The following is a 57671-nucleotide window of genomic DNA, read 5'->3' on the forward strand; positions in this document are numbered from 1 at the left end:
ATTTTATAATCGGAAGGGTAGCGAAGAGGCTAAACGCGGCGGACTGTAAATCCGCTCCTTCGGGTTCGGGGGTTCGAATCCCTCCCCTTCCATAACCTTTACGGGCATAGTTTAAAGGTAGAACTAAGGTCTCCAAAACCTTCAGTGTGGGTTCAATTCCTACTGCCCGTGTTTAAATATGGCGGGTGTGGTGAAGTGGTTAACACACCAGATTGTGGCTCTGGCATGCGTGGGTTCGATCCCCATCACTCGCCTATTTATTATTATTGGGGTATCGCCAAGCGGTAAGGCAAGGGACTTTGACTCCCTCATGCGTTGGTTCGAATCCAGCTACCCCAGTTAAAAACTTGAGCCGGCGTGGCGGAATTGGCAGACGCGCTGGACTCAAAATCCAGTGTCCTCACGGACGTGCCGGTTCGACCCCGGCCGCCGGTATAGCTTAAGTTTAGCGAAGTATTTTTACTTCGTTTTTTTGTTCTCTCTTTCGTATTTATTTGTAAGCTAAAGCGGGAGGTTCAATCGTGATTTTTCTTGTAAATTTACACTTAACTCGTGCAAAGGTTACGGAAGAATTTCACCATTAAATGCCTTATAAGATCTAGAACTCTAATAAGAGTCAGCTCGGTTTGTTCCTTTTTATTCTCTGATTGAGTTTTATTTGGAGCTTAAGAATCTGATTGTATGATTAAATATTTTTTGTGAAAAGCATCTTACTTTTACTGAAAATTCTTGACTCTTTTCTTTTTTTGTGGTATAATTAACCAGTAAAGCTTTAACTGGTTAAGAGAAGGAGGAGGAAATGACTCATTTAGCGCAGAAGATCGATCAATTTTTAAATGAAGTTATTTTGAAAGCAGAAAATCAGCATGAGATTCTGATTGGTTCTTGCACGAGTGATGTGCCTTTAACCAATACGCAGGAGCATATTTTGATGCTTTTGTCTGAGGAATCTTTGACAAATTCTGATTTGGCAAAAAAACTGAATGTGAGTCAAGCTGCTGTAACCAAGGCTGTGAAATCTTTGGTTCGGCAAGAGATGCTGCAAGCTTTTAAAGATAAGAGAGATGCACGGGTTACCTTTTACCGTTTGACTGAGTTAGCTCAGCCGATTGCAAAGGAACATCAGCATCATCACACGCATACTTTGGCAACTTATCATAAAGTAGCAGAGCAGTTTTCTGATGCTGAACAAGCTGCAATTGCTAAGTTTTTGGATTCCTTAGTGGGAGAGATTGGGAAATGAGATATATCACAGTAGATAATCTTTCCTTTTACTATGACAAGGAGCCGGTGCTGGAGCATATTCATTATTTTCTAGACAGCGGTGAGTTTGTCACCTTGACGGGTGAAAATGGAGCTGCTAAGACGACGCTTATCAAGGCTAGTTTGGGTATTTTGCAGCCTAAGCATGGGGAAGTGAAGATTTCCAAGACCAATGTGCGAGGCAAGAAACTGCGGATTGCCTACCTTCCTCAGCAGATTGCTAGTTTTAATGCTGGTTTTCCTAGTACTGTGTATGAGTTTGTCAAATCGGGACGTTATCCACGTAAGGGTTGGTTTCGCCGTTTGAATGAGCATGATGAGGAGCATATTAAGGTAAGTCTGGAGTCGGTTGGAATGTGGGAACATCGAGATAAGCGAATTGGTTCTCTCTCTGGCGGGCAAAAGCAGAGGGCTGTGATTGCTCGGATGTTTGCTTCGGATCCGGATATTTTTGTCCTTGATGAGCCGACAACAGGGATGGATGCAGGCAGCAAGGATGAATTTTACAAGCTCATGCACCATAGTGCTCATCAGCATGGAAAAGCTGTCTTGATGATTACACACGATCCGGAAGAAGTTCGTAAATATGCCGACCGCAACATTCATCTGGTCCGTAATCAGGACTCACCTTGGCGCTGTTTCAATGTGCATGAAAGCGACAATGTGCAGGAGGTGAGTCATGTTTAATCTATTTTCCTATGATTTTATGCAGCGAGCCTTCTTAGCAGTTATTGCCATGAGCCTCTTCTCACCGATTCTGGGGACCTTCCTGATCTTACGTCGGCAGAGCCTTATGAGTGACACTCTCAGTCACGTTTCATTGGCAGGTGTAGCTTTTGGTTTGGTTCTTGGGCTGTCACCGACTCTCACAACGGTGCTTGTGGTAATGATTGCAGCAGTCTTTTTAGAGTACTTGCGCACTATTTATAAGAATTTTATGGAAATCGGTACTGCTATTCTCATGTCAACTGGTTTAGCCATTTCCTTGATTGTTATGAGTAAGGGTAAGAGTTCCAGTTCCATGAGTCTGGACCAGTATTTGTTTGGCTCCATTGTGACTATCAGTACGGAGCAGGTGATTTCTCTTTTTGTGATTGCTGCTGTGGTTCTTGTCTTGACCTTCCTCTTCATTCGCCCCATGTACATCTTGACCTTTGATGAGGATACGGCCTTTGTGGATGGGCTGCCTGTGCGGACCATGTCTATCCTCTTTAATATTGTGACGGGTGTTGCGATTGCCCTCATGATTCCAGCTGCGGGAGCCTTGCTTGTTTCGACCATTATGGTCTTGCCGGCTAGTATTGCCCTGCGGATTGGGAAAAATTTCAAGTCGGTCATTTTGCTGGCAAATGCCATCGGCTTCTTTGGTATGATTGCCGGACTTTATATTTCTTACTATGCAGAGACACCAGCAAGCGCTAGCATTACGATTATCTTTGTCAGCTTGTTCTTGCTGGTCAACCTGGTCAAAAAATTTATGAAATAGGAGCAGAAAATGAAAAAAATTAGCTTACTATTAGCGGGTTTACTGAGTATTTTCTTAGTAGCTTGTTCCAATCAAAAAAATGCAGATGGCAAGCTCAATATTGTCACAACTTTTTATCCGGTTTATGAGTTTACCAAGCAGGTGGCTGGAGATGAAGCCAATGTTGAACTTTTGATCGGGGCTGGTACAGAGCCGCATGATTATGAACCCTCAGCCAAAGCTGTTGCGACCATTCAGGATGCAGATGCCTTTGTCTATGAAAATGAAAATATGGAGACTTGGGTTCCTGAACTGTTAAAAACTTTGAAAAATAAGGAAGAAACGGTTATCAAAGCGACAGGAGACATGCTCTTGTTGCCTGGTGGTGAAGAGGAAGAAGACCACGACCATGGTGAAGAGGGGCATCATCATGCCTATGATCCCCATGTCTGGCTATCTCCGAAGCGGGCTATTAAAATGGTGGAGCACATCCGTGATAGCCTGAGCAAGTCTTATCCTGACAAGAAAGCTGCTTTTGAGAAAAATGCAGCGACTTATATCAAGAAACTGGAAGCCTTAGACAAGGAATATGAAGATGGTTTGGCTAATGCCAAGCAAAAGAGCTTTGTAACTCAGCACGCAGCCTTTAATTATCTGGCATTGGACTATGGCTTGAAGCAAGTGCCAATTTCTGGACTTTCACCAGATAGCGAGCCATCCGCTTCACGCTTGGCTGAATTGACCGAGTATATCAAGAAAAATAAAATCAAGTATATCTACTTTGAAGAGAATGCCTCTCAGGCTTTGGCTTCTACTCTGGCTAAGGAAACAGGGGTAGAACTAGATGTCTTGAATCCGCTGGAAAGCTTGACTGAAGAGCAGACCAAGGATGGGGCAGACTATATTTCTATCATGCAGGCCAATCTAAAGGCTCTCAAGAAGACAACTGACCAAGAGGGAGCAGAGATTGCAGCCGAGAAAGAAGAAGACGATAAGACAGTCCAAAACGGTTACTTTGAAGACAGTGCCGTCAAGGATCGGACCTTGTCTGACTATGCTGGCGAGTGGCAGTCTGTTTACCCTTATTTGAAGGACGGGACCTTGGACCAAGTCTTTGACTACAAGGCTAAGCTGACTGGAAAAATGACGGCAGCTGAATACAAGGACTACTATGACAAGGGCTACAAGACAGATGTTTCCAATATCAATATCACAGATAAGACCATGGAATTTGTGGTAGATGGAAAATCTAAGAAATATACTTATAAATACGTTGGTAAGCATACTCTGACTTACTCTAAGGGAAATCGAGGGGTACGCTTTATGTTTGAAGCGACAGACGAGGATGCTGGTGAGTACAAGTATGTTCAGTTTAGTGACCACAACATTGCACCAACCAAGGCAGCTCATTTCCATATCTTCTATGGCGGCGAAAGCCAGGAAGCACTCTTTGATGAACTGGAAAACTGGCCGACCTACTATCCAAGTAAATTGACAGGTCAAGAAATTGCCCAAGAGATGTTGGCGCATTAATATAAATAAAGTAAGAAGACGGGACTATCCCGCCTTCTTTTTTGTATATCGGAAAATGATGATAAAATTACTTGACAAATTACGATTACAAATGTAAACTAATAAAGAGTTAGATTACAAATGTAAATGATAAGGGAGTGTTAAACAATGGAACAGCAAAATATTAGTCAAGCAGAATGGCAAGTCATGCGTGTGTTATGGGCCTATCCACACAGTCGCAGTACAGAGATTATAGCACGGTTGGAAGCCGATTTTTCCTGGAAGCCGGCAACCATCAAGACCCTTTTGAATCGTCTCAAAACCAAAGAATTTATTGCTATGGAAAAAATAGAGGGTAAGTTTTACTATGATGCTCAGATTTTAGAATCGGATCATCTGGAAAGTACTTTACAGGATCTCTTTGATAATATCTGCAACACCAAGCATGGAGAACTTTTGATTTCGATGATTGAGAGAAGTCAGTTCAGCCAAGGGGACTTGGAGCGGCTCAGCCAAGTCATTGATAAGGAAAGGGCTTCAGCTCCGTTAGAAATCAAATGTCACTGTCCGCAAGGTCAGTGTCGTTGCGGGCACGGAAAGGAGGAGCATTGATGAGCGAGAAGAAAGAATACAAACTCTCAGGAATGACCTGTGCATCTTGTGCTATGACAGTTGAGATGGCGGTCAAGGACTTAGAAACGGTTGAGGAGGTCAGTGTCAATCTGGCAACAGAACGTCTTAGTTTGGTTCCTAAGGAGGGATTTGACAGCCAGCAAGTGCTGGATGCAGTAGCCGAGGCTGGTTATCAGGCGGAAGAAAAAGGAAAAGACCGACCGTCCGATGTGAATGAAGAGGCTGCGATGAAAGCGAAGGAATTGAAAAGGAAAAAGCAAGAATTACTAATTCTTTTGGCTACAGCTCTGCCTTTGCTTTATATCTCTATGGGCAGTATGGTCGGTCTTCCTCTACCTAGCTTTTTGGACCATATGGCGCATCCCTTGGTCTTCGTTCTGTCACAACTTCTTTTGACTCTGCCTGCTGTGTGGATTGGGCGTGGCTTCTATCAGAGAGGATTTCGCAATCTTATCAAGCAACATCCCAATATGGATAGTCTGATTGCAGTGGGAACCGGCGCAGCATTTTTTTACAGCCTCTACTCGGTTGGTCAGGTTTTTCTAGGCTATCATGCCTTTGTTCATCAGCTCTATTTTGAGTCGGTTGCAGTGATTATTGCCTTGGTTCTTCTGGGGAAATATCTGGAAAGTTCAGCTAAAGGGAGAACGTCTCAGGCAATTCAGTCTCTGCTTGAGCTAGTGCCTAGTCAGGCGACAGTGATTCGTTATGGTGAAGCTGTGACCATTGATACGGAGGATATCCGAGTTGGGGACATTATCCGTATCAAGCCAGGGGAGCGTATGCCGGTAGACGGCCTTGTGACGGAAGGGCAGACCTTTGTGGATGAGTCCATGATGACTGGTGAAAGTGTCCCGATTGAAAAGAAGGTCGGCGATACCATTACCAGTGCAACAATCAATCAAAATGGTAGTATTGACTACCAAGCAACTAGAGTGGGTTCGGATACGACCTTAGCCCAGATTGTTAGATTGGTGGAGGAAGCGCAGGGGTCTAAGGCGCCAATAGCGGCTTTGGCCGATAAAATTTCGCTTTATTTTGTCCCAATCGTGCTGAGCTTGGCTGCTTTGTCTGCGCTGGGCTGGTATGTTCTAGCTGGTGAGAGCCTTGGCTTTTCTCTGTCAATCTTTATCGCAGTTCTGGTCATTGCCTGCCCTTGTGCGCTGGGATTAGCCACTCCGACAGCCATTATGGTTGGGACTGGTAAAGGGGCTGAAAATGGAATTCTGATTAAGTCTGGACAAGCTTTGGAAGCAGCTTATCAACTGGATACTATTGTTCTTGATAAGACGGGGACGATTACGGTTGGTAAGCCCAGTCTGACAGATCTGCTGCCCTTGAGTGATTTGAATCGGTCCGACTTGTTGCGGTTAATAGCCAGTGCTGAGCAGCATTCTGAGCATCCTTTGGCTCAGGCTATTTTGGCAGCAGCTGAAGAGGAGGAGCTTGGCTTACTGCCTGTCAATCATTTTGAGGCCATTGTTGGCCGAGGTTTGTCAGCTCGGGTTGAGAACAGACAGCTTCTGGTGGGAAATGAGTCTTTGATGAAAGAAAAGAACATTGACAGCAATGCTTTTCAAGAACAGTTGTTGGAGCTATCCCAAGAAGGGAAGACAGCCATGTTTGTCGCAGTAGATGGACAGTTGGCTGGTATTCTAGCGGTAGCAGATGAGATGAAATCTAGTAGCCTGTCGGCTGTGCAGGAGCTTCAGTCTATGGGGCTAGAAGTCATCATGCTGACAGGAGATCGTGAAGAAACAGCGACAGCTATTGCCCAGAAAGCTGGAATCCAAAAAGTCATCGCAGGTGTATTGCCAGATGGTAAGGTCGCTGCTATCAAGAACTTACAGGAAGCTGGAAAAAAACTAGCCATGGTCGGAGACGGTATCAATGATGCGCCGGCTCTGGTTCAGGCAGATGTGGGAATTGCCATCGGTTCAGGCGCTGATGTAGCTATTGAGTCGGCAGATGTAGTGCTCATGCATAGTGATTTGCAGGATGTAGTCAAGGCTATCAAGCTCAGTCAGGCAACCATCCGTAATATCAAGGAAAATCTCTTCTGGGCTTTTGCCTACAATACACTAGGCATCCCGATTGCTATGGGTCTACTGCATCTTTTCGGCGGTCCCTTGCTCAATCCTATGCTGGCTGGTCTGGCCATGAGCTTGAGCTCAGTGTCAGTAGTGGCCAATGCTCTGCGTCTAGGACGCTTTAAAATGAACTAAATATACGGAGGAATGAATCTATGAAACAAACAGTTCAATTAGAAAACTTATCTTGTCAAAACTGTGTTAAACATGTCACCCAGCACTTCCTATCTATGGAGGGAGTGTCAGATGTGGCGGTAGATCTAGAACAGCAGACAGCCCACGTCACGACTGATAAGCCTTATGGGACAGCTGATTATGAAGTTGCTCTGGCAAAGACAATCTACAGGGTTCTGGATGTGGCAGAAGCTGAATGAATAAAGTCAGTAGCTTTGCGCCTGCCCAGTTGCTAGAATTCTTCTTGTAAAAAGCGATAAAATAATCTATAATGTTACTAATCACATGATTTATCTTACCGTGAGAAAGAGGAGAAAAATGAAGAAAAAAGCTTTACCTTTTTTTACTAGCAGGAGCTGCTTTATTAGCTATGACAGCTTGCTCAAAGGGCAGTGCTACGAATCAATCAGAGACGTCTACTAGCAGTACTGGCTCGGTAACAAGTTCTGTGGAGCAGGTATCCAGTCAATCAACTGCAGCAGCAACTTCAGCGGCTAGCAGCACTAGCTCAGAGAGTGCAAGCACAGAAAAAAACAAGGAAAAGAAGGAAGCGATGGACATTTCAGCACTTGCAAATGGCAATTATGCCAGCGTTAAAGGAACCTGGCAGGATGCTTCTGGCAACCAGCTTGTTTTTGATGACAAGGGCTTGGTTTCAAGTGTTTATGAATTGTACGGAGCTTCACTGACAGACTATGGGACTGCTGCTGGCGGTGTCTACGGCGGAGAAAGCGGAGGTTTTCTGATTGAGTTTCTTCCTAAGGGAGTTAAGGTCGCTGACAAGGAAAACTTTACAGACAACTCAGATGCTGGCCAAGATAGAATCTGGACAGGTGTTGGCATGAATAGCTTTGACGAGCAAGGCAGCTTCTATTATCGAGTAGATTAAACGTAGCTTGGCTTTTAGTTTTATAACTTATATATTGAGGAGAGCAGAAAAACATCTGCTCTTTTTTCTTTGGTAGAGTAAGAAATTTTACAGATAAAAAAGCCTGCCTAAATTAGGCGGGCTTCATAATTTTGAGTTGAATTAGGACTCACTATGAGGCGTTATAAATTGATCCATAGGGGTTGAAATTACATTCAGGAACAATTTGGCGAAATCCTCTGCAGGCATAGGGTCTTCTTTGATGATCCAAATCTCAATGAGGGAATTAATCCATCTGACGACAATTTCAGTAGCCATCTCTTTCGAAATCCCCAATTTCTTAGAGTCAATTTCTAAATTTTGTACGACCCACTGAGTGAAGAAGGTAGATAGATAGTCACTCCAGAAAGGATCGATAGCTGTAGTGTAGAGCACCTTCATCCATTTCCTATGTTCATAGAGGGTAGGAATCATATGCTTGGCAAAGAAGCAGAATGGATTTTCTCCATTTCCTTCTTCGTAGCTTTCATACAGGGGCAAAAACGGAGCCATAATTGTCTGGCGGATGTATTGGATAATGTCTTCAACATTACTAAAATGCTTTTTATAGATGGCCTGGCGCGATAGACCGGCTTGTTTAGCAATCTCTGAAAAAGTAAAATAAGACTTTTCAGGATTTTGCTCTGCCAGCTCAATTAAGGCATTGACGACTTTGTCTCGAGTATCTTGGGGCATAAGTACCTTCCTTCTTTTATATTAAGTTCTTGCTGGTATGTCTAAAAAATAGAGCAGACTCCAACAAAGTAGTTTACCATTTGTCAACTAAAATGATAACACTTTATAGAGAAAATGTCCAATTATTTTTAAAATTTAATATAAAAAACCAGTCTTCCCTTACAAGGACTGGTTCTGCCATTTCTCTGCTTTTCTTCTAATTGGTTATGCGATAACAATTTTGTTTGAAGGACCAGCTGGACTATCATAGGCAGCAAAGCTGGTTAGGGGCGAAGATACAAGGTTGAGAAATGTCTTAGAAAACTGCTTGCAAGGAACGGGGTCATCCTGAGTGATCCAATTCTTGATAAGAGAACTAATCCAGCCGGCCAGCAGTTGATTGGCCAGGTCTTCAGGAATACCTAATTTTTGGTGGTCAAGATTTAGATTCTGCTCGATCCAGTCCTTGTAACTGGCAGTAATAAAATCGCTCCACAGAGGATCGACAGAACTAGTATATAATATTTTAATGCGTTGGCGTTGCTCATAAATAGCGGGAAGAATCGTTTGAGCCAAAAAGGCGAAAGGATCTAAGCCCGCTTCAGAATTGTTGCTATTCCAATTGGGAGCAAAGGCTTGCTTTACCATATCTTGGCGAATGTATTCGATAATTTCAGTAGTGTTATTAAAGTGTCGTTTGTAAATGGCCTGTCTTGACAAACCGGCTTTTTTAGCGATTTCTGTAAAGGTAAAACGCAGCCTGTCTGGCTGTTTATCTGCTAATTCAAAAAATGCATCCAAAATCCTATCTCGTGTATTAAGAGCCATAATTTTATCCCTCCTATACCATTTTACTTTTTCTGTCTGAAATAAGCTAGAAAATAGCCCAGAATTTTTACTAAAAAAGTTTACACATTGTTAAATGGAATAATTTATAGATTGCTCTAAGCGCAGCTGGATTGTCACTCCGTAGTAGAAAAAAGAAGAATAAATTTTAAAGCGGCCTATTGGTCTCTTTTTTGATGGAGAAAATTTTTAAAAATTATGCAAACGTTTTACTAAAAGTGCTTGAAAAAGTAAAAAAAAAACGATATAATGGACAATGTGAAAGCGCTTTGCAAACGAGAGCTTAAAAGAAAATATTTTTAATCAAAAGAAGGGGCTTATTATGGTCGAATTAAATCTGAAAAATATCTATAAAAAATATCCCAACAGCGACCACTACTCAGTGGAAGACTTTAATCTAGATATCAAGGACAAGGAATTTATCGTATTTGTTGGTCCGTCTGGTTGCGGAAAATCAACTACGCTGCGTATGATTGCAGGCTTGGAGGATATTACAGAAGGAACTGCCTCTATTGACGGTACAGTGGTCAATGATGTGGCGCCAAAAGACCGTGATATTGCTATGGTCTTCCAGAACTATGCCCTTTATCCACACATGACTGTCTATGATAACATGGCCTTTGGTCTCAAGCTGCGCAAGTACAGCAAGGAAGATATTGACAAACGTGTCAACGAAGCAGCAGAAATCCTAGGCTTGAAGGAATTCTTGCAGCGCAAGCCAGCTGATTTGTCTGGTGGTCAGCGTCAGCGGGTAGCTATGGGACGCGCTATTGTTCGTGATGCAAAGGTTTTCCTTATGGATGAGCCTCTGTCTAACTTGGATGCTAAGCTGCGTGTTTCTATGCGTGCTGAAATCGCTAAAATTCACCGTCGTATCGGAGCAACAACTATCTACGTAACGCACGACCAAACAGAAGCTATGACCTTGGCGGATCGTATCGTTATCATGTCAGCGACCAAGAATCCTGCTGGAACTGGAACGATTGGACGAGTGGAACAGATTGGTACTCCGCAGGAAGTCTACAACAACCCAGTTAATAAGTTCGTTGCCGGCTTCATTGGCAGCCCAGCTATGAACTTCATCCCAGTTAAGCTTGAAGGGAATGAGATTGTAGCAGAAGGCCTGCGTTTGACTGTGCCAGAAGGAGCTCTCAAGGTTCTGCGGGAGAAAGGTTACGAGGGCAAGGAGCTGATCTTCGGTATTCGTCCAGAGGATGTTAATGCAGAAGCTGCTTTCTTGGAAACTTTCCCGAATTCAGTTGTGCATGCTAAGATTTCTGTTTCAGAATTGCTGGGAGCAGAGTCTCATCTCTACTGCCAAGTGGGTTCTAGTGAGTTTGTAGCGCGTGTGGATTCACGGGATTACCTAGAAACTGGTGCAGGTATTGACCTAGGCTTTGACCTCAATAAAGCGCACTTCTTTGATCCAGAGACAGAGAAGACAGTCTATTAATCAGTTGATAAACAAACAACGCAGACAGGCTTGTCTGCGTTGTTTACTGCTTGATGCGTATTGATCATAGATGGGCATAGAGTTGAGAATATGCTATAATTTTAGCAGGAATTGCTTTCAACTACAGGACAAAGCTACTGAATTAGACCTGAAAGTGAAAATACTGTAAGAAATAGGAGGAGCTACATGGGAAGCTCTTGGTATCATTTACTGGGCAATGATTATGTTCGTTTGTTGATTTTGGATCTTGTTTTTACTTTTTATGTGCTGCTTGGCATTCGAAAAAAGCACTTTCCCTATTGGGCATTGCTAGTGCCGAGTCTGACACTTTTTCTAGGCTATCAGATCTGGCGGTTTTTGTGGTAATGTTGTCACTTACTGTTAGATTCAAATAGATGTATAATAGTTTTCTCTAAAGGTTGAGGCAAGCTGTCTCAGCTTTTTTGCTGCAGCAAGATGTCTCTTTTTATCATAAACATTAATAGCTGGATTTTTCTATATAATAGATACTAGTATAAACTCTCATTCTTTGGTATAGAAAGGCTGTTATGAAAAGAATTAAGGAAATTGAACGGACTCACCCTGATGTCAAAAAGGTTGTTAAAAATGGCCTTACGATTGATTCGAAATATGTGGCTAGTCTCTTAGAGACCGATAAAGACTGGCTGGAGACGGCTGATAGGATTCCTCGTAGTCTGGAAGGCTATGCTAATGCAGTTGGACGGAATTTCAATCGCCATGACATTGGCAACAAGGCCAAGGAAACGGCGGCTCTTTCATCTATCATTTCTTGTCGCGCAGTAGGAATCATAGACTCTGCGAAGCATGTGTCAGAAAGTCAGGGACAGGTCTTTTTTGAAGATATTGTCATCTGTCGGCCAACCAAGAAAGAATTTCAGGGGCTGACGATTTATGTGTCTCAGCATATCGCTGGCTTCTACCAACCTGCCGATCTGAGACGGATGGTTGGTCAGGTTTTTCCAGTTAAGATTATTGACTTGAAGCAGGTTGTTTTTGCTAAACGTTATGATGCCCTAAAAAAGCAAGAAGACCAACCACTTGAAAATGAATATGTAGCTCTGGGTGACATTAATATCGCAGAGTACCTGCTCAACAGTCAAGTGTTGCAGGAATTGGAAGAAGGTGGAGATCACTCGCCTATCCATGATGTGCAAAAGGGCATGATTAACTATATTTCTGACAATGGTGTTTTTGTGCTGACCGCCAATCTGGAACGGGTTTTTATTCCCAACAAACTTTTTAGCTATCGTTATCATTCGCGCATTTTGAAGACAGAAGATTATGCAGCTATCGGAGAGTTGGTGGATTTCAAATTTTTGCGCGGCCGTTATGAACAGGCGGACGACAAACGACAACGCCTAGGAATTGAGGGGAACTCCCCCAACTTAGTTGGCGAGCGACTTTCTTTGGAAAAAGATCCGGAAGCGGTTGTCAGAGATTTTATTGATGCTGGCCCGGGAACAGTTGCTTCGGGCTATATCACAGACTTCAACGAAATCAAGGGGCATTATTTTGAAATGGACGGAGCTTATGGTTACCCAGTTCGGTTGGTAGCCAATGAACGTTTGACACCTCAACTTTTTCAGAGAAAGCAGAAAATATCAGTGGTTCTGCGTCAAGGCAGTTATGAGACGGTCACAGACAAAGCGGGTAAATCTTATCTGAAAATTCGAGCTACTGTTGTTTATAACTCAACGTTTAGTGAGCATGCTGGCTTGGAGGATTTCTTTGACAGGTAGAATGGTGGCGGAACGAGATGAAATGATAAATATTTCGTTCCTCTCGCTTTTTCATCTCGGCTTGTATCTACAAGCAATCCTCTGCTATTGAGCAAGTGGTTGGGATGGCAGGAAGCTTTTGCTATAACAAGGTGAGGCTGAAACATGATTTTCTCAGCCTCTTTTAGAAAAGGAGCAGCAAGTTGGACTCAACTTTTTTAAATCATATCATGTACTATGTGATTATTGTTGCTGAAATTATTATCGGACTAGCCATTATCATATCCGGAATTGGTTGGGTAGTTGGCGATCAGACCAACAATGTCGAACGAAAACGGAAGTCTGGGCTGGCCTTCCTGATTTCGGTGTCATTGTTTTATATTTTTCGCTTTGGCTCTATCGCAGTTCTAGCTCTGCTCTTTTCAAAGGGGAGTTTGCCTGGAATGGAGGAAAAGAGTTTGGTTTATTTGCTGCGTATTCTGCAGGTTTTGGTTCTAGCTCTGGTACCGACTTTTTCCATTATTCAGCACTATATCTATCGTTATCAATATTTGATTATTGAGCGGGAAGAGAGCCGACAGCGTCAGCGTCTGTATTTTTACGTCGCTTTTGCAATGACGGCCGGTATTGTTGGCTTATTAGAGATTATGATTGGGTTGGTGAAGTGAGGTTTTCATGCTATTTTTACTTTCAAAATTACCTTATAAACTAAAAGGGCATCGAAGTGTTGATTATGTGATCTTTTTGCTGAGAAAGGTGATTTGGGCACTTTTCCTTTTTGGTGCTGCTAGTCTTACAGGAGTCATGCTGCTGGCTGTCATGAGAAAGCAAGTTAGTTTTGGCTTGTTTCTATTTCTGTTTATTGTTCTCTTTTTGTCCGTCTTCCTGTCTCTTTATCTAGGGCTGTGGCACACGAATCTGACTAGCCGCCAACGCTACCTGCTGTTTAAAGAAAGGAAAGATTTCAAAGAAAATGATCGCAGTCAGACTATGCGACGTTATATTTTTCTATCCTTTCTATCAGCTCTGATATCCAGCATAGATATTATTGTTTTGACTTTGAATAATTATATCATTGCCATGCTCAATCAGATGTATGTGGCTGCCAGCGACTTTCTCAAAGAAGGGAATACCTATTTTGACTATAAAACTCTATCGCCACTGATTGGTAATCAATTTTGGAATACTTTGCTTTTGATTGCACCAGTTTTTCTCTTTGTCTATCTGCTCTATAACTCCTACAGCAGTGAGATTGTTGTCTATGATGATATGATGAAGCGGTGGTTGAAAAAACGCTTCTTTAAGCATAAGAAAGTTACTCATTTATTTAACGATTTGGACAGAGACGGCGATGCCTATATCCGTTTGGGACGCAATTCGGACATTGGTGATGATGTTATTCTCAAAACGGATGTCAGACGCTTGCACACAGCAGGGTTTGGTCCGATAGGCTCTGGTAAGTCTGTTGCCATTGCTAAGCCGACCATTGTTCAGGACGCCCGCAATGTGACTGTTTATCTGCGAGAATATGCCAAGTTTATCCAGGAGCAGGATCAGCAGATTGCAGCTTTGGGTATTTCTGACGAGCAAACTTTGTTGGAGACTAAGCGAGATTTCTATGAAAAATGGTATGAGAAAGGTTTGGGCAAGCAGTTAATCAACGGTTTCTATGTCAATGAGCCTTCAGGTGACTTGATTCATGATGCGGAGGATATTATCAAGCGAACCGGATTTCCGGAAGAGATGATCTGGCTGGTTGATCCGACTAAGGAAGACACAGATGGAATTAATATCTTTGATGCAGAGACAAATACAGCCGCAGGTCTGACTTCGGATTTGATACGTAATTTCGCGGATGAAGGTGGTAGCAGCGGTGGAAATACTTTCTTTAAAAATGCAGAGCAGGCCTATGTCCGCAATCTGGTCTTCATGCTAAAATCTACATCTCGGATTGAAAATAGCTATCTTGATGTGAATCTCAATGGTGGATCCCCAACTCTCAGCGAGTTTTATGATTTGCTGGAAATTCCTTCTCTGGTCATCAAGCGCTTAAAGCTCTTTAAAGTGTATCGAGATGCCAGTGAGCGAGAGTTCCAACGACTCTATGAAAGACCTTATCAGGAGCTTTACAATCTTGAAAAGGAAGAATTTGTCAAACAAGGTGGTCTCCCATCTCGCTTTGATTCCCATATGTCGCCTAAGTTGCGCAAGGCGTTTAATCAAAAACGAGATGCTGAGTCTAAAAATAAAATCATCAATACGACCTACCATTACTTTGCAGATGCTTATAAAGAAGACCCGCGGACGGGTGTTGAGTACATCACCCACGATGCTAATATTGAAGGTATGAAAAATACCATTCGTAAACTGGCTTCTTCTGACTTGGTGCGACGGATTTTCTTCTCCCAGTCTACCAAGGATATTGATATTCTTCTGAAAACGGGGGGCTTTCTATTGGTCAATACAGCCCGTGGTCCTGTAGACGATGACAGCTCCCGTATGATTGGTCAGATTACGGATATGATTGTGCAGAAAGGGGTTCTCAGACGGAATTCTAGCACGTTGGATCCATTCTTTTCCATTATCGAAGATGAGTACGGCTGGGTGACAACACCCAATACCGAGCGCTTCCTCAATCAATGCCGCAAGTATAATACGGCAGTGCTGGGTCTTTACCAGAATTATGAGCAGATTGAGGCTAGCCTGGGAGCTTCAGATACGGCTGCTCTGCTCAACTCTTATCGGAATATTTTTGTTTTCCAAGGTAGTTCCAATAAGTCAACAGAAACTATCGTAGAGCGGGCCGGAACGGAAAAGAAGGTCAGCCGCATGACCAATAAAGGTAGCGTAGATATGTTGGCAGGCAATGACAACAATGCTTCATCTTACCGAGAGGAAATTGCAGAGGAAGATGTGACTAATAGCTCTGAGCTCTTCCGCTTGGAAAAATTCCAGTTTGCTGGAGTTCATGTCATTGATGATGAAGAGAGCGAGCTAGTCAAGGTTACGCCGACACCATCCTTTGAGCTTCCGATTTTCAAGGATCCTAACTACAAGGCACCATTTAATATAGAGGAAAATGAAGAAGATCGCCGTGCTTACGAAATTTGGAAAGAACAGGTTGAGCGCTATTATGTTGAGCGCCATTCGGAAGGTGTCATTCCTTTTGACCGCTTTACACCAGAAGAGCAGCGTATTATTCTTGGATTAGATGAGGAACATAAGTCTCTAGAAAAACCTAGAAAAAACAAAGCTAAGCGCTCGTCTGAAGGAGGAAAACAATCAGCTGCGTCCAAGAGCAGTGACCATAAAGGGAAGTCCCGGTCAGCAGTTCAGAAAAGCAGTCAAGAAAGCGGTTTATCCGACCGACCAGTTGAGCCTGCTTCGGCTCAGCCGTCTAGTTCAGAGTCGGCTGCTAATTCTACATCAGATGCTCAGAGCAAGGATGATGCTCCAAGTATTGAGGCATTCTCTGAGGCTGCAAAACCACATGTTTCCAAAAAGTATAATCCGATGATGGACGATTAAATATTCATAATAGAAGGAGCCTCTTATGACAACTGAACCCCAGTCAAGCTTAACTAAGAAAGAGGATATTGCTGTTCTAGGTGGCTTTATTCTTACCCTTTGTTTTGCCTGGTTTTTATGGCAATATCGAATCAATATCGGTCACAGACTTATTTGGTCGTCCGTTCTCTCCCTTTCCTTTCCTTTTTTCTATCTGATTTTTGCCTACCATTACCTCGTTTCTAGGACTTCTGCAAGGCTGCCTCTTCTTTTTGGGAAGAAATATAGCCAGGCCAGTGATATGAAACTTTCTCTTGCTTGTCTGTGTTTTGTCTTTTTACTCTTGCTTTTAGGTGGTGTGGTAAGTAGCTTCTTTTCCAATCAGTTTAGTTTTGATAAGACCATCTTCATCCATAAAGATAGCCAGCAAGCCAAGCAGATTTTTAGTATGGAAGCTGGAAGCTATTCCGAGTTGCTTGAGAAGATAGAGAGTAAAGATAAGCGGGTTATTCTGTTTTATAAGCTTGCCTGCAGAAAGTGTCAGCGCGCTGTTCCTGAACTTTTAGCGCAAGTTCAAGACCAGGATAAGATTCTTTTTATTGATATATCCTCAGAGGCAGGGGGAAAGGCAGCACAGCGTTATGGTGTAGATCAGGCCGCGACGGCCATGGTCTGGGAAGATAGGGGTTACAAGCTCTATAGTCTGGCGACTAAGGAAGACGATGAGCGAATCACTCTTAATCAAGCTGAGTTAGACTACGTGGTTCAGATTCTTAATATAGACAACAAGTAGAAGTACGTTTTCTTTTCTGCAGGAAGTTCAGCCCTTTCAGAAACGAGTGTTTTGCTAAGTGCAGACTAGGTTACCTACTTTTTATCATAAACTAGAAGAAGGTAGAGTTATGATATACTGATGATACCGGCAAGCAACAATTCCTTTTTTAACTTTTTTCTAATTGGGAGCAGTGTTGATGACTGCTGTTTGTTGGTATCTCCTAAATAAGGTTTTACGACACCTTATTTACTTTAAATCTTTTTATTTGGAGGAGCTGGGGGAAGCCTTATTCTCAGCTCTTCTAGTTTTTTGTTTTGTAAGATGAAACAAAAAGTAACTTGCTTGAAGAATAGAGACGGTCAGCTTTTGCGGCTGTCTTTTTCTTTTTATCATAAACATTTATCTTGTTTTTTTGGGCTATAATACAGACATGGACAATAAAAAGAATAATAACGATGCTTTGGATGTATTTATTGAGAAATATATCGTTGGAAATGCAGTCGTTCAGACCTTGAAACGTAGGGCTATCCTAAGGAAATTTTTAACTTTTTTAGTTCTGATATCAATGTGGCTCTTTTTGCTAATCAATGCTTATTTGTCTCCTCAGCGGATTGAGTATACAGAGGCGCAGCTAGCTACGAGCCGAGACTTTGAAAATGATTCTGGGCGTATTATGCTGACTAAGCAGGTCTATTCAGAAAAAAATGGCATCCTGCTCCTGGAATTTGAGACATCGGATTATACTTCTTCTATTGCTAAAGGTATCAATGCCAAGAACTTAGAGTGGATGCTCTATGCCAAAAAGCAGGGTGAGGATACTAAGATGGAGGTTATTCCTCTAGCTAACCATAAAATTGATGTCATTGTCAGAAATGTTCCAGAGGATTTTGAAGCCATCGCCCTTAATATTACCAATAAGACAATGGCTAACAAAGATGTAGATGTTGATATTGAAGAGTATAACGATATCACTTCCAGCGAAACACGCTATTCATCTAAAAAGAAAAAGAAAAAAACGGATACGGCAGAGCTGAGCAATGAAGTGCAGTTCATGGTGGCTGCTCAGAGTGATAAACTTAAACATGCCTATCTGCAGGATTTGTCTCGGGAAAAGTTTGCTCTCAATGCTTTTGAAGAGGAAAAGAAATTCCAGATGAAGCAAATTGAGAAACTCCAGAAAGCCATTGAAAAGTTGGAAGCTTCCATTGAGGAAAATAGGACGACACTGGAAGATTTAGAGCGGTCAGGCCAGTATCTGGTTGGCAGTAATTTGACCGAAAATCAAGAGAAGATTGAAAATGTTGAAAAAGAAATCAACGGGAAGCAGATGAAGATTAATCAGGCTAAGGATAATATTTCTACCCTGCAGAATGCTGTTGATGCGCTGGATCGCTCCATGCAAGAAGTCCATGACGGGACTTATCAGTTTAATGCACCAATTACTTCAGTTGAGATGGATTTTTAAGAAAAAGGGAACTAGGACTAGCTGCTTCTGGCTAGCCTAGTCTCTGTTTATGCCAGCTCAACTGCAACGAAAAAGTTAAAGGAGAATCTTATGTCAGAAGAAAACAACTATGAGAACCGTCCCTATGGTTTTCCGCGAGATCTTTTTGCGTCTGTCAAACTTTACGGTATCCGCCTTTTCAGTTTGCTCTTTGTATTTGGGGCTCCAATTCTTGCTATGCAGTTCACAGGCAGTGGGAAAGTCTTTCCTAAGCAACAAGCGGTTGAATACATCAGTTTCGTTGTGCTGACTTTTATCATTGCTCTTTATCTGATGTTCCCTTTTAACGGCGGAAAAAACAATCTTCATGCGATTAGGATTTTCTTAACGCGTCGACGTAAAAGATACCAATCCATTGACCGTATGAGGAGCAAGGAAGTCGCTAAAACAGAAAAGAGAGGGATAGGTAGAAGATAATGTTACAGACTGAAAAACTGCAGCAAAAAGAAGAATACCAAGAAAAAATCATGCCCGATACCTTGAAATTCCAAGACTCAGTGTCAATTGAGGAAGAGGAGAGCTTAACACCTTATCTGGATAAATACACAGAGAATGTTACTGAAAAGATTCGCAAGAAGATTGACAATTTTACAGTTTTTGGCCGGGATAAAGAGGTAGAGCAAGTCATTGTATCTCTTCTGCGGCAGACTAAAAACTCCCCTATCTTAGTCGGAGAAGCCGGGACCGGTAAAACAGCGATTGTGGACGGATTGGTGGTAGAAATTCTAAAAGGCAATGTCCCAGATGAGTTTAAGCATGTAACAGTTCGTTCCTTGGAGTTGTCTAATATCTCCAGCAAGTCAGATGGAGAGGACATGGTTTCGCGGCTCAAGCGGATTATTGAGGAGTTAAAGGTAACCAAGGGTGAAAATATCCTCTTTATTGATGAGGTCCATACCATTGTTGGAGCCGGTGGTGACGGCAGTATGTTGGATGCCGGAAATGTTATCAAGCCGCCTTTGGCGCGTGGGGAAATTCAGATGATTTCTGCGACGACCTACGAAGAATACCAAAGTTCCATCGAAACCGATAAGGCTTTGGAGCGGCGGGTCCAGATGGTACCAGTCGAGGAGCCTACTGAAGACCAAGCTATTTTTATCCTTGGGAACATTCGTCGGCGTTTTGAAAAAGAAAGGAATATCACCATCACGGACGATGCAGTAGAGCAGGCTGTTCGGTTGGCTGTCCGTTACATTCCTGAGCGTTTTCTGCCTGATAAGGCTATTGACTTGCTGGATGATGCGACCGCTCAGGCTTATTTTGAGAAGCGCAAGGTAGTTGATATTGAAGATATTGCCCGCGTTATCCAGAAAATGAAGAAGATTCCAGTTACAACCATTCTGAAGGATGACTCAGAGAGGCTGATGAACTTCACTGATGAGCTGAAGAAGTATGTAAAAGGTCAGGATTTTGCAGTTTCACAGGTGGCTAATACCATTTATATCTCAAAAGAAGGTTTTCAACGGCCTAATAAACCTCTGGGAAGCTTTCTCTTTCTAGGAACAACTGGGGTTGGGAAAACAGAGTTGGCCAAAGCCCTAGCCAAGATTCTTTTTGACAATGTTGATGCTATGATACGGATTGACTGTTCCGAGTATTCCTCTAAAGGTGACAAGGATAAGCTGATTGGTAAAAACATTGTTGGATCTAAAGGTCTCCTAACGGAGCCGGTAAAAAACAATCCTTACTCTGTAGTTCTCCTGGATGAGTTGGAGAAAGCCCACCCAGACATCTACGATATTCTCCTGCAGGTGTTAGATGAAGGTCACTTGACGACAGGGACAGGGCGCAAGATTAACTTTAAAAATACTATCGTGATTGCGACAACCAACTCAGGTGCTGATGAAATCAAAAAGACCTACGCTAACGAGGGTAACTTCGGAGAGATGACTGACCTAGCTTATGAAGGTTTTATGAATCGGATTGTAGAAGAACTAAGTCTGACCTTCCGGCCTGAGTTCATCAACCGTTTTGGTAACAAGGTAGTCTTTAATATGTTGACAGCTGATATCATTGAGGCTATCGTAGATTTGGCTTGGAAGAAAGAAGAAAAACGGCTGGCTGAGCAAAAGGTCTATCTTCAATATGAAGACAAGGCAGAATTTTATGATTTTCTGCGGTCTAAGGGGACCAGTGTAGAAAATGGTGCTCGTCCTTTGGAGCGTCTGATTCAGGATCGGGTGACCGGTCCCATCGCTGAGAAGCTTTTTCTGTTGCAACGTCGAGGAGCCAAGTACAATGTTCTAATCAAAGTCATTGGAGAGGCACCGGATGGTATTTTTCACCATATTGACAAGCGGACACTGGATTTTGAAGCTACGAAAGTGGAGTAATCAGTTATCCCAAGCAGACTTTAATCTTTTGATTGGCTGATTAAGAGGTTCGTTGCTTTAGGTTGAATTGCAGATAAAAATCTATTTTGCTTTTGCATGAGCTTGTATTTTCTAAAAGAGAATCAGATAAATCTTTTGGGAAAATCTTCATTTCTCTTTATGATACAGCGAAACCGATATGCAACTAGGCTATAATAAAGCATGATAAATAAGAAAAGGAGATACTACCTTGAAAAATCTTAAAGTTAAACAAAAATGGCTAGCAGTGATGACTGCCCTCGCTACATTTCTGACTTCTAGTCCAGTTTTTGCAGGCGGGAAGAACCCGTTTGATTCAGTCAATCAGGGAGCAGATAAGGCGACGCAAAATTTTACTGCCCTTGGTTTTACTATTGCCGTTGCTATGTTGGTTGTAGCTGGTATTGGTCTGATGTTATCACAAAAGATGCGTGAATGGGCTAAAGGGCATATTGTTTATGTAATCATCGGTGTTGTTGTCATTGTCCTTGCCAGTCAAGCCGTTCCATTTATTCAGCAAATGTTTGGTGGTTAATCTATGGCAGGATTTGGTTTAGGAAAAGGAGGAGTTATCAAAGACTCCTCATTTGTTTATATTGAATGGGAAGGCAAGGACTCTCCCAAGCACAATGCAGCGATTAAGGATTTAATCGAAGATCTGGACGAAGAGCATTTTCTAGACACTGGGACCATGGAGGACAGTCTGCCTTATCTGACTTTTCTTCAGGCGGAGGTTCTTTTTCGTGCCTTGCGGGATCAATTTGGGGATTTTACTTTTGCTAAGGTCTCTCTAGCTAATAACGAAAGCGGCAAGCCCTCTATTGAAGATGAGCCCAGTATCAGCCCTTTTCTGATTGATCATACTTATGATAATCTGATGACCAAGCTGATGGAAGCTTCCTTGCGCGATCCCCGTTTCAAAGAATACACTTATGATGACTTGGCTCTTTATTTTACGGATAAAGAAAATGGGATTTTAAGAACATATGCGGAAAGTCTGGGCTTATCTCAGGCGGACCTTCCTTATTTCCCTATTGAGTCAGACGTGCAGGGAGCCCTGCAAAGAGCTAGTTCTAAAAAGATTAGAAATAAAGGAGTATCTGAAATGGGAGAACAAAATCCGCTCTTGAGCAAAATTGCTCTGGGGCTTGGGATAGCAGGTTTGTTGATTGGCCTTGTAGGTGTCGTGATTGGTATCATGGGTAATAACAAGCGAGCAGAGCTAGAGGCTCAGACCGCTTATCTTTATCAAGAGCAGCAAAACATCCAAAAACTTCAAGCAAAAGAGCATGCAGCGGATGTGTTTGGACGTTTCTTTATTCCAAATTACTATTCTGGAAATAAGGAAGCGCTCAACCCTTTCCTCTCTTCTGGAGATGCCAAATATACTCAGCCAGAGCAGGCTCAGGTTATCAGTAATCTACTGGAAAGTGTCAAATTGGAAAAAGATGGTTCTTTTACCTTGACTTATGTGATTACTTTTTCGACAGCTGAAGGAGTCAATAAAATCAAACGCCTTTCATTTGGTATTAAAGAAGATAGCAAGGCTGAATATGGTTTCTTGATTACTTCTGAACCTGTCACCAGTATCTACATCAGTGAGAAAAAAGCTGATGAAGAAAATTCAGAGAAGCAGTCGGAAGAAGGCGATAAAAAATCTGAAACAGAAGGCAGCTCAGAGCAATCCCAGCCGTCTGAATCCAGCCAAGCCTCTTCCGAAGAAGGGAAGTGATATGAGTGGGTACGCGTTACGAAAACCTTCAAGACCTATTTAGTAAGGCTCCTCCTATAAGAGCTGGTGGTGTAGGGGATAAATGGACTTATAATGCCCCGGAGACTCAAGCTGGAGCTAATTTTTATGTACAATGGTCTAATTATTTATCATCTATTCCTCAGGTTTTTGCTTATTTTCTCTACCTTCCAGGTTGGATTACCAAAGCACTGTATTCTATTAGTCTATCCTTAGAAACGATATATAATAATTTATTTAAGTTATTTGGTTTCTTTGATTATCTTGAAAAGAATGATACCTTTGTCGGACAGATTTTTGATGGCCTGCAAAAACTTGGGATTGTTGTTTTTGTCTTACTTTTGATTATGTTTGTAACAGCGAATTTTGTTACAGGTCTAGCAAGATATAAAGATATTATTGGCCACTTTCTTTTGGTTACAGCAGTTGTAGGATTACTGCCCCAGGCTATTAAGCAGTTTTCTGGATTCTTGGCTCGTGATGCGCAAACAGTAAGAACAATGTCAGACGATGGGAAATCTGGTTTTACCTCCTTATCCCTAAAGCCTTATGAAAAAAATGTAGTTGATTTATACGTGGTCATCCAGAATAAATTTGATATCAATGTGCTAGGGATGGACAGTAAAGGTTTCTTGAATCCATCAGAGACTAAATTAAATAATTTAAGTGATGATAATTTGTTACAGACTGATTTTGCTGCTTGGTATGGAGGAACGGACCAAGAAGTTTTGAAAGAATTTGACAATAACTCAGAACTGAAAGGAGTTGGTCACCTCCTGAGTTCGGTTCTAATATCCAATGAGCCAGATAATGTTCGGATTGCGGAAGTTAAGCCAGGTTTTTGGAGCGATTTAGAGAATGTTTTCTCTGCAGTTTATCTTCGCTATAATGTTAACTGGATTGGACTTATTGTTCAACAGATTATTTTAATAGCCTTGCTCATCAGTATGTCAATTAAATTTGTTCAATCGGTTTTTCAAGTTATTGTGGCTGGTATGATTGCTCCAATCGTTGGCTATACTTCTGTTGAAAACTCAGATAAGTTCAAGGAATTGCTTCAGACCATTTTTGGCACTATTACAGGTATTTTCTTTGAGGTTATCCTACTTCGAGTTGCTATGAGTATTTTAAGAGACTTTCCTACCATATTGGTTAAAGGGATTTCTGGCCTATCTGAAGATGGTTTTAGCACAGGGCTTGGTTATTGGGAAAATATCATGGCTTCTATAATTATTTATGCAGGAGTGTATTTTGCTTTAACTAGTGGTAATAGTGCTGTTGAGCGTTGGTTAGGTGTTTCTCCGTCTCAAGGCGGAGGAAGCAAACTGGCCGGTATGGCCGGCGCTGGTATGGCTGCGGGTGCAGCAGCTTCCCGCTCTGGCATGAAAATGGCTAAAGCAGCCCCTGGTGTGGCTAAGAAGTCTGCTCGTGGCGTTGGAACTGCAGCTCGGAAAGCGGTTGGCGGCGCTAAAGGAGCTGCTCGAGGTGCTGGTGCAGCAGTCAAAGGAATTGGAGCTGGAGCTGCTCGAACTGTTGGCGGCGCTAAGGGTGCTATGGAAGGCATTAAGCAGGCTGGCGGGGTTGGTAAGGCAGCAGCCAATCTAGGTTCTCATGCTAAAGCAGGTATTGATAGTGCTTATGATAGCGCGAAGAACTCTGTTAAAGGCACGGCAGAAGGAGTTAAGAATTCTGTTAAAATGTTGGCAGTGCTGCTAGAGAAAACTATAATGCTGGAAGAACAGCGGTTTCTAATACTTTAGCTTCTGGAGCCAACTCGAAGGCAGGAACTAAAAGTGAAGCATCAGGTGTCGGAAATGCTGCGACAAATGCGAATAAGCCGAATCAAGCTAAGCAGGGAATTGGTGGAGCATCTGGCTCGCAGATTTCTAATAATACTAATAATAAACCGTCCAGTTCTTCAAACAATGGCGGTATCAACAAGAAAGATTCTGGTAAAAAATAATGTAAAAACGGAAAGAAACTTATCTTTCCGTTTTTACTGTCTTGACAATCATTTGAGATATAGTATAATGAACTTGTATAAATTATTTATTGCTTTTCAGTTGAGTATGAGGCCTGTCGGCTTCATTCTATCTTTAAGAACTGACTTTCTACTCTTTACTGAGATTTAGACTGCTTAAGAGATAGTGCCAAAATACAGAAAAACAATCTACGAAGCTATGGGATTGGTATTTTGAAAGATTTTATGTAACAGCTTAGACATTTATTATGACTATCGGTAATATTATGACTTTTCGGGCTATGGCTTGAAGAACACTAAGGAAGATTTTTTCAGAACTGACTACATAGGATGTTTTGTTATTAGAATCGGTTTTTGGTGTGCTTTGAACTTGTTTGAGAGGTCTTTTTTTGCTGAACAAATGAATGTCGAATCAGAAGGTATTTCCAGTTGGAAAAAATTCTGATTTCACAGGTGTTCAAATGGCAAGCTACAAGTGTGGCTTTTTTTGTTTGGACAGACTTATGAACGCATCAATAAAGGAGGTGATCTTATGTATCGAAAAGATTGTGAGCTCAATCTAAAACAAGCTCCCTTTCGAGTGTTGATTTAGTGTCTAATAGACTAGAAGTCAATGCATCTTAACGAAAGGGGGTAGTGTAATGGTAAGTCAATTCTGGGATATCATTCTTTATGTTGTCAAATCAGTCCTAGCATATATTTGTTATAAATGTATTGACTGCTGGTTTGAGACTATTAGAGGTCGTAAGAACAGCGCGAAGAAACCACGCCGGTTCCCGACACGCCGCAGAAAGAAATAGTTCTGCCGCCCCTGTGTTCCATTCATAGAGAACGTAAAAAAGCCCTTATCTATTGCAGTAGATAAGGGCTTTGGGGTAATAAGCAATGGCTTAAAACCAATTCTGGGACCTTTATTATATCCTTTTTTTTTATTTTGTCAACCTATTTTTTATACCTAAGATGGACTGGTTCTGAAGTTTAGGAGAACTTTTTATCATAGATTGTTTTTTTCTGAAATTGCGTTATAATATAGTAAATAAAGAAAGTAAAGGTGTCGTATGATGAAGAAAAAACCTATTCTCTTGCTTTTAGCAGCTTCCGTAGTTTTCCTTCTGTTTTTATCAGCCTGCAGCTCCAATAAGGAAGGCGATACTAATGGTTCCAGTTCCGAAGTGCAAAAAACGAAAGAGGGAATTTATGAGCATCTGAAAAATGCGAAGAATGAAATTTGGTATGTAACTAAGGAAGTATCAAAAACCTCTTATCCTTCTTATATCTATATCTTCAACAAGGGAGAAGTCAAAGGTTATAATTTATTTGATGCCAATATAGAAGGGAAATCTTTCGGAGATTTAGCGCAGATGTCCGATAAGGAAATTATTGATTACTATGAAAGTCAGGAAGGGGCAGCTTTAAAAGGTCTCTCTGAGCAGGCAGATTCGTTTTATGCGAATATCAATCAAAATGAGGTGTCTAAGGCAACATCTGAAGCGTATAAAAAATACGCAGACGGGAATGGCGAGCTTCCTGCTGTTAAGTACACGGTTAAGCTAGTGACAGATGAAAGTGGGACTGGTGTCGAAAGTGAGAATATTGATATCAATCTCTTGGGTGTCGGTCAACATGCATCAAGAGTTGGAGAATTTCCACATTATACTGCTGTCTTGAAGCATGTAACAAGCACTACTAAGATTTTTGATAGCACCTATAATGGTTTTGAAACAGAGGATGCTGCGAAACCTTTATTTGTTACTCGTAGTAAAAAGCAGTTTGACTTAGATACTACTAAAACAAATGCTAAGGGACTGGAAATAGAATAAAAATGGAAACGGAAAGAAACTTATCTTTCCGTTTTTACTGTCTTGACAATCATTTGAGATATAGTATAATGAACTTGTATAAATTATTTATTACTTTTCAGTTGGGTATGAGGCCTGTCGGCTTCATTCTATCTTTAAGAACTGACTTTCTACTCTTTACTGAGACTTAGACTGCTTAAGAGATAGTGCCAAAATACAGAAAAACAATCTACGAAGCTATGGGATTGGTATTTTGAAAGATTTTGTGTAACAGCTTAGACATTTATGACTATCGGTAATATTATGACTTTTCGGGCTATGGCTTGAAGAACACTAAGAAAGATTTTTTCAAAACTGACTAAATAGGATGTTTTGTTATTAGAATCGTTTTTTGGTGTGCTTTGAACTTGTTTGAAGGGTCTTTTTTGCTGAACAAATGAATGTCGAATCAGAAAGTATTTCCAGTTGGAAAAAATTCTGATTTCACAGGTGTTCAAATGGTAAGCTACGAGTGTGGCTTTTTTTGTTTGGACAGACTTATGGACGCATCAATAAAGGAGGTGATCTTATGTATCGAAAAGATTGTGAGCTCAATCTAAAACAAGCTCCCTTTCGAGTGTTGATTTAGTGTCTAATAGACTAGAAGTCAATGCATCTTTAACGAAAGGGGGGAATGTAAATGGTAAATCCTGTTTGGGAAATCATTTTTCATGTTGTCAAGTCAGTTCTGTCATATATTTTTTATAAATGTATTGACTGCTGGTTTGATACTATCAGAAGTCGTAAGAACAGCACGAAGAAACCGCGCCGGTTCCCGACACGCCGCAGAAAGAAATAATTCTGCCGCCCCTGTGTTCAATATATAGAGAACGTAAAAAAGCCCTTATCTATTGCCGTAGATAAGGGCTTTGGGGTAATAAGCAAATGCTTAAAACCTGTTTGGGAGTCTTCATTGTACCTTAATTTTTCTATTTTGTCAAGCTATTTTTTATACCTAAGATGGACTGATTCTGAAGTTTAGGAGAACTTTTTATCATAGATTGTTTTTTTCCGAAATTTCGTTATAATATAGCAAATAAAGAAAGTAAAGGTGTCATATGATGAAGAAAAATATCTCCCCCTGCTTTTAGCAGTTTCCTCAATTTTCCTTCTGTTTTTATCAGCCTGCAGTTATAAAGGAGGCAATACCAATGATTCCAGCTCTGAAGTGCAAAAAACGGAAGAGGGAATTTATGAGCATCTGAAAAATGCGAAGAATGAAATTTGGTATGTGGCAGATGAAGTATCTAAGGAGAGTCATCCTTTTGCTGTCTATGTTTTTAATAAAGGAAAAGTCAAAGGGTATACAACTTTTAATAGGGATGAAGGTAAATCCTTTGGCGAACTGTCTAAAATGACCGATGAAGAAATCATGGAATATTATGAAAGTCAGGAAGGGACTTTTTTGAAACATATCTATGATGTGACTGCCAGCAATGCAGAACAATTTCCAGACGAGACTCAATATAAGGAATTAGCAGAAGCGCTGAAGCCTTATGGAGATGGTAAGGGCAAGTTACCAACGGCTGATTTTCAGGTTAAACTTGTAACGGATGATACTGGTAAGAATATTGCTAGCGAGAATATTGAAATTGATTTTTTAGATATTAGTAAGCCGGACCGGAATTTTGGGACTTTTTGGAATTATACTTTGAAATTAAAACATGTTACGAGCACAACCAAGGTTTATAATAGTACTTATAATGGTTTTGAAACAGAAGACGATCACAAGCCGCTCTTTGTCACTCGTAGTAAGAATGAATTCAAACTGGATACCTTAAAAACTAAAGGGATTGATGTTGAATAAAGATGGAACTGGAAAGAAACTTATCTTTCCAGTTTTTTTGTCTTCCAGAATGGACATTCTTATGCTAGTTCCCCAAGAGTCAGTGTCAGAATGCGAGATAAAATCTGCGAAGCTTATAGACGAGAGTTTTGAAAAGAATTTATATAGAGACCCGAACATCTATGTTGATGAATTGATTTCTTGAAGAAAGATTTTTCAATGCGATTTAACTTACTTTGAAAGTTTTTTGCTGGTTTGATACTATCAGAAGTCGTAAGAACAGCGCGAAAAAACCACGCCGGTTCCCGACACGCCGCAGAAAGAAATAGTTCTGCCGCCCCTGTGTTCAATATATAGAGAACGTAAAAAAGCCCTTATCTACTGCAATAGATAAGGGCTTTGGGGTAATAAGCAAATGCTTAGACCCTATTCGGGACTTCAGTATACCCTATTTTCCCAATTTTGTCAATGGGGATCAACTTAAAGAAAGGTCTTTTTCAGTGTTCTTTATCTTACTTTGAAAGTTTTTTGCTGGTTTGAGACTGTTAGAAGTCGTAAGAACCGCGCGAAAAAACCGCGCCGGTTTCCGACACGCCGCAGAAAGAAATAGTTCTGCCGCCCTTGTGTTCAATGTATAGAGAACGTAAAAAGCCCTTATCTACTGCAGTAGATAAGGGCTTTGGGGGTAATAAGCAAATGCTTAGAACCTATTCGGAACTTTAGTATACCCTATTTTTCAATTTTGTCAATGGGGATCAACTTAAAGAAAGGTCTTTTTCAGTGTTCTTTATCTTGCTTTGAAAGTTTTTTGCTGGTTTGATACTATCAAAAGTCGTAAGAACAGCGCGAAGAAACCGCGCCGGTTCCCGACACGCCGCAGAAAGAAATAGTTCTGCCGCCCTTGTATTCAATGTATAGAGAACGTAAAAAGCCCTTATCTACTGCAGTAGATAAGGGCTTTGGGGGGTAATAAGCAAATGCTTAGACCCTAGTCAAGAGTCTTTATTATACCCTAACTTCTCTATTTTATCAACCTGTTTTTTATACCAAATACAGAAATTTTTGGGCTATTTGGATTATGTTCCCGCTAGAAAAGGCAGGAACTTTGATAACCAATTGAGCAAGATATAGCCGAACAGTAGTCCCGAGGTGATGAAACCTAGGAAAATCGCAAAGGTGTAGGAGGCTAGCTGAAAGCGAGGATTTTTTAAATCGTTCCAAGTGACTCCAAAACTTCCACCAAGACCGCCGCAGATGGATGTTAGTGTGAGAATGAGAATACGTTTAAGTTTGGAGTGAGCTAGACTAGAATAGCTGAAAGCGACAGGAATTTGCCAAAGCAGCCAGACTAGTAGAGTTAGAAAGGGATGTTGTTGGATAAAACTGGAAATCAATAAACTGCCTCTTAGGTTATATTTCTTCCTATTTTATCCCAAGAAAGGGCAAAAATCAATCTAAAACAAGGGCTTCTGCTTTATCATAAAGCCTTATGAGATTTTGATAAAGTATAATGTTTTTATAATACTTAAAATAGAGAAAAGGATAGGATTTATGGCTCTAAAAAAACCAAGTTCTTCCAAAAAAATGGGAAAAAAGAAAAAACAAGAAACAACCGGAAACGGTAATAGTCGGCTTGGGAAGATTGCGGAAAATCAATTTTCTTATGATACAAAGGAGTTTGAAAATCGCGATTTTCTTTCTACGGTCGAATTGCTGGACACTAAGGCGATCTTAAACAACGTCAAGGGACAGCCGATTGCTTTGGAAAATGGCTATTCAGGCTATCTGCAAATCATGGAAGTGAGAGGGAAAGATTTGAATTCTCTTTCGGACAATGAGCGGCAGCGAACCATTCAGAACTTCAGGAAATGGAACTCTGAGATCACCTTTGACTATATGTTTGAGTCTACAACTCTACCGACAGATACTTCCGAACAGATTATTGAGTCTAGACGGATTTTAAATGAAGTTCGGCGAGAAATGAGCAAGACCGGAATCAGTGAAAACCGAATGGAGCAGCTGAAGGATCGGGAAAGTATTCTCATGCAGAATATTCTGTCGGAAGAAGCTGTCGAGCAGGAGTTATACAATGCAGAATTTTTAATCTGGCTTTACGGAGACACTATTGAAGACTTGCATAGGCAGGTGCGTAAGGCCCAGACTAGCGGAAATGGGGATTTTGTTCCAGTTATTGTTTCGGCTAGCAAAAAAGAGCAGATTCTTAAGCAGTACAACAATCAAAATGAAAAGGTGTAGTAGAGATGTTTTTAAAGAAACGAAAAGTTAAAAAGTTGATAGCTAGAGGCTATGACTTGCCCTTCATCAGCCGGATTCAGCCTCAGGGGAATATTGACTTTAAATCCGATGACCGCTATTGGAAGTCAGGAGATGGTTATCATGCAACCTTGTTTGTAACGGGATATCCTACAGGTGGCCTGAATGACTACTGGGGTACGGAACTGATGCAGGTACAGGGAACTAGAGCCTTTATGCATGTCACTCGCTTAGATAATAAGCTGGTGCAGGAAAAGGCCTCCAAGGCTGTCGAAGAAAAGAGTTCACGGATTGATGAAAATCAAAAAGCTACTAAGAATCAGGCCGAACTGGATGAAGTGCAGGATTTGATGTTGCTGGAACAGGATATTCGCCACAATAACTCGGGCGTTAAGGGTATTTGGACCCGTATCTATGCTTCGGGGAATACTGAAAAAGAGCTGTTTGAAAAAATGTCTGAGATTAAAAATGGGGCGCCGAAATTTTCCATGACGTCCTTTATCGGTGAGCAGGACATTGAGTATCATTCACCTTTTGTTCCACCTTTGCGTCAGAAGGATTTGCCCAATCACCGTCAACCCCAGCCGGTGCCGGTACGGGATTTGTCTGGTGGTTATTGGTTTAACCACACCAAGCTGGCAGATCCGCATGGAACTTACTTTGGCTACACGCCAACCAGCGGTGCAGTCAATCTAGATTTCCTACAGAATGATGATATTCGGACTCGGCCTTTTATGTTTGTAGCCGGTGCTCCTAAAATGTATCAAAAGAAGTTCGTCCTCAAACACACGGATTCCCTCTATGCTAGAGGACACAAGATTATCAATATTGACTTGGATGGAACTTTTCATGATTTGACAAAGTTTCAATACGGAAAAGTGCTTAGTATGTCTGGTGGAGCTAATAAGATCAATATCATGCAGGTTCTCCCAACCATGACCAAGGAAAATGGAGTTGAAGTTGATGAAATCGGTTCTTTCCGTCTACATGTGGCTAAGCTAAAAAGTATTGCTCAGGTGCTGAACCAGGAGATCACTTCTGACGATTTGCTGCGCTTAGAAGATTTGATTACAGATTTTTATGTATCTATTGGCTTATGGCAGCACAATGCAGAGAAGAATGCCGAAAAGATTCATATCACAACGATTGTTAATGATGAGCATCCTCGTCTGTCCCAGTTTTGTTCGTTTTTGGAACAGCGTTATCGGGCAGCAGGAAAGGCCGGAAATGATCATGATACGAGATCTGTAGGGCGTATTTCCAAAACTTTCAGCTCTCTCAATAAAAACTACGGTCCAATCTTTGATGTCTACACCAACTTTGAAGACTTGTCAGAGGAGCAAGTGGTGACGATTGATCTGTCGGAGCTGACTAAGACACCTATGCTGCTTAATCTTCAGTTGACCCAGGTTTTGTCTCTGATTTCTTCTTATGTGGTTAATAACGGGAAAATTCAGCGGCAGAAGCGCAAGCAAAATCTGTCCCTGACTCATGATCAGTTGACTCACTATGTGATTAATATTTCTTCAGCACAGATGGTTTTGGATATCCGCTATTCTCAGTCAGTAACTTTCCTGGCTGATATGATTGAGGAAATGGGGACGAACTATGCAGGAGTTGTACTGGAAATGTCCTCCCTGCAGAATGTTTTGGTTGCCAGCGGAAATACAACCCTAGATATTTATGCATCATCCATCAGGCGGATTTTCTCCTTGATGCAGTATCGTGTCTTTGCTAATACAGATGAGACTACAGTCCACCTACTGGCAGACGCTCTGAGAGAGTCCATGACAGAGTCTGAGCTGGAAACTTTGCCTAACCTAGTTCAGGGGCAGCTCTTTCTCAATATCGCTGGGCATGGGAATGTTGTCTTTAACCAGGAATTTTTAGGGAACGAACTAGAAAGATATGCCAGTGTAGATTAGGAGATGATATGCTTGTTTTACGGTTTAACAACTGGTTTTACTCAACCAAAACCTTAAAAACCTTCTTTTGGCTGCGTTGGATTGCAACAGTAGCTTTTGGTGCTGCTTTTCTGCTCGGCTTTGGTCTGAACTTAGCCTATTTAATGGCGCTATCTGGAGGTCGCTTGGTGACGATGACTTTTTCTGTCTCCTTAATTGTTGGAGCAGTTGTTCTTTGCTTTCTCCTTGCTCAGGGAAAGTATCAGGCCATTGTTCCAGTTTTGCTGCTGACTTTTCTCCCTTCTACGCTCTTGACAGAGTTTGGGGTGACCGCGGATTTATATTTGGTTTTGTTGCTGTTTATCTGTTATTTAGAGTCTGTTCATCGCCGGTTTGTGGTTAGTGTAATAGCTAAGCTGAGTAAAGAATTTTCTCCTCTATATAGCAAACGTCTGAATAATAAGAAGCAATATCGGGCTTATCGTCATGCCTATATGGTGTTGGAACTGTTGAATCCTGATGATTTTCGGCTGACCAAGGAAGTGACTAAGACAGTATCAGACAAAGTCACAGGGCTGAATGAAAAAGAAATCACCAGAACTTTCAAAATCAAGGGTTTATGGGGCTCGACAACTATTACTGATGAGCTCTACACTAGTCCCCAAAAAGGCCGTTTTTCTGTCAGACGAAAAATTTAATGCGTAAAATCAATATAGAAAGGACTTCAGGCAGAAAGGGGACTCCCTCTGCCTGAGGAAAATGTAAATGGTAAAGTACAGACTTGTCCGGCCAGATGTAAAAAAAGCTGAAATGCATGAGGAGAGGGAGGCGGAGTCTTCGCATTCTACAAAAAGACGTATCCGAGGCCCTATTTCCCTCTATAAGGATACCGTAGAATCCTATCGTGCCAAAAAGGAATCTGTCAGCAACTATTACCAAAACATGGTAGATGAGCAAAAAACCTACTATGATCATGGTGATGACTGGCAGATTCAGGAGCAGTACAAAAGAGACCGTGAATTTATCAAAAAGCTCTTAAAATACGGTCTGGTTGTAGCTGTCCTCGTTGTATTGTACTGGCTTTTACGAACTTTTTTTTGAGAGGTGTAGAGAAGTATGGTATCAGAAACAGCCAAGAAAGCAGCTAAGAAAGCAGTGAAGGGTGCGGTTAAAAAGGCTATCTTTTTAAAAGTCTTTCTTTGGATTGGAATTCCTGTTCTGCTTATCTTGCTGATTATGTTTCTATTGGCAGCTATCCTGATGGGAGGAGGAGCTGAAAGTAGCGGCGGATCCAGTGATTGTAATCCAAGTGGTCAAACCTCTCCCAATACAACAGAAGAAACAACATCGGCCAATAGCTCTATAGAAGAATTTGTCAAACAGCATGAGAAAGCCTATTTAGACTCCTGGAAAGTAGGTGGCTTTTTGCCGTCTGCCTCTATCGTACAGACCCAGATTGAGACCTCTTTTGATCAGAGCGTCCCATCTTTTGGTCAGGCTCATAATATGGGTGGGGTCAAATGGAATAAAAGGTCAGATTTTACTCAGACTATTTCTTTATATGGAAATAGCTCCGTAGCTGAGAGCGGACCAGGTACAAAAGTTGGAGATGGGACTGGAGGAGAATATGCATTCTTCTCAACCTTTGATTCTGGTATTGTCGGCAAGGCAGAGTTTATGAAAAATCAGACTCTCTATAAGGGGGCTATTAACAATACGGACGGAATCAGTACGCTTAGTGCCATTGCAGATGGTGGTTGGGCAACGGATCCATCCTACAAGACTAAGTTGCACGACCTTTACAACAGCTTGGGCTCTAAGTTTAAGTGGCTAGATGAGAAGGCCATCTCCCAGTATGGCTCTAGCCCTGTAACATTAACTTCTTCTGGCGGTGATTCTTCGGGCAGTGAAACGGATAGCGGTTCCCCTTCATCCAGCGGACCTAAGAAAAAAGGTTGTAAAGATGGCAGTTCGACTGGGACCAATGGTGATGCTGTTGATGGTTCAGGCAAGGTGCCAGAGGATATAACTGCTGCAATCTATACTCCAAGTACTCTTCCAGCTAGCTTAAATCCTTATCTTTTAGATCCAAGAGCTTTTGGTATGGAATATGGTGGCAGTGGAGCTAACTGGGAACACCCTGATGAGTTCTATCTGGCTGGTCAGTGTGTTAATCTGACTATCAGCTTTGGGAATATTCTGTGGGGCCACAAGGGAGTTGTCATTGGGAACGGAATTGACCAAGCAGATGCCTGGGCAAGAATCTTTGGGAATTCTACAAAGAAAGCACCCAAAAAAGGAGCTATCTTTTCCTGTCTAAGTGACAGCGGGAATCCTGCAGGGCATACTGGGATTGTCTGTCATGTCTTTGAAGACGGCAGTATCCTGACCTGTGAGCAGAATAGTTCAGTTAGTGGTACAAATGCAGGTAAACCTTTTACTTGGCACTACTGTGTGATTAGGCCGGCTGAGCAGGCAGAAAAACATTATGAGTTTGCTTATCCAGATGATAGAGAGCCTAATCTAGGCGGTAATAAAACGGGAGCGAGTAACTAGCCAGACGAAAAGAGGTAATGATGAATCCGAGAAAGAAAAGAAAATTAATGATCACCCTAATTTGCTTAGGTACGGTGCTCTTCATAGCCATGCTTGTAACAGTGTTTTTAAATAGGCAGGCTAGGAAGAAGGCAAGAGAAGCGGAGATTTCTCAGACGAGCTCTACAGATGGGTCTTCTGAAAGCTATTCATCTCAGTCGTACCGTGAACCAACACCTAACGAGAAAAATTATCAGTATGCGCGTGCAACCCTAGAGAGACCAGAGAGCGTGGTGACTGAAGAGAAAAAAAAATAAAGTGGCTGAAGCTTTAAAAATAGCGGTCGAGGATATCAAAAAGCATCCTGATACAGCAAATATCTCCGGGAATATGGATAATCATTTAGCCTCTACTTCTAGCCCCATGGTCCTAACGTTTGCTATGGCCATAAATTTAGCTGGTTATAACATAGATGAAAGTAAAACAGAGGTTTTTAAGTCTTACAGTGATGATGTGCTTCAGTTCCTCTGTGTCATGACCAAGGAAGGGAAGGAAAATTCCTATTTTGTCGGTAACTACAATGACTATACCGGCCAGCTTCAGATTGCTTCCTACCACGGTGGCAATATCAGAGTTCGGGGAGACTGACTTTATTCATTAACTATTGCTGTATATTCTCACTGCAACTGGTGAAATAAATCGGTTTAGGTTATACTAGAAGACAGAAAAGCAAAAGGAGAGGTTGTATGCATAGTCATTTAAATGCAATAGAATTGGATCATCTAATTGAGCAATGCCAAAGTGGCGAGCTGAATGCAGCGGATTTGGATCCTCTCCTGGTCTACGAGATGGAACTCAGAATTAATGAACGCTTAGCAGAAGATCAGGAGCCTTTGATGTTTACTTTTCACGAAGTTGCCTATAACGGCTTTGTTCCGAAGGCTCACTCTGTTTGGGTTCGCGACCGTGATTATGTTAGGTTGTTTGGCTTTCTCTTTTTCACAGTAGCTTTGATTCTTTTATTGCTTTGGATTTTTTCTGGTGGAAGCTTATTCAGTGGTAAAAATTTTCAATCTATCTTAAACTTACTCTTCCTTTCTATTGTAACTTTTCTCATGCTTCTCTTAGTTTCCAACAAACCAGAGGATGATTTAGAAAAAGAAAACAAGTAAGCACTGCTAATTTTAGCGGTGCTTTTATAATTATTCGCATCTTATTTTATTGCTTGGTTCCAACAATCCAGAGTGAAAGTGGTTGCGAAAGGTCACAGAAAAATAGTAAAACTATTTACGATAAACAGAAAAACGCTTACTCCTGAGCTATAATAGGAATAGCAAATAATTGAAAGGACATTCTGTTATGAAAAAGAATAAAATAATCCTTCTATCAGCCTCTGTTCTACTTGCAGCATCTATTGGTGTTAATCTTGTCCATGCTGATGATCCGAATCCAGTGACCCCACCGAGCGATGAACGCCCAGTTCAGCCGACTCCGCCGGTAGATAACAACGGCAATAACAACCAACCAACCCCACCACCTTCTGATAATAATGGCGGTAATGATAACGGTGGCAACAATGGCGGCAATGGTAATGGTGGTAATAACAACGGCGGCGGCAATAATCAGCCGACCCCACCAAGCGATGACGGGAATCCAGTCCAACCCACTCCACCTGTAGATAACAACGGCAATAATAACCAACCAACCCCACCACCTTCTGATAATAATGGCGGTAATGATAACGGTGGCAACAATGGCGGCAATGGTAATGGTGGTAATAACAACGGCGGCGGTAATAATCAGCCAACCCCGCCAAGCGATGATGGGAACCCAGTCCAACCCACTCCACCTGTAGATAACAACGGCAATAATAACCAACCGACCCCACCGCCTGCTGATAACGGCGGCAACAATGGCGGCGGTAACGGCGGTGGAAATGGTAATGGCGGTAATGATAATGGTGGCAATAACAACGGCGGCGGCAATAATCAGCCGACCCCACCAAGTGATGATGGGGATCCTATCCAGCCGAACCGTCCTGGTCAGCCGAACCAACCAGATCCCAAGCCAGCGGTACCAGATCCATCTGACCAGCAACCTGCGCCGAAAGCTCCTTCCAAACCGAAAGCTAGCCAGAAGTCGGCTGATCAGGTGGCGAAAGGAAATGGAGCAGGGCCAAATGCTGCGGATCCAACCATTTCTGTGCAAGGTTCAGCGGAGAATTTGAAGAATAAGGCGAAGGAGAACAAGCCTGTTGCTACTCCAACTGCCCCAGTCCTTCCTGCCACTGGAACGAACCAAAGTTTTCTTGCTTTAATAGGTACTGCCATGCTATCGGTATTAGCTCTTGTTGGGTTTAAACGTAAAAAAACTGAGTGATTTCTCAACATAACTTTCTAAGTTTAAAAGTCTGATTTGTATTCAGACTTTTTCTTTTTTCTCTCTTTATGATAAAGCTCTATAGGTAATCTTTCCTGTATAATTTTAAGTAAGAAATATTATAAAAAGGAGGTGAAAAAGGATTGTCCAATATCCTAAGTAAACATAGAATCAAACAAACCGAAACCGGAAAGTATGTGGCCATTGTTCCGTCCTGTTTTAGTAAAGATTATTACCAAAGCTTTTATATGAGACGACTCCACCCTAGCCGTTCCTTTCCTTTTCGCTTAAACGGTCTGTATGAAATTAGTTACCAGAATGAAGCGGATTTTCTTTTGGTAGGACGAGAACTGTCCCAACTGGAGAAAGACATTCTAGTCTTTATTGCTCGTTTTCGCAATGTCCAGAAACTTCATATTCAAAAAGAGATGGGAAGCAATGTCTCGGGGAAGCGTATTGAAAAGGCGGTTCAAAAACTATGCCAGTATTTTTTGATTGAGACTTGGGAATTTCCGCGACAGGACAAGCCTGAAGTTAGTGCAGCTGCTTATTCTATCAGCCAAAATGGCTATCGCTTGCTGCGCTATTTTCAATTAATCGAGCAGCAGGAGTACTATAAGCAGGAAAATTTATTTGAAGATGATCTTTATCAGCCTCTTCGCTTTTGGAAAATCGTAGACACCTATCAGATTTTCAAATTATCAGCTCATTACAAAGGTTTCTTGCCTCAGAAAATGTTGGTACCCCAGCCCTATACCATTAAACAGACCAAAAAGAAAATGAATTCGTTGGGAGAAGAGAAGAAGACCCAGACAGAAAAACAGATTTTTTTGCGTCAGGCTCTTTTGCAAGGAGAGTTGCTCTTTGAAAATCCTAGATTGCAATATGTCTTTGACCTCTACCCTCTCGTGACGGAAGCAGACTTGGAGGAACTTCTGCTGATTTTACAACATTGGTCTGTGTTAGAGGATCCTTATCGCTATTTGGTTCTGATTGTGGATTCTTGGGATCGTGTAGAGGAAGTTAGTCACAAGTATGACTTATCTGCTTATGAAGCTAATATCCTATTTTTTGATTTGGACAGCGCGCAGCATGAGGATTTACAGAGCTCCCTCTATCAGTTTGATGCAGATAGCAGCAGTTATTCTCTTCTGCCCTTTAAATTACGCATCCAGTAAAGTGCTGGACAGCATTAGGCAATGACTTTTTAGAGCTATGTTGTAAGACTGGACTGAATAAAATTTAACAAAAAAGTTTTTGGTTAAATTTATAGAATTTTTTAAGAATTGTGGTATACTCTTAAAGTAGAAATTCCACCTTTTTTGACGACAATTCTTGCTCCTTAAAACTCTTACCGAGGTATGATTCGAGACTCAATAAGCGGTTTCGGATAAATGGACGCAAGAGGATAAATTGGTGTTCTGACAGGCAGAGTACAAGACCTAGACGAGATGATAGAAATAAAAGAGGAGTCAAAATGAATGAAGCAAAAACCCGATGATAAGAAATATTTAGTCATCCATGGAGAAAAACTAATACAGGAAATAGCTCAAGACTTCCCAGTTGTAATCCAAGAGTATGACGGGACCAAGGTTGGTTTGGTGAAAATTGATAATCCAGAACAGCTTCCAGAAAAACTAAAGGCATTATTTGAAGATGGTATTGAAATATTATAAAATCAGGCGCTGAAACGAATCAGTGCCTGATTTTATATATCTATCTAAAATGAAAGGAAATTATGGGTAAGATGAGGCAATCAAGTCAGCTACAATACAAAGGTCAGTCGGGTATCAAGCAGGACTGACCTATTTTTGTCAAATTCTTATTCATAGACAAAAGTTAGGGGCTCTTGAGTTTTCATATCAATGTATTGCCCTTTATAGTACATGACATTGGCTTTTCTCAGCCAAGAGGTAATCTTGTCACGGACATTGAACTCAATGCCCAACTCAGCTTCAACTTTTTTAATCTGCTTCTGTTGCATCTCTCTTGAGAAGAACCGGGCTAAGATATCTGTATCAATGAGATGCTCAGCAATGATGATAGCAGGATCCTTCAAGTAATTAATAAAATTTTGATAAGTCAAACTTTTTAAGAAGTCATTACATTTATCAATAAAGCGCTTAGTCATTAGACCCTCTTCGAATTGAAGCAGAGGGAAGTAAAGAAGGCGATAGTAGGTTTCAAAGATTTCGTCAACTTCTTCTTCACTGAATTCTTTGGATAGGGACTTGCTAATGGGACGCTGTCCACCATAGACATTGATGCCGATTTCTAGGCACATGTTATAGGGGCTATAGCCCAGTAACATGCAGTTGATAATTTCTTGATTTTGCTCATCTTTGCTCTGTTTCCTAAAGTATTTCAGCTTGTCTTCCAAAAATATAATCTTAATTTCCATGAAACGTTGCTCCTCTGTAAATCAGTTAACGGTCCTAAAATAAAGTTGATTTAAAATCAATCGATTTTCAAGAGCTCGTCTGTGTTTACGTTAAAAATTTTCGCAAGTTTGATTAGTTTATCGCCTCTGATGTTCAGTTGATTGCGCTCCATATGAGAAACGGTCATTTGAGAAACACCTAGTAATTTTGCTAGTTGAGCTTGTGTCATTTTATTATTGCGCGCCCGCAATTCTGCTATCGTTACCATAGAAGACTCCTCAAATTTTATGACTAAAATTATATACTCTTTTTTTATTTTATCAATAGAATTGTTGATTTAAAATCAATTCTTTTAAAATATAGCTTTTTTAAATAAGCTATAAAGGCGGTTTCATGGGCTTTGTAGATATTATTACATTTTCTTTACATTTTCGTTGATTTATTCTCTCCTTGCTGGTATAATCTATTTGGAAAAGATAGATTTTTTAGGAGACTAATCAATGGCAACAGTAGGGGAAAGAATAAGAAAGCTGCGGATTGCTCAAGGATTTACTCAAGCGCGCCTAGCAGAGATTTTACATGTTAGTAAGGCAGCAGTCTACAAGTGGGAAAGCAATACTAATCTTCCTAAGGTTATGGAGCTCAAGAATATGAGTAGTCTTTTTCATGTTTCAGCGGATTATCTTTTAGGACTTGCGATCGTTCGGCGATAGAGCAGCTAGGCAGCGAAAAAAAGCTTGAAGCTATGGCGGGCTATTTTCATCAATTAGAATCTCCAGAAAGGCAACAGGCCTGCATAGATTTTGTTATCAGTCAGTTCAATGAACAGGAAGCTGTAAAAATAGAGGCTGAAAAAATTCAGCGGGCCTTGGATGAGCCTGCTGAAGCGGTTCTTGATATGAATATTATTGTGGATTCCAGCTTAGATTTTCAGGGTGTGGATAAAAGTTGACAGTAAATTATAGCGTTTGGGTCTAAAAATAGAGAATTCGGTAGAGATAGGAATTACACTCTTCTTTTAGCGAGGAGAATTTTGGCGGCGATAGTAACTTGATTGAGATTCGACCAGTCTATTTCGTCCTGACGGACATGAAAGAGCAAAGGAGTCATTTTGAGAATGGCTTCTTTTGTTTTAGGGGTTAAGGAGACGAGAGCTTGTACATCCTGTTTATGGATAATCTGGAAGTTCTCCTCCAGATGTTGGATGACCTGCTGATTAGAATAATCTTTTTGACGGAGCTGGTCAGCTACTTTATCTCTAATTTCCTGGAGATGATTCTCTGTTGGGATGACTTTAATGATAAGTCCCTCTTTTTTCAATACTCGCTGAAATTCATGATAGTTAGCTGGTGAGAAGATGTCCAGCAATACATCCATGCTTTGATCCTGAACGGGCAAGTGTGCTAAATCACCGACGAACCATTTTACAGCAAAGCTCTGATCACTTTTTGCGGCTAACTGGATGGAATCTTTGGATAGATCAAAAGCGTAAATTTCTTTGTTGGGAAATTCTTCCTGGATTTTTCGAGCATAATATCCCTCTCCGCAAGCGACGTCTAGAATGGTCTGTTCTTCAGGTAGGGCCTGCAGCAGATCCTGCAACTCGTCTAGGATATGCTGATAAAAGCCGGCTTCCAAGATGGCTTGCCTATTTTGAAAGCTTGTTTTGTCATAGTCTTTAGCTTGTTTGGCTTGAGGAGCTAGATTGACATAACCGAATTTGGCGATGTCGTAGGAATGGCGATTGGCGCACTTGAGGCTGTTTTCTTCCATAGCTAAGCTTTGCTGGCAGAGTGGACAGGCCAGAGCCGGAGCTTGGGCAAATCGGGCAAGTTTTGGTTTCATAGTTGCTCTCTTTCTATTGTTTTTATATAGCTGAATGACTTCTTTTTGGTAAGACATAGAAAAATCCGATTCAGGTAATCGGATTTTTATCTTTAGTAGGTCAGGACAAAGTATTTCTTCTTACCGCGGCGGATAACTGTTAGCTCGTCTTCCAGTTTATCTGAGACGTTGAGGACATAGTCTAAATCTTGGATACGCTCACCATTGAGGTAGATAGCGCCGTTTTGAACGTCCTCGCGAGCTTGACGTTTTGAGTTGACCACACCTGCTGTCACAAGCAGTTCTACAATATTGAGATTGTCTTCTGCTTGGACCTGATAGTTAGGCACACCTCGCAGACCTTGTTTGAGTTCCTTGACGGACAAATTTTTGATATTTCCAGCAAAGAGCTGCTCAGTAATGTTGAGGGCTTCCTGGTAAGCTTCTTGACCGTGAACCAGACTGACAACTTCGCGAGCTAGGACTTTCTGCGCTAAGCGTTCGTGAGGTGCTGCTTCAAACTGCTGGCGAATCTCTTCAATCTCATCCAAGGACAGGAAGGTAAAAATTTTCAGGAAGCGGATAGCGTCTGCGTCCATGACATTCATCCAGAATTGGTACATTTCGTAAGGGGAAGTCTTGTCAGGATTGAGCCAGACAGCATTACCTTCTGACTTGCCGAATTTTTTGCCAGTAGCGTCGGTAATGAGCGGAACGGTCATCACATGACCAATCTTGTCGGCCTTGCGGCGCAGGAGCTCTGTACCAGCTGTCATATTGCCCCACTGGTCGGAACCACCGATTTGCAGGGTTACGCCGTGGTTTTGATTGAGGACGTAGAAGTCATATCCTTGCATGATCTGGTAGGCGAATTCTGTATAGGAAATCCCTGTCTCAATCCGGCTCTTGACGGAATCTTTACTCATCATGTAGTTGACAGTGAAGTATTTGCCGACGTCACGCAGGAAGTCGATAAAGCTAATGCTGCTAAACCAGTCATAATTGTTGACCATTTCGGCCTTATTATCGCCCTTTTCAAAGTCCAGAAAACGAGAAAGCTGATTTTGGATAGATTTCACCCAGCCTTCCACGGTTTCCTTGGTTTGGAGACTGCGCTCTGCATCCTTAAAAGATGGATCGCCAATCAATCCAGTTGCTCCTCCGACCAGAGCGTAGGGTTTATGGCCAGCTAGTTGCAGGCGGCGGCTAGTCAGAATGGCTACCAAGTGGCCTAGGTGCAGGCTGTCAGCGGTTGGGTCGTATCCGGTATAATAAGAGACTTGTCCTTCTTCTAAGGCCTTGCGTAAAGCTGCTTCATCAGTAGTTTGGAATACCAAGCCACGTTCTTTTAGCTCATCAAAAATGTGCATCATGTCTCTCCTATTCTAAAAGCCAAGAGATTGGCTTATCTATATTTTAAATTTATGTTACTCTATTGTATCATAAAGCTTTTAAATAGCAATGATTCCTTGAAATAAATCATAGATATTTGGTATAATGGGAGGATAACAAGGAGAATCAAACTTGGAACAATTAATAGAAAAATTAAAAGAGTTCTGGGGAAAAGCCCAGCAGTTTATCAAAAAAATACATCTTCCAAAATGGAGCAAGAAGATTGGCAGTGGCAACAACGGCTGGTCTATCGGTGATGTTTTTGCTGTTTTCTTGCGGACTTTTAAACTTCTGATGAATATGGCTTTTGTGTTTATCTTCTTCGGTGCCGTCATCGGTGCCGGGATTGGGATAGGCTATGCAGCTAGTCTTTTCAGTAAGGTGGAAGTGCCCAAGCAGGAAGAGCTAGTCAAGCAGGCGAATAATATCTCTGGTATTTCTAAGCTAACCTATGCCGATGGCAGCTTGATTGCAGAAGTGGACAATGATTTGCTCCGCATTCCTGTTAAGAGTGACGCCATCTCTGAAAATGTAAAAAAAGCCGTTATCGCTACAGAAGATGAGAATTTTGAGACGCATAACGGAGTTGTTCCCAAGGCTGTGCTTCGGGCTACGCTCGGTTCAGTTGTTGGAGTTGGCTCGTCTAGCGGGGGGTCAACCATTACCCAGCAGTTGATCAAGCAGCAGGTGGTGGGTGATGCACCGACCTTCAAGCGGAAAGCGGCGGAGATTGTTGATGCGCTGGCTTTGGAACGCTACATGTCCAAGGATGATATTTTGACGACTTACTTGAACGTTTCACCTTTTGGGCGCAACAATAAGGGTCAGAATATCGCTGGTGTGGAAGAAGCGGCTCAAGGGATTTTTGGTGTTTCTGCTAAAGATTTGACTGTGCCCCAGTCTGCTTTTATTGCTGGCTTGCCACAGAGCCCGATTGTTTATTCGCCTTATGCAGCCGATGGCAGTCTCAAGAGTGAAGGGGATATGGCTTTGGGCTTGGAACGTGCCAAGGATGTGCTCTATAATATGTATCGGACGGGCCATCTAAGCGAGAAAGAGTACAAGGAGTACAAGGACTACGACTTGACCAAGGATTTCAAGCCTTCTGAAAGCTCGGAAAAATCTTCACATGGCTACCTTTATTACACAGCTGTCGAAGAAGCCCAGCAGACCATGTACGAGTACTTGATTCAGCGGGACAATGTTTCCCAGCAAGAGCTGAAAAACAACGATACTGTCAAGGCCTACAAGGAATTGGCTGCTAAAGAACTGAGCGATGGTGGCTATACTGTTACCACCACTATTAACAAGAACATCCACACCGCTATGCAAAATGCAGTAGCCAACTATGGCGGCATCTTGGATGACGGAACTGGTGCAGTTGAAGTGGGAAATGTCCTCTTGGATAATAAAACCGGTGCTGTGATTGGCTTTGTCGGCGGCAGAGACTACGCTTCCAATCAGAACAATCACGCCTTTGATACGGAACGGTCGCCGGGTTCGACTATTAAGCCAATTCTGGCTTATGGAATTGCCATTGACCAAGGTCTGATGGGCAGCGCCAGCGTTCTTTCTAATTATCCGACTAACTTTTCAAGCGGCGATCCAATCATGCACGTGGACAGCCGTGGTACAGCCATGATGGATCTGCAAGAAGCGCTTAATACTTCTTGGAATATCCCGGCTTATTGGACTTACCGCGGATTACGCGAAAAAGGTGTCAATGTCCGTGGCTATATGGAAAAAATGGGTTATTACATCGATGACTACAGCATTGAGAGTCTCCCAATGGGCGGCGGAATCGAAGTATCTGTAGCTCAGCACACCAATGGTTTCCAAACCTTGGCTAATAATGGAACCTATCAGAAAAAATACATGGTTGAGAAAATTACGGACCGAGATGGGAAGGTAATATACCAGCATAAGGCCGACCCGGTTCAGATATACAGTCCAGCAGCAGCTACGATTATGCAGGAGCTCATGCGGGGAGTTATCAATTCTGGAGCTACTACGACCTATAAATCCAGAATCAGTCAGGTCAACGGAACCTTGGCTGGAGCCGACTGGATTGGTAAGACTGGAACGACCAACACCAACGGCGATATGTGGCTGATGCTTTCTACTCCTAAGATGACTTTGGGAGGATGGATTGGTCATGATGATAATAGCTCTATGGCGGCGTTGACTGGTTATAATAACAATGCCTCCTACATGGCTTATATGGCAGACGCTATCTATCAAGCGGATCCGAATGCTTGGGGCGTTGGTGATAAGTTCACTCTTGATCCGAGTGTGATTAAGTCTGACGTACTCAAGTCCACAGGGGAAAAACCAGGTACAGTAACGGTAAACGGCCGTTCTGTTAATCTCAGTGGTCCGACGGTGCCTAGCTATTGGGCTAAAAACGGTGCTCCGACTACGACCTACCGCTTTGGTATCGGGGCATCAGATGCGGATTATCAGAAGGCTTGGTCAGCTATTCTGGGCGGTTCTACCTCCAATTCTAATTCAAGTTCCAATTCTAACAATAACCGGCAGGGGAACTAGCGCATCAAGAACAGTTTTAACTTTTCAGAAAGCGGATGAAATCCTTGCAATTTCTAGCTAAATAAGGTATAATGATAACAATAATTTGTCGTGTGCTTTATTTGAAATATTGTCCAAATAGAAGCTTACAGCAGTTAAATCAAACTTGAATAAGTCAGATTTAGCTGCTCTTTTTGTGCCTATTTTTAGGAAAAACGAATAATGTAACCATAATTTAATTTTTCTGAAAATTAAACAAAAGGGACTGATTGTGGCTGTTTTGCAGCATTGTAAATGACAGAGGATTTTTCTCTGAAAACATTTCACAGAACTCGCCCTCAAAGCATTGAGAAAAAAGATACCTTTCTTCTCGCTTTATAGAGGGCTCAGTATCTTATCATAAAGGAGTAAAAACTTGGCAGGACATGAAGTTCGATACGGTAAACACCGTACCCGTCGTAGTTTCTCAAGAATTAAGGAAGTTCTTGATTTACCAAATTTGATTGAAATCCAAACGGATTCGTTCCAAGATTTCTTGGATCATGGTCTGAAGGAAGTCTTTGAAGATGTACTTCCTATTTCAAACTTTACCGACACCATGGAATTGGAATTTGTCGGCTATGAAATCCGTGAGCCTAAATATACGCTGGAAGAAGCACGCATTCACGATGCCAGCTATTCAGCGCCAATCTTTGTGACTTTCCGTCTGATTAACAAGGAAACTGGTGAAATCAAGACTCAGGAAGTCTTCTTTGGTGATTTCCCAATCATGACTGAAATGGGAACCTTCATCATCAATGGTGGTGAGCGGATTATCGTATCCCAGTTGGTGCGTTCTCCAGGGGTTTACTTTAACGATAAAGTTGACAAAAATGGAAAAGTTGGCTATGGTTCAACGGTTATTCCTAACCGCGGAGCTTGGTTAGAGTTGGAAACAGACTCAAAAGACATTGCCTACACTCGTATTGACCGGACACGGAAGATTCCATTTACCACGTTGGTGCGTGCGCTTGGTTTCTCAGGTGATGATGAGATCTTGGACATCTTTGGTGACAGCGACTTGGTGCGCAATACCATTGAAAAAGATATCCACAAGAATCCAATGGACTCTCGTACAGATGAAGCCTTGAAAGAAATCTATGAGCGTCTTCGTCCAGGTGAGCCTAAGACGGCTGAAAGCTCTCGCTCTCTCCTTGAGGCGCGTTTCTTTGATCCGCATCGTTATGACTTGGCAGCAGTTGGTCGTTACAAGATTAATAAGAAACTCAGCGTCAAGACACGCTTGCTGAACCAAACCATTGCAGAGCCATTGGTAGATGCTGAAACAGGAGAAATCTTGGTTGAAGCTGGTACAGTTATGACCCGCAGTGTGATTGACAGCATTGCAGAGCAGCTGGACAATGGTTTGAACAAAATCACTTATATTCCAAACGACTCAGCTGTTTTGACAGCTCCTGTAGAGTTGCAGAAGTTCAAGGTTGTGGCACCGACTGATCCAGATCGCGTTGTGACTATCATCGGTAACGCAAATCCTTCTGACAAGGTTCGGATTGTAACACCAGCTGACATCTTGGCTGAGATGAGCTACTTCCTCAACTTAGCTGAAGGCATTGGTCGGGTAGATGATATTGACCACTTGGGGAACCGTCGTATTCGTGCAGTTGGTGAGCTTTTGGCCAACCAAGTTCGTCTGGGACTTTCTCGGATGGAGCGTAATGTTCGTGAACGGATGTCTGTTCAGGATAATGAAGTACTGACTCCGCAACAAATCATCAACATCCGTCCAGTAACTGCAGCTATTAAAGAATTCTTTGGTTCTTCTCAGTTGTCTCAGTTCATGGACCAACACAATCCGCTGTCTGAGCTTTCTCACAAGCGCCGTCTATCTGCCTTAGGACCTGGTGGTTTGACACGTGACCGCGCTGGTTATGAAGTGCGGGACGTACACTATACTCACTACGGTCGTATGTGTCCGATTGAAACGCCTGAAGGACCGAACATCGGTTTGATTAATAACTTGTCTTCTTATGGACACCTTAACAAATACGGATTTATTCAAACGCCTTACCGTAAGGTAGACCGTGAAGCTGGTGTAGTAACCAACGAAATCGTTTGGTTGACCGCTGACGAGGAAGATGAATTTATCGTAGCGCAGGCTAACTCTAAGCTGAATGAAAAAGGTGGCTTTGCGGAGCCTATCGTTATGGGACGCCACCAAGGTAATAACCAAGAATTCCCATCAGACCAAGTAGACTACATGGATGTATCGCCTAAGCAGGTAGTTGCCGTAGCGACAGCATGTATTCCTTTCTTGGAAAATGACGACTCCAACCGTGCCCTCATGGGTGCCAACATGCAACGTCAGGCTGTGCCTTTGATTGATCCAAAAGCACCTTATGTCGGTACGGGTATGGAATACCAAGCTGCCCACGACTCTGGTGCAGCAGTTATTGCTCAGCATGATGGTAAGGTTACCTATGCGGATGCCGACAAGGTTGAAGTCCGCCGTGAAGATGGTTCTCTTGATGTTTACCAAATTCAAAAATTCCGCCGTTCTAACTCAGGAACTGCTTACAACCAACGTACCTTGGTGAAAGTTGGCGATGTCGTTGAAAAAGGTGACTTTATCGCTGACGGACCTTCTATGGAAAAGGGAGAAATGGCCCTGGGACAAAACCCAATCGTTGCCTACATGACATGGGAAGGTTACAACTTCGAGGATGCGGTTATCATGAGTGAGCGTCTGGTCAAAGACGATGTCTACACCTCTGTTCACTTGGAAGAATACGAATCAGAAACTCGTGACACCAAGCTTGGCCCTGAAGAGATTACCCGCGAAATTCCAAACGTAGGGGAAGATGCCCTGCGCAACCTGGATGAAATGGGGATTATCCGCATCGGGGCGGAAGTCAAAGAAGGCGATATTCTAGTCGGGAAAGTCACTCCAAAGGGTGAAAAAGACCTTTCTGCTGAAGAGCGTCTCTTGCACGCTATCTTCGGAGACAAATCTCGTGAAGTTCGTGACACCTCTCTGCGTGTGCCGCACGGTGCCGACGGAGTGGTTCGTGACGTGAAGATCTTTACCCGTGCTAATGGTGATGAGCTGCAATCCGGCGTAAATATGCTGGTTCGCGTCTACATCGCTCAAAAACGTAAGATTAAGGTCGGAGATAAGATGGCTGGTCGTCACGGAAACAAGGGGGTTGTATCCCGTATCGTTCCTGTGGAAGACATGCCTTACTTACCAGATGGAACACCAGTTGATATCATGTTGAACCCACTCGGGGTACCATCTCGTATGAACATCGGTCAGGTTATGGAGCTTCACCTTGGTATGGCAGCTCGTAACTTGGGCATCCATATTGCAACACCAGTCTTTGATGGAGCAAGCTCAGAAGACCTCTGGGATACCGTCCGCGAAGCTGGTATGGACAGCGATGCCAAGACGATTCTTTATGACGGACGTACCGGTGAGCCGTTTGACAACCGTGTATCTGTCGGTGTCATGTACATGATCAAGCTCCACCACATGGTAGATGACAAACTCCACGCCCGCTCAGTAGGACCTTACTCAATGGTTACCCAACAGCCGCTTGGAGGTAAAGCTCAGTTTGGTGGACAACGTTTTGGTGAGATGGAAGTTTGGGCCTTGGAAGCTTACGGTGCTTCTAACGTTCTGCAAGAAATCCTGACTTACAAGTCAGATGATGTCAATGGCCGTTTGAAAGCTTATGAAGCTATTACCAAAGGGAAACCAATTCCAAAACCAGGTGTGCCAGAATCCTTCCGCGTTCTTGTCAAAGAATTGCAATCTCTTGGTCTGGACATGCGCGTTCTCGATGAAGATGACAATGAAGTAGAACTGCGTGACCTAGACGAAGGTGAAGATGATGATGTGATTCACGTTGACGATCTTGAAAAAGCGCGTGAAAAAGCAGCTCAAGAAGCGAAAGCAGCTTTTGAGGCTGAAGGAAAAGAATAAGAATACACACTGATTAGAAAATGAAGAAAGGTAAGAAATAGTGGTTGATGTAAATCGTTTTAAAAGTATGCAAATCACCCTAGCTTCTCCCAATAAGGTCCGTTCATGGTCTTATGGGGAAGTGAAGAAACCTGAAACAATCAATTACCGAACCCTGAAACCAGAACGCGAAGGCCTTTTTGACGAAGTGATCTTCGGTCCAACCAAGGACTGGGAATGTGCCTGTGGTAAGTACAAACGGATTCGTTACAAAGGAATCGTCTGTGACCGCTGTGGTGTTGAAGTAACCCGGGCCAAGGTTCGCCGTGAGCGTATGGGCCATATCGAATTGAAGGCACCTGTTTCACATATTTGGTACTTTAAAGGAATTCCAAGCCGCATGGGGCTCACTTTGGATATGAGCCCACGTGCCCTGGAAGAAGTCATTTATTTTGCGGCTTATGTGGTGATTGATCCTAAGGATACACCGCTAGAGCACAAGTCAATCATGACGGAACGTGAGTACCGTGAACGTTTACGCGAGTACGGTGCAGGGTCATTTGTAGCCAAAATGGGAGCAGAAGCTATTCAAGACCTCTTGAAACAAGTGGACTTGGAAGCTGAGATTGCTGTCCTCAAAGAAGAATTGAAAACTGCTTCAGGTCAAAAACGGATTAAGGCTGTTCGTCGCTTGGATGTTTTGGACGCCTTCTACAAGTCTGGCAACAAGCCAGAATGGATGGTTCTTAACATCCTGCCGGTTATTCCGCCAGATTTGCGCCCGATGGTTCAGCTGGATGGTGGTCGTTTTGCGGCTTCTGATCTCAATGATCTCTATCGCCGGGTTATCAACCGAAACAACCGTTTGGCTCGTTTGTTGGAACTCAATGCCCCTGGTATCATCGTTCAAAATGAGAAGCGGATGCTTCAAGAAGCGGTTGACGCTTTGATTGATAATGGACGCCGTGGTCGTCCAATTACCGGACCAGGTAGCCGTCCGCTCAAGTCACTGAGTCACATGCTCAAAGGGAAACAAGGCCGTTTCCGTCAAAACTTGCTGGGTAAACGGGTTGACTTCTCAGGTCGTTCCGTTATCGCGGTTGGTCCTACATTGAAAATGTATCAATGTGGTGTGCCGCGTGAAATGGCCATTGAGCTCTTTAAGCCGTTTGTGATGCGGGAAATCGTTGCTCGCGACATCGTGCAGAACGTAAAAGCTGCTAAACGCTTGGTAGAACGTGGAGATGAGCGTATCTGGGATATTCTGGAAGAAGTGATCAAGGAGCACCCAGTGCTTCTTAACCGCGCACCGACCCTTCACCGTTTGGGAATTCAGGCTTTCGAGCCAGTTCTGATTGATGGTAAAGCTCTTCGTTTGCATCCGCTGGTTTGTGAAGCCTACAATGCCGACTTTGATGGTGACCAGATGGCTATCCACGTACCATTGTCAGAGGAAGCGCAAGCTGAAGCTCGTATCCTCATGCTGGCTGCTGAGCACATCTTGAATCCGAAAGATGGTAAGCCAGTTGTAACACCATCTCAGGATATGGTCTTGGGGAACTACTACCTGACCATGGAAGAGGCTGGTCGCGAAGGCGAAGGCATGATTTTCAAAGATATGGATGAGGCGGTCATGGCCTTCCGCAACGGCTATGTTCACTTGCATACTCGTGTTGGTATCGCAACAGACAGTCTTAATAAGCCTTGGACAGAAGACCAGAAGCATAAGATTTTAATTACTACTGTCGGTAAAATACTCTTTAATGCGATTATGCCAGAGGAATTGCCTTATCTGCAAGAGCCAACCAATGCTAACTTGACAGAGGGTGTGCCAGCTAAGTATTTCTTGGAGTCAGGGCAAGATATCAAGGAAGTTATTGAACAGCTTGAGATCAATGTTCCGTTTAAGAAGAAAAATCTTGGAAATATCATTGCAGAAATCTTTAAACGCTTCCGTACAACAGAAACATCTGCTCTTCTTGACCGCTTGAAGAACTTGGGTTACCATCATTCTACTTTGGCTGGTCTGACAGTGGGTATCGCTGATATTCCAGTTGTTGAAGACAAGGCTGAGATTATTGAAGAATCCCACAAGCGCGTGGACCAAATTACTAAACAATTCCGTCGCGGTATGATTACTGATGACGAACGCTACAATGCAGTTACTGCTGAGTGGCGGGCGGCTCGTGAGAAATTGGAAAAACGTCTGGTTGCCAACCAGGATCCGAAGAACCCTATCGTTATGATGATGGACTCTGGAGCCCGGGGTAACATCTCTAACTTCTCCCAGTTGGCCGGTATGCGTGGTCTGATGGCTGCGCCAAATGGACGTATCATGGAATTGCCAATCTTGTCTAACTTCCGTGAAGGTCTGTCCGTTCTGGAAATGTTCTTCTCTACCCACGGTGCTCGTAAGGGTATGACCGATACGGCCCTTAAGACAGCCGACTCGGGTTACCTGACTCGTCGTCTAGTTGACGTTGCCCAAGATGTGATTATCCGTGAAGACGACTGTGGTACAGACCGAGGTTTGCTGATCACTTCTATCACAGAAGGCAAGGAAATGATCGAGTCTCTGGAAGAGCGTCTCAATGGTCGTTACACTAAGAAAACAGTTAAACATCCAGAAACTGGTGCTGTCATTATTGGTCCGAATGAATTGATCACAGAAGACAAGGCGCGCGAAATTGTTAATGCTGGTGTTGACGAAGTGACGATTCGATCTGTCTTTACATGTAACACCCGCCATGGTGTCTGCCGTCATTGTTACGGTATCAACTTGGCAACGGGTGATGCAGTTGAAGTCGGTGAAGCAGTCGGAACCATCGCTGCCCAGTCTATCGGGGAACCTGGTACACAGCTGACCATGCGGACCTTCCACACGGGTGGTGTTGCCTCTAATACCGATATCACACAAGGTCTTCCTCGTGTCCAAGAAATCTTTGAAGCCCGCAATCCGAAAGGGGAAGCGGTCATCACTGAAGTCAAGGGTGAAGTTACTGCCATCGAAGAAGATGCTTCTACTCGGACCAAGAAAGTCTTTGTTACAGGTGCGACTGGCGAAGGTGAATATGTGGTGCCATTTACAGCCCGCATGAAGGTTGAAGTGGGCGACCAAGTCTCTCGCGGTGCTGCCTTGACTGAAGGTTCTATCCAGCCGAAGCACTTGCTGGCCGTCCGCGATGTCTTGTCTGTTGAAACTTATCTGCTTGCTGAAGTACAAAAAGTTTACCGCAGCCAAGGGGTAGAAATTGGCGACAAACACATCGAAGTAATGGTTCGTCAAATGATTCGCAAGGTGCGTGTCATGGATCCAGGAGATACAGATCTTCTCATGGGAACTCTCATGGATATTACAGACTTTACAGATGCTAACCGTGATGTGGTTATCTCAGGCGGTGTGCCTGCGACAGCTCGTCCAGTCCTCATGGGAATCACCAAGGCTTCCCTTGAGACAAATAGCTTCCTGTCTGCAGCTTCCTTCCAGGAAACAACTCGTGTCCTGACAGATGCTGCTATCCGTGGTAAGAAAGACCATCTGCTTGGCCTCAAGGAAAATGTTATCATCGGTAAGATTATCCCAGCTGGTACTGGTATGGCCCGCTACCGCAATCTGGAACCTCAGGCTGTCAATGAAGTTGAAATTATCAACGAAGTGACAGAACTGCCAGATGGATTTGAAACTGAAGAAAATATTGTTCTTAAATAAAGAACTTTCCCTCCCGATTTTCGGGAGGTTTTTTTGTTGCAGCCTATAATTTCTTGCCCGCCACTAAATATTATCCTATAATATAATTAGGAACAGTGCTTTTTAAGTCCCCTTTATGATTGAACGATTATAGAAGAATCACTCAAGATTTCGTGTTTCAGTTTTTTTAGGATAGGAGATGCCAAATCTATTTTGAATCAGAAAGATCAATAGTTTCTAGTGGTATGATAGCGCTAGGTTATACTATTTTAAAATTCCTAAAATAGTAGGAGGGGTAGGTTTGAAATTTTTAAAAAGAGGAGGTTGGTTTTAATGGTGGTGGTCGGAGATTGTAAAGATCAGTAACTGGCATTTATCTAGCTGTTTCATTCATGAAGGGAGTTTTTTTGGAAGATAAAGAATAGAAAACAATTAGATTACAAATAGGATAATATTTTATTACAATGAATAAAAATTAAAATATACAGGTTAAAAACACAAAATTTTGCATAAAATATAGATTGAAGCCCATAAATTCTTTCCTTTTTATTTATTTTTTTGGGAAAACCGAAAAATTTCAGCAATTTTAAGTTACAGTTAAGTTAAGAAAATTAAAATAATCTTAAATAAGTTACCAATGTGTAAATTACTATTAAGAAAGTATAAAATAATAGTTCATGCTTTGATTATTGAAACGCTTGATGGTAAAATAACTAAGGTTGCTTAAAACAAACATTTTTTAGTAAAAAGTTAATATAACAATGTTGATTTTTGGTGAGGAAAAATGAAGAAAATTAAGGTAATGGTTGTTTTTGGAACTCGTCCAGAAGCAATTAAGATGGCTCCGCTGGTTATTGAACTGAAGAAGCAGGCAGCCCTGTTTGAAACAACAACGGTTGTGACTGCTCAGCATCGTCAGATGTTGGATCAGGTGCTTGAAACTTTTAAGATTAAGCCTGATTATGATTTGGACATTATGGGGAAGAATCAAACCCTGACAGATATTACTGTCAAGATTCTGCATAAGCTGGATGATATCTTAAAGGAAAACAAGCCAGATATCATGCTGGTGCACGGTGATACGACAACGACTTTTGCGGCTAGTCTTGCAGCATTTTATAATCAAGTTCGTATCGGCCACGTGGAAGCTGGTTTGCGGACTTGGAACAAATACTCTCCTTTCCCAGAAGAGATGAATCGTCAGATGACAGACTCTTTGACAGATTTGTATTTTGCGCCAACAGATCAGAGCAAGGCTAACTTGCTCAAGGAAAACCATCCAGCAGAAACGGTTTTTGTGACAGGAAATACAGCTATCGACGCTCTTAAGCTGACAGTCCAGGCTGATTATCAGCACGAGGTGCTTGACCGTATTGATCCAGCTCGCAAGATGATTTTGGTGACTATGCATCGTCGGGAAAATCAAGGCGAGCCGATGAGAAGGGTCTTTCGAACTCTGCGGCAGATTGTAGATGCCCATGATGATGTGGAAATTGTCTATCCCGTTCACCTGAGCCCAGCGGTTCAGGAAGCAGCCAGAGATATTCTGAGTGACAATGAGAAGATTCATCTGATTGAGCCTTTGGATGTGTTGGATTTCCACAATATCGCAGCTAAAAGCTACTTTATCATGTCAGACTCAGGTGGAGTACAGGAAGAAGCGCCTTCCTTAGGTAAGCCTGTACTGGTACTTCGTGATACAACAGAGAGACCAGAAGGAGTTGAAGCCGGCACATTGAAGCTGGTTGGTACAGAAACTCAAGCAGTAGCAGAGGCGATGGAAACCCTGCTGACAGATGAGTCACTCTATCAAGAGATGGCTCAAGCCAGCAATCCATATGGTGATGGCAAGGCTTCTGAGCGGATTGCTCAAGCAATAGCTCACTATTTTAAGCATACGGCTAGGCCGGAAGAATTTAAGACAGGAGTAAAAAATGTTTAGGAAAAAAGGACTAGAAAAATCATTAGCAGTCTTTGTACTGGCAATTGGACTAATTCTTTTCTACAGTTGGAATTTTGCAGCTAACATATTTTATATCGGAATCGCACTGATTTTATTAGGTATTTTTAGTGTCTTTGTCCTATCTGATCTCTTGGTGACCTGGGCTATGATTTTAGGTGTAGTTATTGCAACCCTGGTCTTGCTCTTTGATGTAACTTATCTGCCGGATAATCAGATTCTCTTCTTGCTCTATGTCTTCCCTGTCAGCGCTTGGCTGACCAGCCGAGTGAATTTCTATCTCCATCAGCGCTTGGGATTAGTGCAGGATGACAGTGAAGATGCTGCTGAGGCCTATGATGAGCTAGTTAAGAAAGTGCATCTGGAAGAAGCTCCAGCCTTTCAGGCCTTGCTAGTCCATTGGGCGCACAATCATCATTTTTATCAAATTCACTCTCGGGAGTACAAGCGGATGCTCAAGAGAATTTTACGACTACTCAACTGGGACTTCCAGAATGTAGAAACAGTTTACTATGTATCCAATGGTAACTTTCTCGTTCTGGTAGAAGATCTGGATCAGGAAGTCAAGGAATATTTCCAAGAAAAAGTGCGTGCCGATTTGACGACAATGCGCTTTGAAAATAAGAAAACTGACCAAGAAATTCAGTTTCAGTCTGGCAGCTTAAAACTGAATGCTCAAAATATTGATAAATTCCATAATTTTGACGACGCTTTGAGCAATCTGGAGCGTCAGCTTGAAACCGACATTATCGTAGAATATTAGGAGGTAAACTCATGTCTTTAACTGAAGTATTTTTTATCGTATCTATGGTGCTAAGTATCTTTTTTGCTATTAGTTTTTTTGTCCTCTTCATCTATTATCTGGTTATCTACAATCGGGTTAATAAAAATTTTAGGGCGGTGACTCGTCATGATTAGTCAGCTTATTATGATTATCACCCTGTTCTCCATCTGGATGTCTCTGGCTTGGGCTTTGGTTATCCTATGCTCTTCAGTGCATTTCTGGATGAAGCGCAGTGACTTCAATGTGGATACCAGTCCCTTGGAGCATTATCCTATGGTTACAGTCGTTGTTCCTGCCCGCAATGAAGATGTGGTTATCGCTCAGACGACCAAGGCTATTCTGGATTTGGATTATCCTCACGACCGAGTGGAAGTTCTGCTCTTTGCGGACAACTGCTCGGATGATACTTATCAGGAAATGCTGAAAGTACAGGCTATGCCTGAGTATGCTGGACGCAATGTTATAATTACAGACCGTACAGGTACGGGAGGTAAGGCTGGGGTGCTGAATGATGCCCTGAAGATGGCCAAGGGCGAATATATCTGTGTCTACGATGCGGATGCTATGCCAGAAAAGAATGCCCTCTACTTCCTAGTCAAGAAAGTCTTAGAAGATCCAGAACGTCACGTTGCTTCCTTTGGACGCAATAAAACCCGTAATGCCAACCAGAACTTCCTGACCCGTTGTATCAACCAAGAAATCGTTGTAACTCAGCGTGTTTACCACGTAGGTATGTGGCATCTCTTCAAGATTGGACGGATCCCAGGTACGAACTTCTTGATTAACACTGAGTTTGTTAAGAGTATTGGTGGTTGGAAAAATGGTGCCTTGACAGAGGACACGGAAATTTCCTTTAAGATTATGCAAAGCGGCAAGCTGATTGCCTTGGCTTATAACTCAGAGGCTTTCCAGCAAGAACCTGAGACCCTCAAGTCCTATTACTTGCAGCGTAAGCGCTGGGCTAAGGGGAATTACGAGGTGATTATTGACAACTTCAAGCATCTTTTTAGCGGCGGTAACTGGCGCGTGAAGTTAGAAGTTTTCAATTATTCTTGTATCTTCTTCTGGTTCAATCTGGCGATTGTCTTATCTGACTTGGTTTTCTTTGCCAATGTAGCGGCGATGATTACCCAGCTCTTTATACCGGATGTGCGGATTCCTTTCGCTTTTGATGCTCAGAATATCTATATCGTCCAGCTGATGCTCTTTAACTGGCTTCTGATGATTTTGCTTTATCTTTTGCAGATCAATATTGCCCTGGCTTCTCAGTTTGGACAGGCGACTACCAAACAGATTTGGCTGGCCCTTGTGTCCTATTTGACTTACTCTCAGCTCTTTATCGTTGTCTCTTTAGATGCAGTAGGATCTGTTATCTTGGACAAGATTTTGAAGCGGAAAGAAACCAAGTGGGTTAAAACAAAACGATTTGCAGGTTAGGAGAAAGTGTGAAAAGAACAAGATTAAGATTTATTTGGTTTGTGATAATTCTGGCTGTCTTGGCTAGTATCCTCTTGTACACCCGCATGGGCAGTACTCCGAACATCAAAAAGAATATATACAGCCAATGGTCTAAAGAATATGTCGTAACCAAGGACAAATTGTCTTATATCAGGACGACAAACAGTAAGACTGAAGATGTTGTGCTGTCTGAAGCACAGGGTTATGGCATGGTGATTGCTGTGGATGCAGCTAAGCAAGGCGATGCCAGTTCGTCTGATTTTGAAAAGCTCTACCAATATTATCTAGCTCATCGTCTGAAAGATACCCAACTCATGTCTTGGAAACAAACGATTAAGGACGGAAAGAGCAATCAT

Annotated in this window: 48 protein-coding genes, 5 tRNA genes and 1 pseudogene (1 of these 54 running past the window's edge); 48 read left to right on the forward strand and 6 right to left on the reverse strand. The window is 42.3% G+C overall.

The window, feature by feature from the left end; all coding sequences use genetic code 11:
- Positions 1 to 11 precede the first annotated feature (11 nt).
- From RG608_RS07600 to RG608_RS07660, 13 genes and pseudogenes are all read left to right on the forward strand, one after another.
- Positions 12 to 92 (forward strand) — tRNA-Tyr (locus RG608_RS07600).
- Positions 93 to 100: 8 nt separating this feature from the next.
- Positions 101 to 171 (forward strand) — tRNA-Trp (locus RG608_RS07605).
- 10 nt (positions 172 to 181) lie between these two features.
- A tRNA-His gene (locus tag RG608_RS07610) sits at positions 182 to 254 on the forward strand.
- A 13-nt stretch (positions 255 to 267) separates the two neighbouring features.
- Positions 268 to 339 (forward strand) — tRNA-Gln (locus tag RG608_RS07615).
- A 12-nt stretch (positions 340 to 351) separates the two neighbouring features.
- Positions 352 to 435 (forward strand) — tRNA-Leu (locus tag RG608_RS07620).
- A 364-nt stretch (positions 436 to 799) separates the two neighbouring features.
- Positions 800 to 1243 carry a zinc-dependent MarR family transcriptional regulator gene (locus RG608_RS07625; RefSeq protein WP_125331531.1) on the forward strand — a complete coding sequence of 148 codons (444 nt, stop codon included), beginning with the start codon at positions 800 to 802 and terminating at the stop codon, positions 1241 to 1243.
- Positions 1240 to 1950: a metal ABC transporter ATP-binding protein gene (locus tag RG608_RS07630; RefSeq protein WP_268687097.1), complete on the forward strand. Its 711-nt coding sequence runs from the start codon at positions 1240 to 1242 to the stop codon at positions 1948 to 1950. The genes RG608_RS07625 and RG608_RS07630 overlap by 4 nt, the downstream gene beginning before the upstream one ends.
- Complete coding sequence (locus RG608_RS07635) at positions 1943 to 2749, forward strand: metal ABC transporter permease (protein WP_268687096.1); 807 nt, start codon at positions 1943 to 1945, stop codon at positions 2747 to 2749. The genes RG608_RS07630 and RG608_RS07635 overlap by 8 nt, the downstream gene beginning before the upstream one ends.
- 9 nt (positions 2750 to 2758) lie before the next feature.
- A complete protein-coding gene (locus RG608_RS07640) occupies positions 2759 to 4261 on the forward strand; it encodes a zinc ABC transporter substrate-binding protein AdcA (protein WP_268687095.1) in 1503 nt (500 codons plus the stop codon).
- A 147-nt stretch (positions 4262 to 4408) separates the two neighbouring features.
- Entirely contained in the window at positions 4409 to 4852 is a 444-nt protein-coding gene (locus tag RG608_RS07645; RefSeq protein WP_308946803.1) for a CopY/TcrY family copper transport repressor, read from the forward strand.
- Positions 4852 to 7098 (forward strand): heavy metal translocating P-type ATPase, encoded by a 2247-nt coding sequence (locus RG608_RS07650; RefSeq protein ID WP_268687093.1) that lies wholly within the window; start codon positions 4852 to 4854, stop codon positions 7096 to 7098. The genes RG608_RS07645 and RG608_RS07650 overlap by 1 nt, the downstream gene beginning before the upstream one ends.
- A 20-nt stretch (positions 7099 to 7118) precedes the next feature.
- The gene (locus RG608_RS07655) at positions 7119 to 7337 is read left to right on the forward strand and encodes a heavy-metal-associated domain-containing protein (RefSeq protein ID WP_002928822.1); all 219 of its coding nucleotides are present in this window, start codon (positions 7119 to 7121) and stop codon (positions 7335 to 7337) included.
- Between the two features lie 85 nt (positions 7338 to 7422).
- Positions 7423 to 8026, forward strand: a pseudogene (locus tag RG608_RS07660) (DUF6287 domain-containing protein).
- A 141-nt stretch (positions 8027 to 8167) separates the two neighbouring features.
- Here the strand turns inward: RG608_RS07660 and RG608_RS07665 are convergent.
- The gene (locus RG608_RS07665) at positions 8168 to 8740 is read right to left on the reverse strand and encodes a TetR/AcrR family transcriptional regulator (RefSeq protein WP_268687092.1); all 573 of its coding nucleotides are present in this window, start codon (positions 8738 to 8740) and stop codon (positions 8168 to 8170) included.
- A 204-nt stretch (positions 8741 to 8944) separates the two neighbouring features.
- Complete coding sequence (locus RG608_RS07670) at positions 8945 to 9547, reverse strand: TetR/AcrR family transcriptional regulator (RefSeq protein ID WP_268687091.1); 603 nt, start codon at positions 9545 to 9547, stop codon at positions 8945 to 8947.
- A 340-nt stretch (positions 9548 to 9887) separates the two neighbouring features.
- On the opposite strand from RG608_RS07670, the gene RG608_RS07675 reads away from it, so the two are divergent.
- The 25 genes from RG608_RS07675 to RG608_RS07795 all read left to right on the forward strand — a co-directional run bounded on the left by RG608_RS07675 (position 9888) and on the right by RG608_RS07795 (position 39017).
- Positions 9888 to 11018, forward strand: a complete 1131-nt coding sequence (locus RG608_RS07675; protein ID WP_002903507.1) for an ABC transporter ATP-binding protein — start codon at positions 9888 to 9890, stop codon at positions 11016 to 11018.
- 186 nt (positions 11019 to 11204) lie between these two features.
- The gene (locus RG608_RS07680) at positions 11205 to 11384 is read left to right on the forward strand and encodes a hypothetical protein (RefSeq protein ID WP_002928838.1); all 180 of its coding nucleotides are present in this window, start codon (positions 11205 to 11207) and stop codon (positions 11382 to 11384) included.
- 182 nt (positions 11385 to 11566) lie between these two features.
- On the forward strand, positions 11567 to 12778 hold the full coding sequence (locus tag RG608_RS07685) for a hypothetical protein (RefSeq protein ID WP_268687090.1): 1212 nt from the start codon (positions 11567 to 11569) through the stop codon (positions 12776 to 12778).
- Positions 12779 to 12960: 182 nt separating this feature from the next.
- Positions 12961 to 13425, forward strand: a complete 465-nt coding sequence (locus RG608_RS07690; RefSeq protein ID WP_235787852.1) for a hypothetical protein — start codon at positions 12961 to 12963, stop codon at positions 13423 to 13425.
- Positions 13426 to 13432: 7 nt separating this feature from the next.
- Entirely contained in the window at positions 13433 to 16285 is a 2853-nt protein-coding gene (locus RG608_RS07695; protein ID WP_268687089.1) for a TraM recognition domain-containing protein, read from the forward strand.
- A 25-nt stretch (positions 16286 to 16310) separates the two neighbouring features.
- Entirely contained in the window at positions 16311 to 17057 is a 747-nt protein-coding gene (locus tag RG608_RS07700; protein ID WP_268687088.1) for a hypothetical protein, read from the forward strand.
- A gap of 412 nt (positions 17058 to 17469) precedes the next feature.
- Complete coding sequence (locus RG608_RS07705) at positions 17470 to 18504, forward strand: hypothetical protein (protein ID WP_002928855.1); 1035 nt, start codon at positions 17470 to 17472, stop codon at positions 18502 to 18504.
- A gap of 90 nt (positions 18505 to 18594) precedes the next feature.
- A complete protein-coding gene (locus tag RG608_RS07710; RefSeq protein ID WP_002896822.1) occupies positions 18595 to 18960 on the forward strand; it encodes a hypothetical protein in 366 nt (121 codons plus the stop codon).
- Positions 18960 to 20876, forward strand: a complete 1917-nt coding sequence (locus tag RG608_RS07715; protein WP_268687087.1) for an AAA family ATPase — start codon at positions 18960 to 18962, stop codon at positions 20874 to 20876. The genes RG608_RS07710 and RG608_RS07715 overlap by 1 nt, the downstream gene beginning before the upstream one ends.
- 229 nt (positions 20877 to 21105) lie before the next feature.
- Positions 21106 to 21429, forward strand: a complete 324-nt coding sequence (locus tag RG608_RS07720) for a TrbC/VirB2 family protein (RefSeq protein ID WP_002928859.1) — start codon at positions 21106 to 21108, stop codon at positions 21427 to 21429.
- Between the two features lie 3 nt (positions 21430 to 21432).
- Positions 21433 to 22626 (forward strand): hypothetical protein, encoded by a 1194-nt coding sequence (locus RG608_RS07725; RefSeq protein WP_268687086.1) that lies wholly within the window; start codon positions 21433 to 21435, stop codon positions 22624 to 22626.
- A gap of 5 nt (positions 22627 to 22631) precedes the next feature.
- Complete coding sequence (locus RG608_RS07730; protein ID WP_308946806.1) at positions 22632 to 24404, forward strand: pLS20_p028 family conjugation system transmembrane protein; 1773 nt, start codon at positions 22632 to 22634, stop codon at positions 24402 to 24404.
- Between the two features lie 1279 nt (positions 24405 to 25683).
- The gene (locus tag RG608_RS07735; protein ID WP_268687084.1) at positions 25684 to 26445 is read left to right on the forward strand and encodes a hypothetical protein; all 762 of its coding nucleotides are present in this window, start codon (positions 25684 to 25686) and stop codon (positions 26443 to 26445) included.
- A gap of 1069 nt (positions 26446 to 27514) precedes the next feature.
- On the forward strand, positions 27515 to 28270 hold the full coding sequence (locus RG608_RS07740; RefSeq protein ID WP_308946807.1) for a hypothetical protein: 756 nt from the start codon (positions 27515 to 27517) through the stop codon (positions 28268 to 28270).
- Positions 28271 to 29800: 1530 nt separating this feature from the next.
- Positions 29801 to 30505 (forward strand): hypothetical protein, encoded by a 705-nt coding sequence (locus RG608_RS07745; protein WP_002928875.1) that lies wholly within the window; start codon positions 29801 to 29803, stop codon positions 30503 to 30505.
- Between the two features lie 5 nt (positions 30506 to 30510).
- Positions 30511 to 32448, forward strand: a complete 1938-nt coding sequence (locus RG608_RS07750; protein ID WP_308946808.1) for a virulence factor — start codon at positions 30511 to 30513, stop codon at positions 32446 to 32448.
- An 8-nt stretch (positions 32449 to 32456) separates the two neighbouring features.
- Positions 32457 to 33125, forward strand: a complete 669-nt coding sequence (locus tag RG608_RS07755) for a hypothetical protein (protein WP_002928879.1) — start codon at positions 32457 to 32459, stop codon at positions 33123 to 33125.
- A gap of 67 nt (positions 33126 to 33192) precedes the next feature.
- Complete coding sequence (locus RG608_RS07760) at positions 33193 to 33528, forward strand: hypothetical protein (RefSeq protein ID WP_002928881.1); 336 nt, start codon at positions 33193 to 33195, stop codon at positions 33526 to 33528.
- Positions 33529 to 33543: 15 nt separating this feature from the next.
- Positions 33544 to 34983 carry a CHAP domain-containing protein gene (locus RG608_RS07765; protein WP_002928883.1) on the forward strand — a complete coding sequence of 480 codons (1440 nt, stop codon included), beginning with the start codon at positions 33544 to 33546 and terminating at the stop codon, positions 34981 to 34983.
- Positions 34984 to 35003: 20 nt separating this feature from the next.
- Positions 35004 to 35279 (forward strand): hypothetical protein, encoded by a 276-nt coding sequence (locus RG608_RS07770; protein WP_308946809.1) that lies wholly within the window; start codon positions 35004 to 35006, stop codon positions 35277 to 35279.
- Between the two features lies 1 nt (position 35280).
- A complete protein-coding gene (locus tag RG608_RS07775; protein ID WP_308946810.1) occupies positions 35281 to 35610 on the forward strand; it encodes a hypothetical protein in 330 nt (109 codons plus the stop codon).
- 98 nt (positions 35611 to 35708) lie between these two features.
- Positions 35709 to 36134, forward strand: coding sequence for a hypothetical protein (locus RG608_RS07780; RefSeq protein ID WP_002928887.1), 426 nt, complete (start codon positions 35709 to 35711; stop codon positions 36132 to 36134).
- A gap of 187 nt (positions 36135 to 36321) precedes the next feature.
- Positions 36322 to 37341, forward strand: coding sequence for an LPXTG cell wall anchor domain-containing protein (locus RG608_RS07785; protein ID WP_308946811.1), 1020 nt, complete (start codon positions 36322 to 36324; stop codon positions 37339 to 37341).
- 143 nt (positions 37342 to 37484) lie between these two features.
- On the forward strand, positions 37485 to 38519 hold the full coding sequence (locus RG608_RS07790) for a hypothetical protein (RefSeq protein WP_268687080.1): 1035 nt from the start codon (positions 37485 to 37487) through the stop codon (positions 38517 to 38519).
- A 303-nt stretch (positions 38520 to 38822) separates the two neighbouring features.
- A complete protein-coding gene (locus RG608_RS07795) occupies positions 38823 to 39017 on the forward strand; it encodes a hypothetical protein (RefSeq protein ID WP_002898659.1) in 195 nt (64 codons plus the stop codon).
- A gap of 146 nt (positions 39018 to 39163) precedes the next feature.
- Here RG608_RS07795 and RG608_RS07800 read toward each other — a convergent pair whose 3' ends face one another.
- Together RG608_RS07800 and RG608_RS07805 are read right to left on the reverse strand one after the other, a co-directional pair.
- Positions 39164 to 39742: a hypothetical protein gene (locus tag RG608_RS07800; protein ID WP_002896795.1), complete on the reverse strand. Its 579-nt coding sequence runs from the start codon at positions 39740 to 39742 to the stop codon at positions 39164 to 39166.
- A gap of 56 nt (positions 39743 to 39798) precedes the next feature.
- Complete coding sequence (locus RG608_RS07805; RefSeq protein ID WP_002896794.1) at positions 39799 to 39990, reverse strand: helix-turn-helix domain-containing protein; 192 nt, start codon at positions 39988 to 39990, stop codon at positions 39799 to 39801.
- A 232-nt stretch (positions 39991 to 40222) separates the two neighbouring features.
- Between RG608_RS07805 and RG608_RS07810 the strand changes: the two genes are divergently transcribed.
- Together RG608_RS07810 and RG608_RS07815 are read left to right on the forward strand one after the other, a co-directional pair.
- Positions 40223 to 40435 carry a helix-turn-helix domain-containing protein gene (locus RG608_RS07810; protein ID WP_268687079.1) on the forward strand — a complete coding sequence of 71 codons (213 nt, stop codon included), beginning with the start codon at positions 40223 to 40225 and terminating at the stop codon, positions 40433 to 40435.
- Between the two features lie 32 nt (positions 40436 to 40467).
- On the forward strand, positions 40468 to 40674 hold the full coding sequence (locus RG608_RS07815; protein ID WP_268687078.1) for a hypothetical protein: 207 nt from the start codon (positions 40468 to 40470) through the stop codon (positions 40672 to 40674).
- A gap of 53 nt (positions 40675 to 40727) precedes the next feature.
- Here RG608_RS07815 and RG608_RS07820 read toward each other — a convergent pair whose 3' ends face one another.
- Positions 40728 to 41567, reverse strand: coding sequence for a putative RNA methyltransferase (locus RG608_RS07820; protein WP_268687077.1), 840 nt, complete (start codon positions 41565 to 41567; stop codon positions 40728 to 40730).
- Positions 41568 to 41659: 92 nt separating this feature from the next.
- Positions 41660 to 42916 (reverse strand): tyrosine--tRNA ligase, encoded by a 1257-nt coding sequence (tyrS, locus tag RG608_RS07825; protein ID WP_268687100.1) that lies wholly within the window; start codon positions 42914 to 42916, stop codon positions 41660 to 41662.
- Between the two features lie 154 nt (positions 42917 to 43070).
- Between tyrS and pbp1b the strand changes: the two genes are divergently transcribed.
- The 8 genes from pbp1b to RG608_RS07865 form a co-directional block, all read left to right on the forward strand.
- Positions 43071 to 45485, forward strand: a complete 2415-nt coding sequence (pbp1b, locus tag RG608_RS07830) for a penicillin-binding protein PBP1B (RefSeq protein WP_308946812.1) — start codon at positions 43071 to 43073, stop codon at positions 45483 to 45485.
- 394 nt (positions 45486 to 45879) lie between these two features.
- Positions 45880 to 49446 carry a DNA-directed RNA polymerase subunit beta gene (gene rpoB, locus RG608_RS07835; protein ID WP_125434538.1) on the forward strand — a complete coding sequence of 1189 codons (3567 nt, stop codon included), beginning with the start codon at positions 45880 to 45882 and terminating at the stop codon, positions 49444 to 49446.
- A gap of 40 nt (positions 49447 to 49486) precedes the next feature.
- A complete protein-coding gene (gene rpoC / locus RG608_RS07840) occupies positions 49487 to 53134 on the forward strand; it encodes a DNA-directed RNA polymerase subunit beta' (protein ID WP_268687075.1) in 3648 nt (1215 codons plus the stop codon).
- 763 nt (positions 53135 to 53897) lie between these two features.
- The gene (gene wecB / locus RG608_RS07845) at positions 53898 to 55055 is read left to right on the forward strand and encodes a non-hydrolyzing UDP-N-acetylglucosamine 2-epimerase (RefSeq protein ID WP_268687074.1); all 1158 of its coding nucleotides are present in this window, start codon (positions 53898 to 53900) and stop codon (positions 55053 to 55055) included.
- Positions 55048 to 55836: a hypothetical protein gene (locus RG608_RS07850; RefSeq protein WP_268687073.1), complete on the forward strand. Its 789-nt coding sequence runs from the start codon at positions 55048 to 55050 to the stop codon at positions 55834 to 55836. Before wecB ends, RG608_RS07850 begins: the two co-directional genes overlap by 8 nt.
- Positions 55837 to 55847: 11 nt before the next feature.
- Positions 55848 to 55991, forward strand: a complete 144-nt coding sequence (locus RG608_RS07855) for a hypothetical protein (RefSeq protein ID WP_002928913.1) — start codon at positions 55848 to 55850, stop codon at positions 55989 to 55991.
- Positions 55984 to 57294: a glycosyltransferase gene (locus RG608_RS07860; protein ID WP_308946813.1), complete on the forward strand. Its 1311-nt coding sequence runs from the start codon at positions 55984 to 55986 to the stop codon at positions 57292 to 57294. The genes RG608_RS07855 and RG608_RS07860 overlap by 8 nt, the downstream gene beginning before the upstream one ends.
- An 8-nt stretch (positions 57295 to 57302) precedes the next feature.
- Positions 57303 to 57671, forward strand: the 5' portion of a protein-coding gene (locus RG608_RS07865; RefSeq protein ID WP_268687072.1) for a glycosyl hydrolase family 8. It continues 738 nt past the right edge of the window; 369 of the gene's 1107 nt are visible here — the first part of the coding sequence; it begins with the start codon at positions 57303 to 57305; the stop codon falls past the right edge of the window.

This window comes from Streptococcus sp. IsoGale022, from assembly GCF_031142805.1.
GTDB classification, from domain to species: Bacteria; Bacillota; Bacilli; order Lactobacillales; family Streptococcaceae; genus Streptococcus; species Streptococcus sanguinis_A.

What these genes read in the sequence shown, in the direction of transcription:
- RG608_RS07625 (WP_125331531.1), top strand. Translation starts at nt 800, where the DNA reads ATGACTCATTTAGCGCAGAAGATCGATCAATTTTTAAATGAAGTTATT.
- RG608_RS07630 (WP_268687097.1), top strand. Translation starts at nt 1,240, where the DNA reads ATGAGATATATCACAGTAGATAATCTTTCCTTTTACTATGACAAGGAG.
- RG608_RS07635 (WP_268687096.1), top strand. Translation starts at nt 1,943, where the DNA reads ATGTTTAATCTATTTTCCTATGATTTTATGCAGCGAGCCTTCTTAGCA.
- RG608_RS07640 (WP_268687095.1), top strand. Translation starts at nt 2,759, where the DNA reads ATGAAAAAAATTAGCTTACTATTAGCGGGTTTACTGAGTATTTTCTTA.
- RG608_RS07645 (WP_308946803.1), top strand. Translation starts at nt 4,409, where the DNA reads ATGGAACAGCAAAATATTAGTCAAGCAGAATGGCAAGTCATGCGTGTG.
- RG608_RS07650 (WP_268687093.1), top strand. Translation starts at nt 4,852, where the DNA reads ATGAGCGAGAAGAAAGAATACAAACTCTCAGGAATGACCTGTGCATCT.
- RG608_RS07655 (WP_002928822.1), top strand. Translation starts at nt 7,119, where the DNA reads ATGAAACAAACAGTTCAATTAGAAAACTTATCTTGTCAAAACTGTGTT.
- RG608_RS07665 (WP_268687092.1), bottom strand. Translation starts at nt 8,740, where the DNA reads ATGCCCCAAGATACTCGAGACAAAGTCGTCAATGCCTTAATTGAGCTG.
- RG608_RS07670 (WP_268687091.1), bottom strand. Translation starts at nt 9,547, where the DNA reads ATGGCTCTTAATACACGAGATAGGATTTTGGATGCATTTTTTGAATTA.
- RG608_RS07675 (WP_002903507.1), top strand. Translation starts at nt 9,888, where the DNA reads ATGGTCGAATTAAATCTGAAAAATATCTATAAAAAATATCCCAACAGC.
- RG608_RS07680 (WP_002928838.1), top strand. Translation starts at nt 11,205, where the DNA reads ATGGGAAGCTCTTGGTATCATTTACTGGGCAATGATTATGTTCGTTTG.
- RG608_RS07685 (WP_268687090.1), top strand. Translation starts at nt 11,567, where the DNA reads ATGAAAAGAATTAAGGAAATTGAACGGACTCACCCTGATGTCAAAAAG.
- RG608_RS07695 (WP_268687089.1), top strand. Translation starts at nt 13,433, where the DNA reads ATGCTATTTTTACTTTCAAAATTACCTTATAAACTAAAAGGGCATCGA.
- RG608_RS07700 (WP_268687088.1), top strand. Translation starts at nt 16,311, where the DNA reads ATGACAACTGAACCCCAGTCAAGCTTAACTAAGAAAGAGGATATTGCT.
- RG608_RS07705 (WP_002928855.1), top strand. Translation starts at nt 17,470, where the DNA reads ATGGACAATAAAAAGAATAATAACGATGCTTTGGATGTATTTATTGAG.
- RG608_RS07710 (WP_002896822.1), top strand. Translation starts at nt 18,595, where the DNA reads ATGTCAGAAGAAAACAACTATGAGAACCGTCCCTATGGTTTTCCGCGA.
- RG608_RS07715 (WP_268687087.1), top strand. Translation starts at nt 18,960, where the DNA reads ATGTTACAGACTGAAAAACTGCAGCAAAAAGAAGAATACCAAGAAAAA.
- RG608_RS07725 (WP_268687086.1), top strand. Translation starts at nt 21,433, where the DNA reads ATGGCAGGATTTGGTTTAGGAAAAGGAGGAGTTATCAAAGACTCCTCA.
- RG608_RS07735 (WP_268687084.1), top strand. Translation starts at nt 25,684, where the DNA reads ATGATGAAGAAAAAACCTATTCTCTTGCTTTTAGCAGCTTCCGTAGTT.
- RG608_RS07745 (WP_002928875.1), top strand. Translation starts at nt 29,801, where the DNA reads ATGGCTCTAAAAAAACCAAGTTCTTCCAAAAAAATGGGAAAAAAGAAA.
- RG608_RS07750 (WP_308946808.1), top strand. Translation starts at nt 30,511, where the DNA reads ATGTTTTTAAAGAAACGAAAAGTTAAAAAGTTGATAGCTAGAGGCTAT.
- RG608_RS07755 (WP_002928879.1), top strand. Translation starts at nt 32,457, where the DNA reads ATGCTTGTTTTACGGTTTAACAACTGGTTTTACTCAACCAAAACCTTA.
- RG608_RS07760 (WP_002928881.1), top strand. Translation starts at nt 33,193, where the DNA reads ATGGTAAAGTACAGACTTGTCCGGCCAGATGTAAAAAAAGCTGAAATG.
- RG608_RS07765 (WP_002928883.1), top strand. Translation starts at nt 33,544, where the DNA reads ATGGTATCAGAAACAGCCAAGAAAGCAGCTAAGAAAGCAGTGAAGGGT.
- RG608_RS07770 (WP_308946809.1), top strand. Translation starts at nt 35,004, where the DNA reads ATGAATCCGAGAAAGAAAAGAAAATTAATGATCACCCTAATTTGCTTA.
- RG608_RS07780 (WP_002928887.1), top strand. Translation starts at nt 35,709, where the DNA reads ATGCATAGTCATTTAAATGCAATAGAATTGGATCATCTAATTGAGCAA.
- RG608_RS07785 (WP_308946811.1), top strand. Translation starts at nt 36,322, where the DNA reads ATGAAAAAGAATAAAATAATCCTTCTATCAGCCTCTGTTCTACTTGCA.
- RG608_RS07795 (WP_002898659.1), top strand. Translation starts at nt 38,823, where the DNA reads ATGAAGCAAAAACCCGATGATAAGAAATATTTAGTCATCCATGGAGAA.
- RG608_RS07800 (WP_002896795.1), bottom strand. Translation starts at nt 39,742, where the DNA reads ATGGAAATTAAGATTATATTTTTGGAAGACAAGCTGAAATACTTTAGG.
- RG608_RS07805 (WP_002896794.1), bottom strand. Translation starts at nt 39,990, where the DNA reads ATGGTAACGATAGCAGAATTGCGGGCGCGCAATAATAAAATGACACAA.
- RG608_RS07810 (WP_268687079.1), top strand. Translation starts at nt 40,223, where the DNA reads ATGGCAACAGTAGGGGAAAGAATAAGAAAGCTGCGGATTGCTCAAGGA.
- RG608_RS07815 (WP_268687078.1), top strand. Translation starts at nt 40,468, where the DNA reads ATGGCGGGCTATTTTCATCAATTAGAATCTCCAGAAAGGCAACAGGCC.
- RG608_RS07820 (WP_268687077.1), bottom strand. Translation starts at nt 41,567, where the DNA reads ATGAAACCAAAACTTGCCCGATTTGCCCAAGCTCCGGCTCTGGCCTGT.
- tyrS (WP_268687100.1), bottom strand. Translation starts at nt 42,916, where the DNA reads ATGCACATTTTTGATGAGCTAAAAGAACGTGGCTTGGTATTCCAAACT.
- wecB (WP_268687074.1), top strand. Translation starts at nt 53,898, where the DNA reads ATGAAGAAAATTAAGGTAATGGTTGTTTTTGGAACTCGTCCAGAAGCA.
- RG608_RS07850 (WP_268687073.1), top strand. Translation starts at nt 55,048, where the DNA reads ATGTTTAGGAAAAAAGGACTAGAAAAATCATTAGCAGTCTTTGTACTG.
- RG608_RS07855 (WP_002928913.1), top strand. Translation starts at nt 55,848, where the DNA reads ATGTCTTTAACTGAAGTATTTTTTATCGTATCTATGGTGCTAAGTATC.
- RG608_RS07860 (WP_308946813.1), top strand. Translation starts at nt 55,984, where the DNA reads ATGATTAGTCAGCTTATTATGATTATCACCCTGTTCTCCATCTGGATG.